The sequence below is a fragment of the Xanthomonas sp. NCPPB 4037 genome (genome assembly GCF_041475695.2).
Taxonomy (GTDB): domain Bacteria; phylum Pseudomonadota; class Gammaproteobacteria; order Xanthomonadales; family Xanthomonadaceae; genus Xanthomonas; species Xanthomonas campestris.
The window spans coordinates 740729-797328 of sequence record NZ_CM191261.1; the positions used below are offsets into that span (position 1 = coordinate 740729).

General features: G+C 65.0%; 51 protein-coding genes and 2 other RNA genes (1 of these 53 cut by a window edge). 31 read left to right on the forward strand and 22 right to left on the reverse strand.

Annotated features, from left to right (window positions below; all coding sequences use genetic code 11):
• The 6 genes from ACCQ01_RS03305 to ACCQ01_RS03330 all read left to right on the forward strand — a co-directional run.
• Window positions 1-104, forward strand: the 3' portion of a protein-coding gene (locus ACCQ01_RS03305) for a DNA-deoxyinosine glycosylase (RefSeq protein ID WP_228431623.1). Its footprint begins 415 nt before the window's first position; 104 of the gene's 519 nt are visible here — the last part of the coding sequence; the start codon falls outside the window, past its left edge; the stop codon is at window positions 102-104.
• A gap of 157 nt (window positions 105-261) precedes the next feature.
• Complete coding sequence (locus tag ACCQ01_RS03310; protein WP_070691697.1) at window positions 262-1020, forward strand: YggN family protein; 759 nt, start codon at window positions 262-264, stop codon at window positions 1018-1020.
• A gap of 126 nt (window positions 1021-1146) precedes the next feature.
• Window positions 1147-2907 (forward strand): dihydrolipoyllysine-residue acetyltransferase, encoded by a 1761-nt coding sequence (gene aceF, locus ACCQ01_RS03315; RefSeq protein ID WP_228431444.1) that lies wholly within the window; start codon window positions 1147-1149, stop codon window positions 2905-2907.
• Window positions 2904-3551, forward strand: coding sequence for a hypothetical protein (locus tag ACCQ01_RS03320; protein WP_228431445.1), 648 nt, complete (start codon window positions 2904-2906; stop codon window positions 3549-3551). Before aceF ends, ACCQ01_RS03320 begins: the two co-directional genes overlap by 4 nt.
• Window positions 3552-3567: 16 nt before the next feature.
• Window positions 3568-5403, forward strand: coding sequence for a dihydrolipoyl dehydrogenase (gene lpdA, locus ACCQ01_RS03325; RefSeq protein ID WP_228431446.1), 1836 nt, complete (start codon window positions 3568-3570; stop codon window positions 5401-5403).
• Between the two features lie 370 nt (window positions 5404-5773).
• The gene (locus ACCQ01_RS03330) at window positions 5774-7051 is read left to right on the forward strand and encodes a Xaa-Pro dipeptidase (RefSeq protein ID WP_228431447.1); all 1278 of its coding nucleotides are present in this window, start codon (window positions 5774-5776) and stop codon (window positions 7049-7051) included.
• A gap of 404 nt (window positions 7052-7455) precedes the next feature.
• On the opposite strand, the gene ACCQ01_RS03335 is transcribed toward ACCQ01_RS03330, so the two are convergent.
• Window positions 7456-8268, reverse strand: coding sequence for a hypothetical protein (locus ACCQ01_RS03335; RefSeq protein ID WP_042594608.1), 813 nt, complete (start codon window positions 8266-8268; stop codon window positions 7456-7458).
• 516 nt (window positions 8269-8784) lie between these two features.
• Between ACCQ01_RS03335 and ACCQ01_RS03340 the strand changes: the two genes are divergently transcribed.
• The 10 genes from ACCQ01_RS03340 to ACCQ01_RS03385 all read left to right on the forward strand — a co-directional run bounded on the left by ACCQ01_RS03340 (window position 8785) and on the right by ACCQ01_RS03385 (window position 16917).
• Window positions 8785-9150 carry a hypothetical protein gene (locus ACCQ01_RS03340; protein WP_011035795.1) on the forward strand — a complete coding sequence of 122 codons (366 nt, stop codon included), beginning with the start codon at window positions 8785-8787 and terminating at the stop codon, window positions 9148-9150.
• Window positions 9151-9175: 25 nt separating this feature from the next.
• Complete coding sequence (gene atpB, locus ACCQ01_RS03345; protein ID WP_011035796.1) at window positions 9176-9976, forward strand: F0F1 ATP synthase subunit A; 801 nt, start codon at window positions 9176-9178, stop codon at window positions 9974-9976.
• A 73-nt stretch (window positions 9977-10049) separates the two neighbouring features.
• Entirely contained in the window at window positions 10050-10352 is a 303-nt protein-coding gene (gene atpE, locus ACCQ01_RS03350; protein ID WP_002814105.1) for a F0F1 ATP synthase subunit C, read from the forward strand.
• Between the two features lie 112 nt (window positions 10353-10464).
• Window positions 10465-10935 carry a F0F1 ATP synthase subunit B gene (locus tag ACCQ01_RS03355; RefSeq protein WP_011035797.1) on the forward strand — a complete coding sequence of 157 codons (471 nt, stop codon included), beginning with the start codon at window positions 10465-10467 and terminating at the stop codon, window positions 10933-10935.
• Between the two features lie 3 nt (window positions 10936-10938).
• Window positions 10939-11466, forward strand: a complete 528-nt coding sequence (locus tag ACCQ01_RS03360; protein WP_011035798.1) for a F0F1 ATP synthase subunit delta — start codon at window positions 10939-10941, stop codon at window positions 11464-11466.
• 47 nt (window positions 11467-11513) lie between these two features.
• Window positions 11514-13061 (forward strand): F0F1 ATP synthase subunit alpha, encoded by a 1548-nt coding sequence (atpA, locus tag ACCQ01_RS03365; RefSeq protein ID WP_011035799.1) that lies wholly within the window; start codon window positions 11514-11516, stop codon window positions 13059-13061.
• 112 nt (window positions 13062-13173) lie between these two features.
• Window positions 13174-14037 (forward strand): F0F1 ATP synthase subunit gamma, encoded by an 864-nt coding sequence (gene atpG / locus ACCQ01_RS03370; protein WP_011035800.1) that lies wholly within the window; start codon window positions 13174-13176, stop codon window positions 14035-14037.
• 122 nt (window positions 14038-14159) lie between these two features.
• Entirely contained in the window at window positions 14160-15566 is a 1407-nt protein-coding gene (gene atpD / locus ACCQ01_RS03375) for a F0F1 ATP synthase subunit beta (RefSeq protein WP_180315548.1), read from the forward strand.
• 174 nt (window positions 15567-15740) lie between these two features.
• On the forward strand, window positions 15741-16163 hold the full coding sequence (locus ACCQ01_RS03380; protein WP_011035802.1) for a F0F1 ATP synthase subunit epsilon: 423 nt from the start codon (window positions 15741-15743) through the stop codon (window positions 16161-16163).
• Between the two features lie 184 nt (window positions 16164-16347).
• Window positions 16348-16917: a chorismate mutase gene (locus tag ACCQ01_RS03385; protein ID WP_228431448.1), complete on the forward strand. Its 570-nt coding sequence runs from the start codon at window positions 16348-16350 to the stop codon at window positions 16915-16917.
• Between the two features lie 460 nt (window positions 16918-17377).
• Here ACCQ01_RS03385 and ACCQ01_RS03390 read toward each other — a convergent pair whose 3' ends face one another.
• The gene (locus tag ACCQ01_RS03390) at window positions 17378-17761 is read right to left on the reverse strand and encodes a GtrA family protein (RefSeq protein WP_228431449.1); all 384 of its coding nucleotides are present in this window, start codon (window positions 17759-17761) and stop codon (window positions 17378-17380) included.
• 148 nt (window positions 17762-17909) lie between these two features.
• Here ACCQ01_RS03390 and glmU point away from each other — a divergent pair, with 148 nt between their 5' ends.
• Both glmU and ACCQ01_RS03400 read left to right on the forward strand, forming a co-directional pair.
• Window positions 17910-19274 (forward strand): bifunctional UDP-N-acetylglucosamine diphosphorylase/glucosamine-1-phosphate N-acetyltransferase GlmU, encoded by a 1365-nt coding sequence (gene glmU / locus ACCQ01_RS03395; RefSeq protein WP_228431450.1) that lies wholly within the window; start codon window positions 17910-17912, stop codon window positions 19272-19274.
• A 96-nt stretch (window positions 19275-19370) separates the two neighbouring features.
• Entirely contained in the window at window positions 19371-20342 is a 972-nt protein-coding gene (locus ACCQ01_RS03400; protein ID WP_228431451.1) for a right-handed parallel beta-helix repeat-containing protein, read from the forward strand.
• Window positions 20343-20469: 127 nt separating this feature from the next.
• On the opposite strand, the gene ACCQ01_RS03405 is transcribed toward ACCQ01_RS03400, so the two are convergent.
• The 7 genes from ACCQ01_RS03405 to ACCQ01_RS03435 all read right to left on the reverse strand — a co-directional run bounded on the left by ACCQ01_RS03405 (window position 20470) and on the right by ACCQ01_RS03435 (window position 28541).
• Window positions 20470-21822: a sensor histidine kinase gene (locus ACCQ01_RS03405; RefSeq protein WP_228431452.1), complete on the reverse strand. Its 1353-nt coding sequence runs from the start codon at window positions 21820-21822 to the stop codon at window positions 20470-20472.
• A 4-nt stretch (window positions 21823-21826) separates the two neighbouring features.
• Window positions 21827-23170: a sigma-54-dependent transcriptional regulator gene (locus ACCQ01_RS03410; RefSeq protein ID WP_228431453.1), complete on the reverse strand. Its 1344-nt coding sequence runs from the start codon at window positions 23168-23170 to the stop codon at window positions 21827-21829.
• 173 nt (window positions 23171-23343) lie between these two features.
• Window positions 23344-23679, reverse strand: coding sequence for a PDZ domain-containing protein (locus ACCQ01_RS03415; protein WP_228431454.1), 336 nt, complete (start codon window positions 23677-23679; stop codon window positions 23344-23346).
• Between the two features lie 254 nt (window positions 23680-23933).
• On the reverse strand, window positions 23934-25142 hold the full coding sequence (locus ACCQ01_RS03420; protein WP_228431455.1) for an ABC transporter permease: 1209 nt from the start codon (window positions 25140-25142) through the stop codon (window positions 23934-23936).
• A 64-nt stretch (window positions 25143-25206) separates the two neighbouring features.
• Entirely contained in the window at window positions 25207-26499 is a 1293-nt protein-coding gene (locus ACCQ01_RS03425; RefSeq protein WP_228431456.1) for an ABC transporter permease, read from the reverse strand.
• Window positions 26500-26509: 10 nt separating this feature from the next.
• Window positions 26510-27229 (reverse strand): ABC transporter ATP-binding protein, encoded by a 720-nt coding sequence (locus ACCQ01_RS03430; protein WP_115576427.1) that lies wholly within the window; start codon window positions 27227-27229, stop codon window positions 26510-26512.
• A 40-nt stretch (window positions 27230-27269) separates the two neighbouring features.
• The gene (locus ACCQ01_RS03435) at window positions 27270-28541 is read right to left on the reverse strand and encodes an efflux RND transporter periplasmic adaptor subunit (RefSeq protein ID WP_228431457.1); all 1272 of its coding nucleotides are present in this window, start codon (window positions 28539-28541) and stop codon (window positions 27270-27272) included.
• Between the two features lie 202 nt (window positions 28542-28743).
• Here ACCQ01_RS03435 and glmS point away from each other — a divergent pair, with 202 nt between their 5' ends.
• The 4 genes from glmS to ACCQ01_RS03455 all read left to right on the forward strand — a co-directional run bounded on the left by glmS (window position 28744) and on the right by ACCQ01_RS03455 (window position 33024).
• On the forward strand, window positions 28744-30573 hold the full coding sequence (gene glmS, locus ACCQ01_RS03440) for a glutamine--fructose-6-phosphate transaminase (isomerizing) (protein ID WP_228431458.1): 1830 nt from the start codon (window positions 28744-28746) through the stop codon (window positions 30571-30573).
• 333 nt (window positions 30574-30906) lie between these two features.
• Window positions 30907-31380 (forward strand): hypothetical protein, encoded by a 474-nt coding sequence (locus ACCQ01_RS03445; RefSeq protein ID WP_228431459.1) that lies wholly within the window; start codon window positions 30907-30909, stop codon window positions 31378-31380.
• A 231-nt stretch (window positions 31381-31611) separates the two neighbouring features.
• Entirely contained in the window at window positions 31612-32766 is a 1155-nt protein-coding gene (locus tag ACCQ01_RS03450) for a hypothetical protein (RefSeq protein WP_228431460.1), read from the forward strand.
• 183 nt (window positions 32767-32949) lie between these two features.
• Window positions 32950-33024: non-coding RNA, sX9 sRNA (locus ACCQ01_RS03455), on the forward strand.
• A gap of 101 nt (window positions 33025-33125) precedes the next feature.
• On the opposite strand, the gene ACCQ01_RS03460 is transcribed toward ACCQ01_RS03455, so the two are convergent.
• From ACCQ01_RS03460 to ACCQ01_RS03485, 6 genes are all read right to left on the reverse strand, one after another.
• Complete coding sequence (locus ACCQ01_RS03460; protein ID WP_228431624.1) at window positions 33126-34997, reverse strand: XVIPCD domain-containing protein; 1872 nt, start codon at window positions 34995-34997, stop codon at window positions 33126-33128.
• A gap of 106 nt (window positions 34998-35103) precedes the next feature.
• Window positions 35104-35862 (reverse strand): hypothetical protein, encoded by a 759-nt coding sequence (locus tag ACCQ01_RS03465; protein ID WP_011035819.1) that lies wholly within the window; start codon window positions 35860-35862, stop codon window positions 35104-35106.
• Between the two features lie 342 nt (window positions 35863-36204).
• Window positions 36205-36729, reverse strand: coding sequence for a lactoylglutathione lyase (gene gloA / locus ACCQ01_RS03470; protein ID WP_228431461.1), 525 nt, complete (start codon window positions 36727-36729; stop codon window positions 36205-36207).
• A 406-nt stretch (window positions 36730-37135) separates the two neighbouring features.
• Window positions 37136-38260 (reverse strand): copper resistance protein B, encoded by a 1125-nt coding sequence (locus ACCQ01_RS03475; protein WP_323370309.1) that lies wholly within the window; start codon window positions 38258-38260, stop codon window positions 37136-37138.
• A gap of 341 nt (window positions 38261-38601) precedes the next feature.
• Window positions 38602-40410: a copper resistance system multicopper oxidase gene (locus ACCQ01_RS03480; protein ID WP_228431463.1), complete on the reverse strand. Its 1809-nt coding sequence runs from the start codon at window positions 40408-40410 to the stop codon at window positions 38602-38604.
• 97 nt (window positions 40411-40507) lie between these two features.
• Window positions 40508-40930 carry a CopL family metal-binding regulatory protein gene (locus ACCQ01_RS03485; protein WP_228431464.1) on the reverse strand — a complete coding sequence of 141 codons (423 nt, stop codon included), beginning with the start codon at window positions 40928-40930 and terminating at the stop codon, window positions 40508-40510.
• Window positions 40931-41058: 128 nt separating this feature from the next.
• Here ACCQ01_RS03485 and ACCQ01_RS03490 point away from each other — a divergent pair, with 128 nt between their 5' ends.
• From ACCQ01_RS03490 to ACCQ01_RS03505, 4 genes are all read left to right on the forward strand, one after another.
• Window positions 41059-42162, forward strand: coding sequence for a PLP-dependent cysteine synthase family protein (locus ACCQ01_RS03490; protein WP_228431465.1), 1104 nt, complete (start codon window positions 41059-41061; stop codon window positions 42160-42162).
• A gap of 185 nt (window positions 42163-42347) precedes the next feature.
• Window positions 42348-44372, forward strand: coding sequence for a M3 family metallopeptidase (locus tag ACCQ01_RS03495; protein WP_228431466.1), 2025 nt, complete (start codon window positions 42348-42350; stop codon window positions 44370-44372).
• Between the two features lie 146 nt (window positions 44373-44518).
• Window positions 44519-44586: non-coding RNA, sX9 sRNA (locus ACCQ01_RS03500), on the forward strand.
• Window positions 44587-44663: 77 nt separating this feature from the next.
• Entirely contained in the window at window positions 44664-45356 is a 693-nt protein-coding gene (locus ACCQ01_RS03505) for an SH3 domain-containing protein (protein WP_228431467.1), read from the forward strand.
• Between the two features lie 269 nt (window positions 45357-45625).
• Here ACCQ01_RS03505 and fabB read toward each other — a convergent pair whose 3' ends face one another.
• The gene (gene fabB / locus ACCQ01_RS03510) at window positions 45626-46834 is read right to left on the reverse strand and encodes a beta-ketoacyl-ACP synthase I (RefSeq protein WP_228431468.1); all 1209 of its coding nucleotides are present in this window, start codon (window positions 46832-46834) and stop codon (window positions 45626-45628) included.
• Entirely contained in the window at window positions 46834-47349 is a 516-nt protein-coding gene (fabA, locus tag ACCQ01_RS03515; protein ID WP_042596506.1) for a 3-hydroxyacyl-[acyl-carrier-protein] dehydratase FabA, read from the reverse strand. Before fabA ends, fabB begins: the two co-directional genes overlap by 1 nt.
• A gap of 206 nt (window positions 47350-47555) precedes the next feature.
• Between fabA and dinB the strand changes: the two genes are divergently transcribed.
• Both dinB and ACCQ01_RS03525 read left to right on the forward strand, forming a co-directional pair.
• The gene (gene dinB / locus ACCQ01_RS03520) at window positions 47556-48635 is read left to right on the forward strand and encodes a DNA polymerase IV (protein WP_011035828.1); all 1080 of its coding nucleotides are present in this window, start codon (window positions 47556-47558) and stop codon (window positions 48633-48635) included.
• A gap of 142 nt (window positions 48636-48777) precedes the next feature.
• Entirely contained in the window at window positions 48778-49428 is a 651-nt protein-coding gene (locus ACCQ01_RS03525; protein ID WP_228431469.1) for a phosphoglycolate phosphatase, read from the forward strand.
• Window positions 49429-49775: 347 nt separating this feature from the next.
• Here the strand turns inward: ACCQ01_RS03525 and ACCQ01_RS03530 are convergent, their stop codons facing one another.
• Both ACCQ01_RS03530 and msrC read right to left on the reverse strand, forming a co-directional pair.
• Window positions 49776-50168, reverse strand: coding sequence for a TfoX/Sxy family protein (locus ACCQ01_RS03530; protein WP_011035830.1), 393 nt, complete (start codon window positions 50166-50168; stop codon window positions 49776-49778).
• Window positions 50165-50647 carry a free L-methionine (R)-S-oxide reductase MsrC gene (gene msrC / locus ACCQ01_RS03535; protein WP_228431470.1) on the reverse strand — a complete coding sequence of 161 codons (483 nt, stop codon included), beginning with the start codon at window positions 50645-50647 and terminating at the stop codon, window positions 50165-50167. The genes ACCQ01_RS03530 and msrC overlap by 4 nt, the downstream gene beginning before the upstream one ends.
• Window positions 50648-50918: 271 nt before the next feature.
• Here msrC and bioD point away from each other — a divergent pair, with 271 nt between their 5' ends.
• Window positions 50919-51593 (forward strand): dethiobiotin synthase, encoded by a 675-nt coding sequence (bioD, locus tag ACCQ01_RS03540; RefSeq protein ID WP_228431471.1) that lies wholly within the window; start codon window positions 50919-50921, stop codon window positions 51591-51593.
• A 153-nt stretch (window positions 51594-51746) separates the two neighbouring features.
• On the opposite strand, the gene ACCQ01_RS03545 is transcribed toward bioD, so the two are convergent.
• The 3 genes from ACCQ01_RS03545 to ACCQ01_RS03555 form a co-directional block, all read right to left on the reverse strand.
• Window positions 51747-52082, reverse strand: a complete 336-nt coding sequence (locus ACCQ01_RS03545; RefSeq protein WP_011035833.1) for a phasin family protein — start codon at window positions 52080-52082, stop codon at window positions 51747-51749.
• 189 nt (window positions 52083-52271) lie between these two features.
• Window positions 52272-52625 (reverse strand): 6-carboxytetrahydropterin synthase QueD, encoded by a 354-nt coding sequence (gene queD / locus ACCQ01_RS03550; RefSeq protein ID WP_228431472.1) that lies wholly within the window; start codon window positions 52623-52625, stop codon window positions 52272-52274.
• 114 nt (window positions 52626-52739) lie between these two features.
• Window positions 52740-54128 carry a DEAD/DEAH box helicase gene (locus tag ACCQ01_RS03555; protein WP_011035834.1) on the reverse strand — a complete coding sequence of 463 codons (1389 nt, stop codon included), beginning with the start codon at window positions 54126-54128 and terminating at the stop codon, window positions 52740-52742.
• Window positions 54129-54507: 379 nt separating this feature from the next.
• Here ACCQ01_RS03555 and ACCQ01_RS03560 point away from each other — a divergent pair, with 379 nt between their 5' ends.
• Entirely contained in the window at window positions 54508-55497 is a 990-nt protein-coding gene (locus tag ACCQ01_RS03560) for a fumarylacetoacetate hydrolase family protein (protein ID WP_228431473.1), read from the forward strand.
• Between the two features lie 43 nt (window positions 55498-55540).
• On the forward strand, window positions 55541-56203 hold the full coding sequence (gene maiA, locus ACCQ01_RS03565) for a maleylacetoacetate isomerase (RefSeq protein WP_115000049.1): 663 nt from the start codon (window positions 55541-55543) through the stop codon (window positions 56201-56203).
• The last annotated feature ends 397 nt before the right edge of the window (window positions 56204-56600 follow it).

Genomic DNA, 56600 nt, shown 5'->3' on the forward strand with positions numbered 1-56600 from the left:
GCCTACCGGTGCAGGCCGTGCCCTCGACCAGCCCGGCCAATGCTGCGTGGTCGCTGCCGCGGTTGTGCGCGGCGTGGCAGCCCGTGCGCGATGCGCTGCGCTAGCTGGAAGGCGTGGCATATCGCTCACGCGGACGTTCTCAGCGCGTTTGCACCGCGCATGCAGCACCATCCCGCCGCCAGAAGTCATGCCTGCCTTAGGCACACGCGCGGCGGTGGCGCGCTGCGCATCATCGGCCACAGCACATAAGGGAGAAGCTGGATGGCAATCACGTACCGGACCACGTTCGCCATTGCACTGGGCGCCTGCCTGGCCGCAGCTGGTGGTGTGGCCAGCGCCGATGAGCTGCATTGCGAGGTCAACACGGACTACGACCTCACGCTCAATCCGCGCAGCCTGATCCTGATCCGCGACAGCGGCACGCCGCAGCGGCTGGTCATGCGCCAGGGCGCGCTGTTCGTCGACGACCGCTGGGTGACGTTGAGCGACGACGATCGCAACCGTCTGGTCCAGTTCGAGCAGCAGACCCGCGCCGTGGTGCCGCTGGCGCAGGAGGTCGGGCGCGAGGCGGCCGATATCGCCATCACCGCGCTCGGCGAAGTGGCGGCCGGTTTCAGCCGCGATCCGTCGGCCACCCGGACGCAGCTGGCCAGCGTGCGCGACAAGGTCGACCTGCGCCTGAAGCAGAGCTTCGGCAAAAGCCAGCTGACGCCGGTAGATATCGACGATGAAATCGGCACGCTGGTGGCGGAGATGCTGCCGCAACTGATCGGCGATGTCGTGGCCAGCACCGTGCAGGCGGCGATGACCGGCAACGGTACGCAGCTGCGCTCGCTCGACGGCCTGGAGCAGCGCATCGAGCGGCTGGTCGAGCCGCAGGCGCGCGCGCTGCGGCCGCGTGCGCAGCAGTTGTGCACGCGGATGGAGGCGCTGGACGCATTGGACAATGCGCTGGCGTATCGTCTGCCGTCAGGCGCGCCGTTGCAGCTGTTGCAGGTGGATCGACGCCCTGCCAAGTAAGCGTGCAGCCCCTGCGCGGACGCTGCATCCCGCCACGCGTGCGATTTTTTCCGCGGCAATGGTTGGCGCTGCGGCTCCCGGCCGGCCACAATAGGGGTTTCCCCATTCTGTTGCCGGAGTTCCCGTATGGCCGAAATCAAGGAAGCACTTGTCCCCGATATCGGTGACTACAGCGATGTCCCGGTGATCGAAGTGCTGGTGTCGGTCGGCGATACGGTCAGCAAGGACCAGAGCCTGGTCACGCTGGAATCGGACAAGGCCACGATGGAAGTCCCCTCGTCGGTGGCCGGCGTGGTCAAGGAGATCAAGGTCAAGGTCGGTGACAGCCTGTCGCAGGGCGCGCTGGTCGCACTGATCGAAGTGGCCGATGCCGGTGCCGAGACGGCTGCTGCGCCAGCGCCTGCCGCTGCGCCCGCCAAGGCCGCACCTGCTGCCGCACCTGCGCCGGCTGCCAAGGCCGAGCCGGCCGCGACTGCTGCAGCGTCCGACGGCGGTCAGGTCGAGGCCCGTGTGCCGGACATCGGCGACTACAGCGGCGTGCCGGTGATCGAAGTGCTGGTTGCGGTGGGCGACACCGTCGCCAAGGACCAGAGCCTGGTCACGCTGGAATCGGACAAGGCCACGATGGAAGTGCCCTCGTCGGTGGCCGGCGTGATCAAGGAACTCAAGGTCAAGGTCGGCGACAGCCTGTCGCAGGGCGATCTGGTGGCGATCATCGCTGCCAGCGATGGCGGCGCCGGTGCGGCGCAGTCCCCGGCCAAGCCCACCACCGACACCGCTGAAACCGCCGGCAAGGTCGAGCCGGTGGCCGTCCCGGCCGAGCCGGACAAGCTGGCCCAGCGCGAGATCGCGCAGGTGCAGTCGGCTCGTTCCACCGCGGCATCGCAGCCGGCCCAGGCAGCGTCCGGCACCCCGAGCAGCCCGCCGGTGACCTTCGACGCCGACAACGTGCTGCCGTCCAAGGTGCCGTATGCCAGCCCGGTGGTGCGCGTGTTCGCGCGCGAGCTGGGCGTGGATCTGAACCAGATCAAGGGCAGCGAGAAGGGTGGCCGGATCACCCGTGAAGACGTGCAGCGCTTCGTCAAGGCCGCACTCAGCGGCGGCGCGGCTGCCGCAGCCGGTGCCGCACCGGCCGGTGGTGGCAACGGCCTGAACCTGCTGGCCTGGCCGAAGGTGGACTTCAGCAAGTTCGGCGAAACCGAAACCCAGCCGCTGTCGCGCATCAAGAAGATTTCCGGCGCGAACCTGGCGCGCAACTGGGCCATGATTCCGCACGTCACCCAGTTCGAATCGGCCGACATCACCGACCTCGAAGCTCTGCGCGTGGCGCTGAACAAGGAAAACGAAAAGGCCGGCATCAAGCTGACCATGCTCGCCTTCCTGGTCAAGGCCAGTGCCGCGGCGCTGAAGAAGTTCCCCGAGTTCAACGCCTCGCTCGACGCGGCCGGCGAAAACCTCACGCTGAAGAAGTACATCAACATCGGCTTTGCCGCTGACACGCCGAACGGCCTGGTCGTGCCGGTGATCCGCGATGTCGACAAGAAGGGCGTGCTGCAGATCGCGCAGGAAAGTGGCGAGCTGGCCAAGAAGGCGCGCGACGGCAAGCTGGGCCCGGCCGACATGAGCGGCGGCTGCTTCTCGATCAGCTCGCTCGGCGGCATTGGCGGCACCGCGTTCACGCCGATCATCAATGCACCGGAAGTGGCGATCCTGGGCGTGTCCAAGTCGGCGATGCAGCCGGTCTGGAACGGCAAGGACTTCGCACCGAAGCTGATGCTGCCGTTGTCGTTGAGCTACGACCACCGCGTCATCGACGGCGCGCTGGCCGCGCGCTTCACCACCTATCTCAGCCAGGTGCTCGCCGACATGCGACGCGTCCTGCTGTGAGAGCAGCGCTGCTGACGCTCGCCCTGCTGGGTGTGCTGCCGTGGTCGTCCGCGGCCGCACGCGAGTGCGCCAGCACGCTGGGCCGCGGTTGGCCGCCGGCGGTGGGCAACTACGGCACCGCGGTGACCACGCTGCTGGATGGCGGCGCCAAGCCGATGCTGTCGTTGCTGACCCTGCCCACGCGTGGTGTCGAAAGCGGCATCGCGCTGGTGCCGGGCAAGTCCGGCGGCGACTGGACGGTGCGCTTCAGCCGTGCCGACGAGCGGGTCTACATCTGGGTCAGCCAGACCGACCGCGGCGCGGTGCAGTTCCGCACCGAACAGACCCCTGAAACCGTCGAGATCCCGATCCCGGCGGCACTGGCGCAACGCCTGGTCGGCAGCTGGACCACGGCACTGACCCAGCTCGCACCGAGCGGCCAGACCGCGCCGGTCACCGAGGGCGAAGTGCTGTCGTTCCTGGTCGATGGCGTGCGCTACAGCGGCACGCGCCCGAGCTGCGGTGTTGGCGAGTTGCTGTTGCAGCAGGCCGCGCTGCTGATCGAAGCCAGCGAAGGCAAGGAAAAGAAGCGCGACAAGCGCTGGACCCAAATCGAATCGTCGCTGGATGAACTCCAGCAGACGCTTGCCGGCACCGCCGGTTAAGCCACAGGAGAAGCAAATGGCGGTCATTGAAATCAAGGTTCCGGACATCGGCGATTACAGCGATGTCCCCGTCATCGAAGTGCTGGTCGCCGTTGGCGATAGCGTGGTCAAGGACCAGGGCCTGGTGACGCTGGAGTCGGACAAGGCCACGCTGGAGGTGCCGTCCTCGGCCGCCGGTGTGGTGAAGGAACTCAAGGTCAAGATTGGCGACAACCTGTCCGAAGGCGCAGTGGTGTTGCTGCTGGAGACCGAAGGCGAGGCCGCTGCCGCACCCGCCGCGCCGAAGGCCGAGACCAAGGTCGCTGCGCCTGCTGCGGCCCCCGCGGCCGCCGCACCCGGCAGCAAGCCGCCGGTGACCCCGTCGCACCGCGCCCCGGCCGAACCGGCCGCGCCCAAGCCGGCGCTGGCCAGCGGCAAGGCCGCCGATATCGAATGCAAGATGGTGGTGCTCGGCGCCGGCCCTGGCGGCTACACCGCCGCGTTCCGCGCCGCCGACCTGGGCTTGGACACGGTGCTGATCGAGCGCTACGCCAGCCTCGGTGGCGTCTGCCTCAACGTTGGCTGCATCCCGTCCAAGGCGCTGCTGCATGCCGCCGCGGTGATCGATGAAGTGGCCCATGCCGGCGACTTCGGCGTGGACTTCGGCCAGCCCAAGATCACCCTGGACAAGCTGCGCGAGTACAAGGAAAAGGTGGTCGGCAAGCTCACCGGCGGCCTGGCCAGCATGGCCAAGCAGCGCAAGGTGCGCACCGTCACCGGCGTGGCCAGCTTCGTCTCGCCCAACGACTTGGAGATCGTCGGCGACGACGGCAAGACCCAACTGCTGCGCTTCGAGCACTGCATCATTGCCGCCGGTTCGCAGGCGGTGAAGCTGCCGAACTTCCCGTGGGACGACAAGCGCGTGATGGACTCCACCGACGCGCTGGAACTGCACGACATCCCCAAGACCCTGCTCGTGGTCGGCGGCGGCATCATCGGCCTGGAAATGGCCACGGTGTACAGCGCGCTGGGCAGCAAGGTCACCGTGGTCGAGTTCATGGATCAGCTGATGCCGGGCGCCGACAAGGACCTGGTCAAGCCACTGGCCGACCGCCTGAAGAAGCAGGGCGTCGAGGTCCATCTCAAGACCAAGGCCACCGACGTCAGCGCCGATGCCAAGGGCATCACGGTGTCGTTCGAAGCGGCTACCGAAGGCGAAAAGCCTGGCCTGCAGGCCACCGCCTTCGATCGCGTGCTGGTCGCGGTGGGTCGCTCGCCCAACGGCAAGAAGATCGGCGCTGACAAGGCCGGCGTCACCGTCACCGAACGCGGCTTTATCCCGGTGGACCGGCAGATGCGCACCAACGTGCCGCACATCTTCGCCATCGGCGACATCGTCGGTAACCCGATGCTGGCCCACAAGGCCACCCACGAGGGCAAGCTGGCCGCCGAAGTGGCTGCTGGCGAGAAGAAGGAATGGGTGGCGCGGGTGATTCCGTCGGTTGCCTATACCAACCCGGAAATCGCCTGGGTGGGCGTCACCGAAACCGAGGCCAAGGCCAAGGGCTTGAAGGTGGGCGTGGCCAAGTTCCCGTGGGCCGCCAGCGGCCGTGCGATCGGCATCGGCCGCACCGAGGGCTTCACCAAGCTGATCTTCGACGAAGACACCCACCGCATCATTGGTGGTGCGATCGTCGGCGTGCATGCCGGTGATCTGCTGGCCGAAATCGGCCTGGCGATCGAGATGGGCGCCGAAGCCGAAGACATTGGCCACACCATCCATGCGCACCCGACCCTGAGCGAGTCGGTTGGCATGGCGGCCGAGGTGTACGACGGCACCATCACCGATCTGTACATTCCCAAGAAGAAGTAAGCCGCACCGCTTCTTGTGTGCTGACAGCGCCCCGCATTGCGGGGCGTTTGTCGTTACGTGGGCATGCCTGCGCGTAACCGATTCGAAGGTCGACTCGACGGCGATGCCAGGGCATGCGTGATGTGCGCCGGTGTCGGCAAGGGCAGCGTTGGGCGCGTCCTGCCCATCCTGCGCGAGCAGTGGCGCGTGCTGCCACGCGCTCGCGCCACTGCGTGCGCGAACGTGGCTCCATCACCGCAGCATCGTGCGACGCCGCTGCAACCGCGACGCTGCAACCACGAACATGACCCCGCAGCGCAGCTTGCACGCCAGGCAGCGCGCTTGCACCATCGAGCCGCGGACACCGGGTTCGCGCCTGGGGAGACAACGGATGGTCAAGGTAAGGATGTCGGCGTTGTTGGTCGCCGCAGGGTGCGCGTGCACGTCGCTGAGCGCGCAGGCCCAGACCACCGTCATCACCGCCGCCCGCCTGCTGGATGTGCAGGCAGGACGCTATGTGGAGCGCCCGCAGATCGACGTCGTCGCCGGCCGTATTACGCGTGTCGGTCGCCAGGGCGACCCGGTGCCACCACAGGCGCAGCGCATCGACCTGGGCGAGCGCACGCTGTTGCCCGGGCTGATCGACATGCATGTGCATCTCACCGTGGATCCCACGTTGGGCGGCTACAAGGGCCTGGAATACACCGACAATTTCTGGACCGTGGTGGGCGTGGCCAATGCCGCCAAGACGCTCCGCGCCGGGTTCACCACGGTGCGCAATGTTGGTTCGCTCAACTATGACGATGTCGCGCTCAATCAGGCGATCGAGCGCGGCACCGTGCCGGGACCGCGCATCGTGCCGGCGACCTACGGCATCGGCGCGACCGGCGGGCACTGCGATGCCACCGAGTTCCCGCCATCGGTGCGCGTCACCGGCCCCGGTGTGGCCGATGGCCCGGATGCGATCCGCGCAGCGGTACGCACGCTGCGCAAATACGGCGCCGAAGTGATCAAGTTCTGCGGCACTGGCGGCGTGCTGTCCAAGACCGACAGCGTTGGCGGGCAGCAGTACAGCCTGGAGGAAATGCGCGCGCTGGTGGACGAGGCGCATCGCCTGGGCTTGAAGGTCGCCGTGCATGCGCATGGCACCGCCGGCATCAACGATGCGATCCGCGCCGGTGCCGACACCATTGAGCACGCCAGCCTGGCCGATGCCGAATCCTTCAAGCTGGCCAAGGCGCGCGGCACCTGGTTTTCGATGGACATCTACAACGACGACTACATCCTGGCCGAGGGCGAAAAGAACGGTTTGTTTGCCGAGTCGCTGGAGAAGGAGCGCCAGATCGGGCGCAAGCAACGCGAGACCTTTCGCGCCGCACATGCGGCGGGCGTGCGGCTGGTGTTCGGTAGCGATGCCGGCGTATATCCCAATGGCGACAACGCGCGACAGTTCGCCAAGATGGTGGAGTGGGGCATGACCCCGCTGGAGGCGATTCGCGCCGCCACCGTAGACGCCGCCGATGCATTGGGGCGCAGTGCCGACGTCGGTGCCATCGCGCCGGGGCGCTACGCCGATCTGATCGCGGTGAGCGGCGATCCGCTGCAGGACGTGAGCGTGCTGATGCAGGTGGAGAGCGTGATCAAGGGCGGCGAACGCGTCGCCGATTGAACCGTCGCAACTGACGCCGCGCTGCGGTGTTACGGGGCAGTGCAGTGCGGCAGTGCGGTGTAGTGCATGAGCGCGTGATGCTCTGCCCGCGAGCATCGATCTATCGCGCAGCACGCGCAGTGTGTGTGACACGTGCAGTGGTGCGGTTTTTTATCAGCCTGGATAGCAGGTAGCCGCTGGCGGTGGCGCTGCGATCACGCATTAAGCGCGCGGCGGGCAAGCACGTATGTATGCGGTGAGGCGCGCAGACGCGCATCCCAGGTTTACGCAGCAGTCGTGCATTGCGCACGCTGCACGCAGCGCGTGGAGTAACGCGCAGATGCAGATGCAGACGCAGACGCAGACACCAAAACGACAACGCCCCGCGCAAGGCGGGGCGTTGCGTCACACGGGGGCAGCGCAGATCAGAACGCGAACGTCACGCCTGCAACCGGGCCCTTGAACTCCTGCTTCAGGCCGATCAGGCCATCGCTGCCGCGCTGGTCGACGTCGAGCTTGAACCAGTCGTAGCCGGCGAAGATGCCGAAGTTCTTGGTGAAGCGGTATTCGGCCATCGCATTGGCACGGCTCAGGTCGCCCGAGTAGTCGCCAAAATCGCCCCAGCTGGTGTTGAGGTACTGGCCCTGCACGTTGAACAGCCAATGCTCGCTCGGACGTGCGGTGAAGCGGATACCCACCACCGGTGCCACGCCGTCTTCGCTCTCGTCGAGCACGTCGCCGGTGAACACATCACCCAGGTCGGCGTAGGCGTTGGCCTCGACCTTGGCGTATTCGGCACCGATCTGCAGGCCCAGGCTGAATTCCGGAGTGTCGACGACCGAGTAGTCGTACACCAGGCTGGCCACCTGGTACTTGAGCTCGCCCTTGATGAAGCTGCCGCTCGGCACGGTGAAGCCACCGGCGCTGACGTCTTCGCCCAGGGTCTCGCGGCGATCCTTGTCGTACTTGAAGTAGTCAAAGATCAAGCGCTGGCGGGTGCTCATGCGGAACACGCCATCGATGCGCGGCTCCCATTCCTTGCCACCGAAATCGAAATCCTGGTCCAGGGCGATCTCGTTGCCAGCCACCACGGTGTTGCCACGCAGGGTGTTGTCGTTATCGATGTTCATCGCGCCAAGACGGATCTGGAAGCGATCATCGGTATCTTCGGCGTGGGCAGGCGCGGCATAGGCAGCGGCCAAAACGCACGGGATGGCCAGTGCGAGCAGGTGTTTCATGGGGAGCTCCGTATTCTTGGAAGGCAGGCGATCGGGCCTGTGGCGCGCACTATCGGTAAAAGCGCGTCCACCAAAAGTGAAAGCGTTGTGGTACCGAAGTGAAGAACTTCCTAGCAATCGGACAAAACGGTCCGCTTTGCCTGTCCCGCGACATCCGGGTCAATACGCACCATTGTGGTGTCTAAGCGCTGTCACACCGCCGCGGAGGTCGGCGGATTGGACCGGAGGTGGGAAGGTGGGGGTGCGACAAAATGCGTCATAAAAGCAGGAGCCCCGGTCTCCCAGGGCTCCTAGACGCAGCCTGCAGTGGAACCTTTCGACGAGGATGTGCAGGCCTCGCAGGTTCTGACAGCCGGTTTGTGGCAAAGTTCCTCCCATCGCGTGGCACCGGCATGGTGCGTCGCAACAAGTTCATGACTTCTCCCGGTTGTCTCGCAATTTGTCCAATTGCTATACTTTCGCGGCTCGACGAGGCGCATCTGCGCTTCCCACCCATCCACACGCAAGGTACCCGTAGTGCTGAACTCCGTTGACGCGGGTCGGCGGTTGATGCTGCGCGCTGCGGTATATCCGCTTGCCGCTGTAGCTATAACCAGTCTGGGGTTGCTGCTGATGGGACCCCGTTACTCTGCCGGTCTGGCATTGACCGGGTTTGCGACGGTGTTGGGCGGCTGGGTGGCGGCGCGGACGGCGCTGGGGGGCGGCATCCAGGCGGCGGGCATTGCCATGGTCCGTCTGATTCTGGCGATGGTGCTGAAGTGGGTGTTGGTTTTCGTGGCGCTGGCGCTGGGCTTTGCCCTGTGGCGGCTGCCTCCTCTGGCCTTGTTGGCGGGTATCGCCATCGGGCTGATTTTTCAAGTTCTGGCTCTGGCCAGGCGTTGATTCGAACTTAAAGGGCTCCGGACACATGGCGGGCGAGGCAGCAACACCTACCTCCTATATCCAGCACCACCTGCAGAACCTGGTTTATCCGGTGCGGGATGGCGGCGGCACGTTCTGGACCATCCACGTCGACACCCTGGTCATGGCCGTGTTGATGGGCCTGGTGATGGTCTTCGCATTCTGGATGGCCACGCGCAATGCTACTGCCGGTGTGCCGGGCAAATGGCAGGCGTTTGTCGAGATCTGCCTGGAATTTGTCGATCGCCAGGCCAAGGACACCTATCACGGCACCAGCAAGCTGGTGACCCCGATCGCGATCACGATCTTCTTCTGGATCCTGTTGATGAATCTCATCAAGATGATCCCGGCCGACTTCATCGCCATCCCGCTGGGCTGGGCTGGCATCCACGCCTGGAAGCCGGTCCCCACCGCCGACGTCAATGCCACCTTGGGCATGTCGATCAGCGTGTTCTTCCTGATGATCGTCTTCTCGCTGCGCTCCAAGGGCGTGGGCGGCATGACCAAGGAATTCCTCACGGCGCCGTTCGGCAAGTGGATGATGCCGTTCAACCTGCTCCTGAACATCGTCGAGTGGCTGAGCAAGCCGATTTCGCTGGCGATGCGACTGTTCGGCAACATGTTCGGCGGCGAGATCGTCTTCCTGCTGATCTGGGTGCTGGGCGGTGCGGGCATCGCCGGCATGGTTGCCGGCGGCGTATTCGGCCTCGGCTGGATGCTGTTCCACCTGTTGGTGATTCCGCTACAGGCCTTCATTTTCATGATGCTGTCGATCGTGTACCTGAGCCTTGCGGAAGACAGTCACTGAGTTTCGTTTCACCCTTCATCCGCTTTATCCCGATTTATCCATCACCCTTAGAAACTTTCGTTCGGAGATCACCATGTACCTCGCCGTCCTGACCAACCTCGCCCAAGTCCAGAGCTCCACCGTCCTCGCCGTCGGCATCATGATCGGCCTGGCCGCGCTGGGTGCCGGCCTCGGTCTGGCCATCATGGCTGGCAAGTTCCTGGAATCTGCCGCTCGCCAGCCGGAACTGATCCCGGTGCTGCAGGTCCGCATGTTCATCACCGCCGGCCTGATCGACGCCGCGTTCATCATCAGCGTCGCTGTCGGCCTGCTGTTCGCCTTCGCCAACCCGCTGGCCCAGGTGTTCATCGAGCGTCTGTCGCAGGCTGCCGGCTGATCCAGCGGTAGCAGGATGTGGACGCAGCCATGGTGGTTGCGTCCGCGGATGAAGGTCGGAAAGCGTCGCCATGCGGTGGCGCTTTCACCCCTAAAGAGCGATTGAGCGACCCATGGACATCACCCTTACCATCTTTGCCCAGGCGCTGGCCTTCGCCGGTCTGATCTGGATCGTCGCGACCAAAATCTGGCCGCCGCTGTTGAAGGCGATCGAAGAGCGTCAGCAAAAGATTGCTGAAGGTCTGGCTGCGGCCGACCGGAGCCAGAAGGATCTGGCGCAGGCGCAGGAGAAGGTCAACGAGGCGCTGAAGGACGCACGCACCAAGGCCAACGAGATCATCGACCAGGCCCACGCGCGCGCCAATCAGATCATCGAAGCGGCCAAGCTCGAAGCGATTGCCGAAGCCAACCGTCAGAAGGATCTGGCCCAGGCCGAAATCGACGCATCGGCCACCCGTGCCCGCGAAGAACTGCGCCGTCAGGTGTCGTCGCTGGCTGTCAGCGGTGCCGAAAAGCTGCTCAAGCGCGAAATCGATGCCACTGCCCACAAGGCACTGCTCGACGAACTGGCAGCGGAGATCTGATCGATGAGCCAGGCCCTCACACTTGCCCGTCCCTACGCCCGTGCCGCATTCGCGATTGCGCGTGAGGGCGGCAAGTTCGCGCCCTGGTCCGATGCACTTGCGTTCTCGGCGCAGGTCGCCGGCGATCCGCGCGTGGCTGCGCTGTTGCTGAATCCGGCGCTGCACCAGGATCAGGCGGTGACGCTGCTGGCGCCGCCGGCTGCCGAAGCGGACTATCAGCGTTTTCTCGGCCTGTTGGCCGATGCACAACGGCTGGCCCTGCTGCCGGAAATTGCAGGGTTGTACGAGCAGTTGCGTGCCGAAGCCGAGCACGTCGTGAAAGCGACGGTGACCTCGGCCACCGACATGAGCCCGGCCGAGCTGGCCACGATCACTGCCGCGCTGAAGAAGCGCTTCGGCCGCGAGGTGGATGTCACCACCGCGGTGGACGCTTCGCTGATCGGCGGCGCGGTGATCGACACCGGCGAGATGGTCATCGACGGCTCGCTGAAGGGCAAGCTTGCGCGCCTGCAGAACTCGCTCGCCCACTGAATTCACATAAACGCATGGCCCTCGCGGCCGGCACCTAGGACTGAACGATGGCAACCACGCTCAACCCCTCCGAAATCAGCGACCTGATCAAGACCCGCATCGAGGCGGTCAAGCTGTCCGCCGAGTCGCGCAACGAAGGCTCCGTGACCAGCGTGTCCGACGGCATCGTGCGCATCTTCGGCCTGGCCGACGTGATGCAGGGCGAAATGATCGAACTGCCGAACAACACCTTCGCGCTTGCGCTGAACCTGGAGCGCGATTCGGTCGGCGCGGTGGTGCTGGGCGATTACGAGAACCTGCGCGAAGGCGACGTGGCCAAGACCACCGGCCGCATCCTGGAAGTGCCGGTCGGTCCTGAGCTGCTTGGCCGCGTGGTCAACGCACTGGGCGAGCCGATCGACGGCAAGGGCCCGCTGGGCGCCACCCAGACCGCACCGGTGGAGCGTGTGGCCCCGGGCGTGATCTGGCGCAAGTCGGTCGACCAGCCGGTGCAGACCGGTTACAAGTCGGTCGATGCGATGATCCCGATCGGCCGTGGCCAGCGCGAGCTGGTGATCGGCGACCGCCAGACCGGCAAGACCGCGCTGGCGATCGATGCGGTGATCAACCAGAAGGGCACCGGCATCAAGTGCGTGTACGTGGCGATCGGCCAGAAGGCCTCGACCGTTGCCAACATCGTGCGCAAGCTCGAAGAAAACGGCGCGCTGGCGCACACCGTGGTGGTGGCTGCGACCGCGTCCGAATCGGCCGCGATGCAGTACATCAGCCCCTACGCTGGCTGCACCATGGGCGAATACTTCATGGACCGCGGCGAAGACGCGCTGATCGTGTACGACGATCTGTCCAAGCAGGCCGTGGCCTACCGCCAGATCTCGCTGCTGCTCAAGCGCCCGCCGGGCCGCGAAGCTTACCCGGGCGACGTGTTCTATCTGCATTCGCGTCTGCTCGAGCGCGCTGCGCGCGTGTCCGAGGAGTACGTGGAGAAGTTCACCAACGGTGCGGTGACCGGCAAGACCGGTTCGTTGACGGCGCTGCCGATCATCGAAACGCAGGCTGGCGACGTCTCCGCGTTCGTGCCGACCAACGTGATCTCGATCACCGACGGCCAGATCTTCCTGGAAACCGACCTGTTCAACGCCGGCATCCGTCCGGCCGTGAACGCCGGTATCTCGGTATCGCGCGTCGGTGGCGCGGCCCAGACCAAGATCATCAAGAAGCTGTCCGGCGGCATCCGTATCTCGCTGGCGCAGTACCGTGAGCTGGCGGCGTTCGCGCAGTTCGCCTCGGATCTGGACGAAGCCACCCGCAAGCAGCTCGAGCGCGGTCAGCGCGTCACCGAGCTGATGAAGCAGAAGCAGTACGCGCCGATGTCCATCGCCAACCAGGCGCTGTCGATCTATGCCGTCAACGAGGGTTACCTCGATGAAGTGCCGGTCAACAAGCTGCTGGCGTTCGAAGAAGGCCTGCACGCGCACTTCGCCAACACCCAGGGTGAGCTGGTCTCCAAGATCAACACCACCGGCGGTTGGGACAACGACATCGAAGCCGCGTTCAAGAAGGGCATCGAAGAGTTCAAGACCACGGGCAGCTGGTAAGTCCAGCTGCGGGAATCGGGAATAGAGAATCGGGAATCGTCAAAGCGGGTTGGCTGTGCCAATTCCCCACTCACGATTCCCCATTCCCACTAAGTGAGCGAAGCGAGCGAGTATGGCAGGCGGACGCGAAATCAAAACCAAGATCAAGAGCGTGCAGAACACCCGCAAGGTGACGCGCGCGCTCGAAATGGTCTCGGCCTCCAAGATCCGCAAGGCGCAGGAACGCATGAAGACCTCGCGTCCCTACGCGCAGGCCATGAAGCAGGTGATCGGGCATCTGGCGCAGGCCAGCACCGACTACCAGCATCCGTTCCTTGTGGAGCGTGAGCAGGTCAAGCGGGTCGGCTACATCGTGATCTCTTCTGACCGCGGCCTGGCCGGCGGTCTGAACAACAACCTGTTCCGCAAGATGCTGGGCGAAGTGCGCCCGTGGCAGGACAAGGGTGCCGAGATCGACGTGGTCACCATCGGTCAGAAGGCCTCGGCGTTCTTCCGCCGGATCAAGGTCAACATGGTCGGCAGCGTCACGCATCTTGGCGACAGCCCGCACATCGAGCAGTTGGTGGGCGTGATCAAGGTGATGCTGGATGCCTTCACCGAGGGCAAGGTGGACCGCGTGTATCTGGTCTACAACCGCTTCGTGAACACCATGACGCAGAAGGCCAGCTTCGAGCAGTTGCTGCCGCTTCCGGCCGCCGAGCACAAGGTGGCGCACCACGACTGGGACTACCTGTACGAGCCCGATGCCGCCACCGTGCTGGAGCACGTGATGACGCGTTACATCGAGTCGCTGGTGTACCAGGCCGTGCTGGAAAACGTGGCCTCCGAGCACGCCGCGCGCATGGTGGCCATGAAGGCCGCCAGCGACAACGCCAACAAGATGATCGGCACCTTGCAACTGGTCTACAACAAGGCGCGCCAGGCGGCGATCACCCAGGAAATTTCGGAAATCGTCAGCGGCGCGGCCGCCGTATAGCCGGGAATAGGGAATGGAGAATCGGGAATGGTCGAGGCAGCAGCGCTTGATCTTCCCATTCCCGAATCCCGTTTCCCTATTCCCGACACCAGAATCGAACAGACATTAGTGGAGTTATCCAAATGAGTCAGGGCAAGATCGTTCAGATCATCGGCGCGGTCGTCGACGTCGAATTCCAGCGCCATGAAGTGCCGAAGGTCTATCACGCGCTGAAGGTCGAAGGCACCGCCATCACCCTGGAAGTGCAGCAGCAGCTCGGCGACGGCGTCGTGCGCACGATTGCGCTCGGCTCCACCGACGGATTGAAGCGCAACCTGCTGGCCACCAATACCGAGCGTGCGATTTCGGTGCCGGTTGGCGCCGGGACGCTGGGCCGCATCATGGATGTGCTGGGTCGTCCGATCGACGAGGCTGGCGAGGTGCAGGCCTCGGACCATTGGGAAATCCACCGCGCTGCGCCGTCGTACGAAGACCAGTCGTCCAGCACCGAATTGCTGGAAACCGGCATCAAGGTCATCGACCTGATGTGCCCGTTCGCCAAGGGCGGCAAGGTCGGTCTGTTCGGCGGCGCCGGCGTCGGCAAGACCGTCAACATGATGGAACTGATCAACAACATCGCCAAGGCGCACTCGGGTCTGTCCGTGTTCGCCGGCGTGGGTGAGCGTACCCGTGAGGGCAACGACTTCTACCACGAGATGAAGGACTCCAACGTCCTGGACAAGGTCGCGATGGTGTACGGCCAGATGAACGAGCCGCCGGGCAACCGTCTGCGCGTTGCGCTGACCGGCCTGACCATGGCCGAGTACTTCCGCGACGAGAAGGACGAGAACGGCAAGGGCAAGGACGTGCTGCTGTTCGTGGACAACATCTACCGCTACACGCTGGCCGGTACCGAAGTGTCCGCGCTGCTCGGCCGCATGCCGTCGGCCGTGGGTTACCAGCCGACCCTGGCCGAGGAAATGGGCGTGTTGCAGGAGCGCATCACCTCGACCAAGAGTGGTTCGATCACCTCGATCCAGGCCGTGTACGTGCCCGCGGACGACCTGACCGACCCGTCGCCGGCGACCACCTTCGCCCACTTGGACTCGACCGTCACGCTGAGCCGTAACATCGCCTCGCTGGGTATCTACCCGGCCGTGGATCCGCTGGACTCCACCAGCCGCCAGATGGACCCGCTGGTGATCGGCCACGAGCATTACGACACCGCCCAGCGCGTCCAGCAGACCTTGCAGAAGTACAAGGAACTGAAGGACATCATCGCGATCCTGGGCATGGACGAGTTGAGCGAAGAAGACAAGCAGTCGGTGTCGCGCGCACGCAAGATCGAACGCTTCTTCAGCCAGCCGTTCCACGTGGCCGAAGTGTTCACCGGCTCGCCGGGCAAGTACGTCTCGCTGAAGGACACGATCCGCGGCTTCAAGGCGATCTGCGACGGCGAATACGACCACCTGCCGGAGCAGGCGTTCTACATGGTCGGCAGCATCGAAGAAGCGGTCGAGAAGGCCAACAAGATGAGCGCCAAGGCCTGATGCGATCCCAGCCGCTGCGCGGCTGGAATCGGGAATCGGGAATCGGGAATCGGGAATCGTAAAGGCGGGTCATCGGTGAATCGGAATTGAGAGGAATGGAAAAGCGCGCAGCATGCCGCTCTTCCGATTCCCCACTCCCGATTCCCGATTCCCCGCCTCACACAGTGAGGCACCATGAGCACTATCCGTTGCGACATCGTCAGCGCCGAGCAGGAGATCTTCCGCGGTGAGGCGACCCTGGTCGTGGCGACCGGGGAACTGGGCGAGCTGGGCATCGCGCCCAAGCACGCGCCGCTGATCACCCGTCTCAAGCCAGGCAAGGTGGTGGTGACTACCGCCAGCGGCGAGCAGCTGGACTTTGCGATCTCCGGCGGCATCCTCGAGGTGCAGCCGCAGGTGGTGACCGTGCTGGTCGACACTGCCATTCGTGCGCAGGACATCGACGAAGCGGCTGTGCGCAAGGCCAAGGAAGAAGCCGAGCGTCTGCTCGCCAACCGTGGTGACACGGTGGACGTGGAACAGGCGCAGCGCCAGCTGGCCGAAGCCACGGTGCAGTTGCAGGCACTGGAGCGGCTGCGTCGCACGCTCAAGCATTGAGTTGCGAGACACAGCGTCAGACGACAAACGCCGGCCTTGTGCCGGCGTTTTCGTTTTTGGCGATGTGCCTGCGGTGGTCGGCATCGTTGGACACAACCAGGCGGCACACTGCCCGCCCGGGTCGCACTGCTGCCGGCGATGCTGCGATAGCGCGATGCCCTTCACCTTCAACGAGGAAACCCCCATGACCCGTCTGACTGATGGCCTACGTGGTTGCGCGCTGACCGGCGTGCTTGCCGTGGTGTTGCTGGGCTGTGCGTTGCCGGCGCGCAGCCAGCCACCCCTCGCGCCGTTGCTGGACAAGATCGTCGAGCGCAACGCGATTGGCGACGCGGTGGCGTTGAGTAAATGGGATAGCGGCAAGCCGGTACTGGATCAGGCACGCGAAGCGGCAGTGCTGCAGAACGTGCGCGACCAGGCGCCGGCGCATGGGCTGGACCCCGACGATGCAGCGCGGTTCTTCGGCGCGCAGATCGAGGCCAACAAATCGGTGCAGTACGCGCTGCTGAACCGTTGGCATGAGCGCGGCCGTGCACCGGACACCGCGCGGCCAGACCTGCCGACCTTGCGTGTGCGGCTGGATGCGTTGCAAGGCGAACTGCTCGATGCCCTGGCCGAAGCCGCCGCTGCACGCGCAGCGCCCAACTGCCCGGCCAGCACGGCGCGGGCGGCGGCGCAGTATTCCGCGCAATGGCAACTGGATGCGGTGCACCGCGCTGCGCTGGTTCGCGGTCTGGGCGATTTTTGCCGCTGATCTGGCTGAGGCGTGTGGTGTGGGATTGTTTGTGCGATCTCACGCCCATGACTGATGCGGTGAGCGAGCCGTTGCTGCGTGCCGCTTGACGTGCATCAGATCGGCTACACGCAACGATTAATCGTCAGGTGGTTGCGCACGGCGCGGAGCAACCGGCGTGTGCGGGGTACATGAGGATTTCGAGCACCGGCCGCGCCCGCATGGCAGCTGCAGAGTCGTGTTGTTGGCTGCTCTTAATCGGCCGGGTCATCAAACCGCAGTGCAAGTGGGACGTCACTACGGCGCGGTTCCCTAAAGCAGGACGTCATTACGGCGCCGTCCCCTTAGGAAGGGGACGCTCCAATCAAGCGACGTACGCTGCCAGTCACGCCGGTCGATCTGTTCGCATGCCAGCCGTGCCGGCGCTTCTGCATGGCGTCGCGGAGTAGCACCATGATCGCGTAGTCCGCGCCTGCAGCAATCAGCGATACACCACGTGCCGGCCAATGAAGAACGACACGATCGCAAGCCCGCCTTCCACCAGCGGCTTGGCCAGCCAGGCCTGGCGCAGGCCGACCAGATCCACGGTGACCGAGAGTAGCCAGGTGCTGATCACCGTCAACGCCAGCCACATCACCGCAAAGCGCGCGAAGCGCTGCCAGCCCAACCGTGCATCGCCCTGCTGGGCGAAGGTGAAGCGTCCGTTGAGCCAGAACCCCAGCGTGGCGCCACTGATGCGCCCGAGCAGGTTGGCGGGCACTGCCGGCATGCCGGCGGCCGTGCACGCAATGAAAATGCCGCAGTCCACGGCCAATTGCAGGGCGCCGATCATCGCGAACTGGCCGCCTTGGCGGAACAGGCTCATGTGCTGGGGGAGGTCGAGAGGGGCGCTCATCCTAACGGCAGCGGCGCTTAAAAATCTGTCATCGGTGCCTGTTGCAGTCGCAATGGTCACGACGCACGCGGCAGCCAGCGACTAGAATTCAAGCCATCTTTTGCGATGGAACCCTGCAATGACCCTGCCTCTGCACGTCGTGATCCTGGCCGCTGGCGAGGGCAAGCGCATGCGCTCGGCGCTGCCCAAGGTGCTGCAGCCGCTGGCCGGCCAGCCGATGCTCGCGCATGTGATCGCCACCGCGCGGGAACTGCAGCCGGCGGCCATCCACGTGGTGCATGGACATGGTGGCGCGCAGGTGCAGGCCGCATTCGCCGACCAGCCCGATCTGCAGTGGGCCGAACAGCGCCAGCAGCTGGGCACCGGGCACGCGGTGCAGCAGGCGCTGCATGCCGTGCCGGACGCAGCGACCGTGCTGGTGCTGTACGGGGATGTGCCGCTGATCCGCAGCGAGAGCCTGCGTGAGCTGCTGCACGCGCCGGGCCGCATCGCGGTGCTGGTGGCGGACCTGGCCAACCCCACCGGCTACGGGCGCATCGTGCGTAACCCCGAAGGCAAGGTTGCGGCAATCGTCGAGCAGAAGGACGCCGATGACGAGCAGCGCCGCATCCGCACCATCAACACCGGCATTCTCACCGCCGAATCCACCGCCTTGCGGCGTTGGCTGGGTGGGCTGTCCAACGACAACGCGCAGGGCGAGTTCTATCTCACCGACGTGTTCGCCAGCGCCGCGGCCGATTACACGCCTGCCGACATGGTGCAGGTGTCCGACCCGCAGGACGTGGAAGGCGCAAACGACCCGTGGCAGCTTGCCCAGCTGGAGCGGGCCTGGCAGCTACGCGCCGCCCGTGCGCTGTGCCTGCAGGGCGTGCGCATGGCCGATCCGGCGCGCGTGGAGCAGCGCGGCCGCGTGCAGGTGGGACACGATGTGCAGCTTGATATCGACGTGATCCTCGAAGGCGAGGTGACCCTGGGCGATGGCGTGGTGATCGGCCCGTTCGTGCGTCTGCGCGATGTGCAGCTGGCCGCCGGCACCCAGGTGCGTGCGCACTGCGACCTGGAGGGCGTGGTGACCGAAGGCGCGGTGCAGATCGGGCCGTTTGCGCGGTTGCGCCCGGGCACCGTGCTCGCCGATGGCGTGCATATCGGCAACTTCGTCGAAACCAAGAAGGTGGTAATGGGCGCCGGCAGCAAGGCCAATCATCTGACCTACCTGGGGGATGCGGTGATCGGCAGCAAGGTCAACATCGGCGCCGGCACCATCACCTGCAACTACGACGGGGTGAACAAGTCGCAGACGACCATTGGCGACGGCGCGTTTGTCGGCTCCAACAGTGCGTTGGTGGCGCCGATCGAGATCGGCATCGGGGCCACGATTGGCGCCGGCTCGGTGATCACGCGCGATGCACCACCCCACCAGCTCAGTGTGGCGCGGCCACGCCAGACCGTGATTGAAGGCTGGGAGCGGCCGAAGAAGAAGTAAGTACCTGTGTTCCAGCGAAAGCGGGCTGTGCGTTTCCGGCACGACACATGCGCTGCGGACGCGATACATCACGCCGACAAACTGAGGAGCTGCTGCATGCGCATGCGACCCTCCATTGCGTGGTTGATGGTGTGGCTGGCACTTGCGGGTGTCGCGCCACATGCGGCGGCCACATCGGTCTACCGGCTGTATCTCGCCCCTGATGGCGATGACACCGCAGCCGGCACCAGCGCTGCCACCGCGCTGCGCAGTCTCGCTGCCGTACAACAGCGGTTGATCGCGCAGCGGCCGGCTACGCCGGTAGATGTGATCATCGCCGCGGGAACCTATGAGCGGCAGTCGGTGCAATGGCACGTCATCACCGGCGCGCCGCTGCGCTTCATCGCCGCGCCCGACAGCGCGACGTCACCGGTGTTCGACGGGCGCGGTGCGGCGACCTGGTTCACCTTGCGAGGCGGCAAGGACGCGCCGACCCGTGTGACGTTCGCCGGCCTGACGATCCGCAATTACTGGATGGCGCTGGATCTGGGCAGCAGCAAGCGCAGCGCCGATGGCAACAGCGACAACGTGATCCGCGACATGCGCTTCGAGCGGATTGGCGGCGTGTACGGCAGCAGTCCTGAAGCGGCCTACGCGTTTGCGGCGATCCGGCTGCAGAACTCGCGCAACAACCGGATCGAGCACAATCACTTCAGTGCGGTGGAGAACGCTGCCCCGACGGCGAGCTATGTGCACGCGCTGTATCTGGCGCGCAGTTCTTCGGGCAATCGCATCGAGGACAACAGCTTTATCGACATCAGTGGAGATGCGATTCGCACCCGCGATCGCTCGGATGCCACGTTGGTGCAGGGCAACCGCTTCATCAGGGCCGGCAAGTACGCGGCGTTCTCCGACTGGTTCAAAACCGATGGCGAATGCCCGTCGCAGGGCGGGCAGTTCATTGGCAATACCGTTGGGCAGGGATATCAGGGGCCGGTTGCCGCGACGCGCACTACTGGCGCCGATGATGCCTGCGGGCCGTTGCAGCGGCCACGGATCGAAGCGCGGGCAACGCTGCGTGGCGATTGAACGCGCTGCGACGTTGATTGCAGGGGATGATCCAGCGGTGCGCGAGTTCACCGCTTATACGCTGCTCACATGCAACTGATGGCTTCTCGCGCAACACCTCAACACGCCATGCAGTGGCCTTGGGCGCTTAGCTGCCCGGATCCAGCGGCAACAACAACGTCACGCACAGGCCGCCGTGCTCGCGGTTGTGCAGTGAAATACGGCCACCATGCGCTTCGGCAATTTCGCGCGTCAGCGCCAGGCCCAGGCCGGTGCCGTTGCGCTTGGTCGAATAGAACGGCATCAGTGCGTTGTGCAACACCGCCTCGTTCATGCCATTGCCGCGGTCCAGCACTTCGATGCGCAGCCACTGCGGCAAGCGGGTGACGCGCACCGCCACCTCGCTGTTGGGCGGCTGCGCCTCACTGCAGGCCTCGTGTGCATTCTTCAGCAGGTTGAGCAGCGCCTGTTCGATCTGTGCAGCATCGATGCGGCTGGAGACATCGACAGGCGTGCCCTCCAGTTGGAACGGAATCTGCTGCCGCAGGCGCTCCAGAAATGGCGCCCATTCGATGGTCTGCAACTGCGGCTGCGGCAGTTTGGCAAAGCGCGCATAGCCGCGAATGAAGCCCTCCAGGTGGCGCGCGCGTTCTTCGATGGTCTCGAACACCGTGCCCAGCCGATCGGTGCGCTCACGGCGCAGCAGCTCGGCACCGGAGTGCGCCAGCGAGGCGATCGGCGCGAGCGAGTTGTTCAATTCGTGGCTGATCACCCGGATCACCTTCTTCCAGGTCTGCACTTCCTGGCGCCGCAGTTCGGTGGTGAGGGTGCGGATCAGCAGCAGTTCGTGGCCACGGCCGTTCAAATGGAAGGCGCGGCGCGACAGGTGATAGATCTGCTCGTCGTCTTCATCGTCGCCGTCTTCGCGCACGGCGAACAGACAGTCGCCACCACGTGCCAGCGCGTCGCGTAGTTCGTTGGGCATGCGTTCCAGCACGTCGTCCAGATGCTGCCCCTCGAGCTTGCGGCCGCCATGCAGCAACTTGCGCGCCGCGTTGTTGGAAAACCCGATGCGGCGCAGGCCATCGCCGCCAGGCACCACCAGCAACATGGCCACCGGCGTGTTCTGCAACATGGTGTCCAGCATCAATTCGCGCTGCACTAGATCGCGCCGCTGCGCACGCAAGACGTCGCCCAGTTCGGCATGCGCCTGTACCAACTGCGCCAGCTCGTCGTTGCCGCGCCAGTACACACCGAAGTTGTATTCGCCATCGCGGTAGCTGCTGGTGGTGCCGGCCAGGGCGCGGAACAGCGAGCGCATCGGCGCAGTGGCGCGCTGCAGGCTCCACCACATCGTCAGCAGCACCACCACGGCCGACACGGCAGCCACTTGCCAGCCACGGTCCAGCCAGTAGGCAATGGCCCACGGCAAGGCGGCAGCCAGCACCAGCACCGGAAGCAGGCGCAGAAACAGCGAGAAGGTGAAGGAGCGCGACAGCATCGGCCTAGTCCTGGCTGATGCCGTAACGGTCCATGCGCCGGTACAGCGCCTGCCGGCTCAAGCCCAGATCGGCCGCAGCCTGCGCGATCACCCCTTGTGCGCGGGCCAAGGCCTGTTCGATGCGTGCGCGATCCGGCTCGCCGCCGGGCAGCGGGGCTGGACGTGTTGCGGCACTGCGCGGCAGGTTGAGATCGGTGGCCTCGATGCGCACGCCCTGCGCCAGCAACGTCGCGCGTTGCAGCACATTACGCAACTCGCGCACGTTGCCCGGCCAGCTGTGGCGCTGCAGTGCATCGCGCGCTTGCGGCGAAAGCAGGGTCTCGCCCGCCAGGAAGTGCTCGGCCAGCGGTGCGATATCGCCCGGCCGTTCGGCCAGTGCGGGCAAAGCGATTTCGACGGTGTTGAGGCGGTAATACAGGTCTTCGCGAAAGCTGCCATCGCGGATCATCGCCGGCAGGTCGGCATTGGTTGCGCTGATGACACGCACCTTGGCGTGCCGCTCGCGATTGGAGCCCAGACGCTCGTAGCGGCCGGTTTCCAGCACGCGCAGCAACTTCATCTGCCCGGCCAGCGGCAGGTTGCCGATTTCGTCCAGGAACAGCGTGCCGCCGTCGGCAGCTTCGAACTTGCCCTCGCGTGCCTTGTTGGCACCGGTGTAGGCACCGGCTTCGGCGCCGAACAGTTCGGCTTCGATCAACTCGCCCGGCAGCGCGCCGCAGTTCAGCGCGACGAATGGCCCGCGCTTCACCGCGGAATTGGCCTGGATGATCTCGGCGATCTTTTCCTTGCCGCTGCCGTTGGGCCCGGTAATCAGCACCGGCAGATCCGAGCGCGCGACCTGGCAGGCCAGGGCGATCGCGCGTTCGCTGGCGGGGTCGGCAAACACCGCGCCGCGCAGATCGTAGCGCTCGGCCAGCTGTTCGCGGCCACGGCGTTCGCGGTTGCGACGGCGCTCCAGCTCGCGGCGGGTTTCGGACAGTTCTAGCAGGTTGTTGACCGTGGTCAGCAGCTTGGTGTCGTCCCAGGGCTTGGCGATGTAGTCGGCCGCACCGGCCTTGACCAGGCCGACCGCACTGCCCAGGTGCGTCCAGGCAGTGAGCAGGATCACCGGCAGGTCGGGGTGGCGCTGGCGGATCTGTACAAACAGCGCCTCGCCCTCCTCACCGGAGGTGGTATCGGCGGTGAAGTTCATGTCCTGGATGACCAGGTCGAATTGCTGCTCTTCCAGCAAGTCCAGCCCTGCCTGCGGCGCATGCGCATGCCGCGACTCGATGTCATGCAGCGAGAACAGGACCTCCAGCGCCATGGCGACCGCGCTGTTGTCATCGATGATCAGGATCTGCGGCATCGCGGTCTCTTGGAGGGAAGTGGTGCGCGTCAATGATCGCAGCATACGGCGCCAGCCGGCGTTGCCGCATGCCGCGCGCGGGATGTCGACTGCGGGCCGCAGGGCAGAGCATCCTGCGTGATGCGTGCACACCCAGGGAACCGGTGGGATGTCTCGCGTGCGACCAAGGCGGGCTACCGTGCGGGTCGTGGTGGCGATGGGGGCGGCGGTGGCGCGGGCGGCAGCAACGGGGCATACAGTGACGCGGCCCAGTGCAGCGTCAGCGGTGCCTGCGCACGTACCACCTCCACGGTCACCGGTGTGCCTGCTGCGGCGCGCAAGGCGCGCAGTAGATCCGCCACGCTAGCGATGCCCTGGCCATTGGCCGAACGCAGACGGTCGCCCTTGCGCAGTTGCAGCGGCAGCGTGTTGCTGGCATCGGCGACCAGCAGGCCAGCGGCGGCGTTGGTCAGGACCAGCGTCTGTGCGTTGTGTTGCCAGCGCAGTTGGTGATTATCGACGCGCAACACCTGACGATCGTGTCGGTCGCCAGCAGTCTGCGTGACGGCCTGCATCGGTGTGCCGCTGCCGGCATGCAGCGCACCCGCCGTGGTCCCTACTGCGAGCGCGCTGACTGCGATGAGGGAACAGGCGAGAGGGCGCATAGGGATCCTATCCATCGAATTGAGTAATGCCGTCGCAGGGATCTGTGGCTGAAACGCCTGCAGCGATGGGTTTCGGCCACTCGTGCGGATCTGCTTGAGGCAACGGCCCATGGAATGCCTCAGGCGCTGCGCGTGGCGACGGCCGGGGGTACCGCAGCCGCACGGCGTGCCGGCCAGAACACCGCGATCTGGCCAAGTGCCCACAGGGTCACTGCCCCGATCGGCAAATAGACTAACGGCAGGCGTGGCAGCTCGTAGCGGGCCATCAGCCACAGATTGATCGAGTACGCCATGAGCATGCCAAGCACGATGCCGATCGAGGCGAGCAGGAAATTCTCGACCTGGAAATAGCGCAGGATCTGCCCGCGTGTGGCACCCAGTGCACGGCGGATGCCGATCTGCTTGGTCCGTTGCTGCACCCAGAAGCTGGCTAGGCCGACGATGCCGAGTGCGGTGACGATCAGTAGCGCGATGCTCATGGTGACCAGCAGCCAGGCCATGGAGCGATCCTGGCGATAATAATCCTGACGCATCTGCTCCACAGTCTTCGGAGACTTGATGATACGGTTGGCGCTGTTCTTCTCCAGCGCCGCGACCGCCTGGCGCATGACATCCTGCCGTCGATCCGGGTCGGTACGCAGCAAGTACATTGCGCCTTCCTTATAGGTCACCTTGACCGGAGACAGCATGGAGTCGTCGTATGCGGATTCACCACCGTAATCCAGGACGCGTGCCAGGTGTTCGACGACGCCAACGACCTTGCTCGGTGTGGGGCCGTCGTAAACGGATTTGCCCAGTGCCGACTGGCCGGGAAACATTTTTTCTGCAGCACTCCTGGTGAGAATGACGCTTGGGCTTGTGGCGGAGGTGTTACTGGCCCAGCTAAATTCGCTTTCTGTGAAGCGCCGCCCCTCTACTAGCGTCAGCCCCATCGCGTCCAGCGTCTGGGCGTCGCCGTTATAGCTGTTGACGTCAAGTGTCGGAATTTCCTGGTCGGCTGTAAGCTTTAAGCCGGTGATCCAGATGCTCTCGCCAAAGGGTACCTGGCTGAGTGCGGATGCAAACTTCACGCCAGGAATACTGCGCAAGGCAGCCAGATCGGTTTCGGTAAGCGCGTTGGCGTTATCGTCTTCCCCGATGCCGCTGATGCTGATGGTCACCAGTTCGTTCTCGGCCAGGCCGCTGGGGCGTTGCGTGCGATCCAGGCGATTGCCGATTAGGAACAGCGCATTGGAAATGATGGCGCAACTCAGCGCCACTTCGAGAATGATCAATGCCGCAGCCGTCTTGTGCCGGCGCAGGGTGGACAGGATGGGGCGGATTTCCATGGATGAGTCCTTGATGGTTGGCCGTCCAACGGCGACGCATGAGCGGCACCGTCAGGGCGGCATGTCACTGCGCTTTGAGTTGGATGGCAGGTGCCACCGAACAGGCGCGCCATGCCGGGAGCAGCCCGGCGACGACGCTGGCCAGCAGGGCAAGCGCGAACGTTGCCAGCAGCATCAGCGGATCAAGATGCGCGAGCTCTGCATAATCAGAGGGCTGTTGGCGCACGCCCCACAGTCCTAGCGTGGCGAGGCCAAGCCCAAGGATGCCGCCTGCCAGGCCGATCGTTCCCGCCTCCACCAGCGACTGCGCAAAAATGCTGCGTTTGGTCGCGCCTTGCGCACGGCGCACGCCGATTTCGCCACTGCGACGCATGAATTTCGCAAGCAACAGGCCCACGGTATTGACCAGGCACACCAGGAGGAATCCAAATGCCAACCAGGTCTGCAGGCGAACGTCGCTAGGCACCACTTTTTTGTAGTCCAGCCATTGCATGACGCTGCGCAGCTGGACATTGGTCGGCCGCTCGAAGTGGCCTGCGCGCCTTTGCTGGTCGGAGTAATTCTCCAGATATTGTCGGTAAGCGGCTACTTTCTGCGGGCTATCCAACTGGACCCAGTACTGAATCCATGAGCATTTCTGGTCACGGGTATTTGCATCGTTATCGTTACCCCAACAGGAGCGTGAGCCGCTGGACTGAAATTTCAGTTCAGTCGCGGTACTGAATGGAATGAAAAGTTGTTCCGACTTGGAATAACTGCTGTTACTGAGGTCATAGAACTTGGGGGTCATCCGCCACTCGCGTAGCACGCCCACAATCCGAAACGCGTTGCGATTCACTTGCAAGGTGCGCCCGATACTGTTTTGACCATTGAAGAGTTTATCGTTGAGATCTTTTGAGATCACCGCTACGCGCGCGCGTGCTCCATCATCACTCTCCGTCCATGCACTACCAAAAAGGAATGGAGGATTGAACATTGGGAAAAAGTCGGCTGAGGTATAGCGCGCATCGAGCTTCATCGGGTGCAGCGACGGATTTTCCGGCTCCAGTGGGACGGTTCCGCCGGTCATCATTGCTTGAAGGTCACCATGCTTCTCACGCAGTAAATTTTCTGCATCGAAGCGTGTCAATTGCTCCAGTGCTTCCGTGCTTTGATGGCCCGCCGAGCGCGCATCGATTTGCGGGATGAAGAGTCGTTCGCTTTTTTGAGGAATCGGATCGCCAGACAGAATGTAGAACACCGTCAACGTGGTCATGCTGGCGCCGATGCCCAGCGCGATGGCGAGCACCATCAGTGCGGTGAGCACCTTGTTGCGACGGAAGCTGCGCACCGCGAGATTGAAGTAATAGCCGAACATGCTGTGCTCCTCAGTCGGCCAGGGTGGATGTGGCGGCGGGCGCACGCATCAGGCTGGGATTGCGTTCCAGATCCGTGGCCTGGCCGTCGACGATGTGTACGTTGCGCTGCGCGCGTGCGGCCAGTTCCGGGTCGTGGGTGACCATTACGATGGTGGTGCCCTGGCTGTTGATTTCCTCCAGCAGTTCCATCACTCCGCGTGCCATCTGCGAGTCGAGGTTGCCGGTGGGTTCGTCGGCGAGCAGCAGGCGCGGGCTGCCGGCCAGTGCGCGCGCGATCGCCGCGCGCTGCTGCTGGCCACCCGACAGTTCGGTGGGGTAATGCTTCAGGCGCGAGCCCAGGCCGACCTTGGTCAGCGCTTCTTCGATGCGCTGCTTGCGCTCGGCGGCGGCCATGCCGCGATAGCGCAGCGGCACATCGACGTTATCGAACAGGTTGAGGTCGGGAATCAGATTGAAGCCCTGGAAGATGAAGCCGATCTTCTGGTTGCGAAGACGCGAGCGCGCATCGTCGGAGAGATGGCTCACATCCTCGCCGTCGAGCAGGTACTGCCCGCTGGTGAAGGTTTCCAGCAGCCCGGCCAGGTTGAGGAAGGTGGTCTTGCCCGAACCCGACGGCCCGGTGACAGCGACGAATTCGCCTTCGCGCACATGCAGGTCGAGCGAGCGCAGCGCGTGTGTTTCCACCTGTTCGGTGCGGAAGACCTTGGAGACCGATTGCATCTTGAGCATTGCCGAAATCCTTGTGCGAAGAGAAAGAGGAGAGTGCGAGTCAGTGCACGGTGACGCGCGGGGCGTCGCCGAAGTTGTCGGCGCCGGAAACCACCACGCGGTCGCCTGCCTGCAGGCCGGAGAGCACCTGCACTTCGCCCAGGCTGCTGACGCCCAGCTTCACCGGGCGGCGCGCGGCAGTGCTGCCTTCCATCACATAGGCGTAGCTGCCACCGGATTGTTCGACGAAGGGGCCGCGCTCGACCTTGAGCACATTGCGCCGCGTGTCGATCACCACCCGCGCGCTCATGCGCTGGCTCTGACGCAGGCCAGGCGGTTGCTTGTCGGTAAAACGGATGCGCGCGGTGACTTCGCCATTGACCACTTCCGGCGAGACCGCCGAAATGGCGCCGGCGAAGGGTTCGCCACTGCCGCTGGTGAGCTGGGCCGGCATGCCGATCGCCAACTCACGCGCAAAGCTTTCCGGCACCTTGATCTCGACTTCGAACTTGGACAGATCCACCACGCCGAGGATGGGCGCATTGGCGGCCACCTGGGTGTGCTGCACCGCCTGCACCTGGCCAACCTGGCCATCGAACGGCGACAGCAGCGTGAGCGCATCGACCTGGCGTTGTACTTCGGCCACCACCGCGCGCTGGCGGTCGGCCAGCAGCCGCTTGTTGCGCGAATCCAGGTCCGCGCCCTGGCCCTTCAAGGCGGCATCGCGCTGCGCGTGTTGCAGGTCGATGTCGGTCTTCTTCAAGGTGTCCTGTGCCTTGGCCAGTTCCACCTGCGGCACCGCGCCGCCATCGTAGCCACGCTGGTAACGCTCCAGGTCGCGCACGGCGGCCTGCTTGTCGATCTTGGCCTGGTCGGTGAGCTTGCTTGCGCTGGCCCGGGCGAGCGTGGCATCCAGGCCGGCGCGGCTGGACTCGGCCTCCAGGCCGGCCAGGGTGGCCTGTTCCTGCGCCAGCTTGCTGCGCAGCTCGGGGCTGTCGATGCGTGCGAGTTCCTGGCCCTGCTTGACCACATCGCCGGCCACCACGCTCAGCGTCACCGTGCCGGCGGAGATGGCGTAGAGCACCGGGCTGTTGGCGGCGATCACGCGGCCGTCGGCGGCAATGTCGCGCACCAGATCGCCCTGGCTCACGGTGGCGATGCGCACGCGGGCGGCGTCGAACGAGCGGCTGCCGGCGCTCCAGGCGTTCACCGCCCAGCCGATGCCGGCGAGGACCGCCAGCGCAGCAATGCCCGGCCATAGCCAACGGCGCCATGGCGCGGTCTGGGAGGAGGTGCGAAGTACCTGGTCCTGTGCGGAGGTGTCGCGGATCATGATCGCTTGCTCGGTGGCGTGAGTGTCTTGAAGCAGGACGCGTGCCAACCCGTAAGCTATTGATGTGTATTGATTTGTTCGGAGGGGACGCAGTGTCCGCAGTGTCCGCGGACACTGGCGCGGACAGCCTGTCCGGTCGAGGTCATGCAGCGGACATCGGCGGACACGCTAAAATGCGCGGCTTCACTCCAGAGGTTGTCCTATGTGCGGCATTGTCGGCGCCATCGCCGGGCGCGACGTGGTTCCGGTCCTCATCGAAGGGCTCAAGCGTCTGGAGTACCGGGGCTATGATTCCTCCGGCATCGCGGTGCTGGACGGCGCGCAGGTACGCCGCGTGCGCCGCACCGGCCGGGTGGCGGAAATGGCCCAGGCGGCGCAGGCCGAGCAGTTTGGCGCGACCCTGGGCATCGGCCACACCCGCTGGGCCACCCATGGTGGCGTCACCGAAGCCAATGCGCATCCGCACATCAGTGCCGGCGTGGCGCTGGTGCACAACGGCATCATCGAAAACCACGAGGAGCAGCGCGAAAAGCTGCGCGCGCTCGGCTACACCTTCGAGTCGCAAACCGACACCGAAGTCATTGCCCACCTCATCCATCATCACCTTGGTGACGCCGGCGATCTGCTCACCGCGCTGCAGCGCACGGTAAAGGAACTCACGGGCGCCTACGCGCTGGCGGTGATGAGCCAGGCCGAGCCGGAGCGCTTCGTCTGCGCGCGCATGGGCTGCCCGTTGCTGATCGGCGTGGGCGAGGGCGAAAACTTCGTTGCCTCCGATGTCTCGGCGATCGTGCAGGCCACCCGGCAAGTGCTCTTTCTGGAAGAGGGCGACACCGCCGAATTGCGCCGCGATGGCGTGCGCGTGTTCGATGCGAGCGACGCGGCGGTGGAGCGCCCGCTGCACCTGTCCGATGTCTCGTTGGCCTCGCTGGAGCTGGGCCCGTTCCGCCACTTCATGCAGAAGGAAATCCACGAGCAGCCGCGTGCGCTGGCCGACACCATCGAAGCGGCGATCGATGCCAAGGGCTTCCCCGCATCGTTGTTCGGGCCCAATGCCGATGCGGTACTGCGCGACATCGAAGGCGTGCAGATCCTGGCCTGCGGCACCAGCTACTACGCCGGCCTGACGGCGCGCTACTGGATCGAAGCGATCGCCGGCTTGCCGTGCAGCGTAGAGATTGCCAGCGAATACCGCTACCGCACTGCCTATGCCAACCCGAAGCATCTGATCGTCACCATCTCGCAGTCCGGCGAAACGTTGGACACGATGGAAGCGCTCAAATACGCCAAGTCGCTCGGGCATCTGCACACCTTGTCGATCTGTAACGTGCCGGAGAGCGCCATCCCGCGCGCCAGCGAGCTGGTCTGCTACACGCGCGCCGGTGCCGAGATCGGCGTCGCGTCGACCAAGGCATTCACCACCCAGCTGGCGGTGCTGTTCCAGCTGACCATGGTGCTGGGCAAGCTGCAGGGCCGTATCAGCGATAGCGAAGAAGCGGACTACCTGGAGCAGCTGCGCTTCTTGCCCGGTAGCGTGCAGCACGCCTTGAACCTGGAGCCGCAGATCATGGTCTGGGCCGAGCGTTTTTCGCCAAAGGAAAATGCGCTGTTCCTCGGCCGCGGCCTGCATTACCCGATCGCGCTGGAAGGCGCGCTCAAGCTCAAGGAAATCTCCTATATCCACGCCGAGGCGTATCCGGCTGGCGAGTTGAAGCACGGCCCGCTGGCGTTGGTGGATGCCACCATGCCGGTGGTGGTGATCGCGCCGAATGACCGCCTGCTGGAAAAGGTCAAATCCAACATGCAGGAAGTGCGCGCGCGGGGGGGCGAACTGTTCGTGTTCGCCGATCAGGACAGCCATTTCAGCGAGTCCGACGGCGTGCATGTGATCCGCACACCGCGCCATGCCGGCGTGTTGTCGCCGGTGATCCACACCATCCCGGTGCAGTTGCTGGCCTATCACACCGCCCTGGCACGCGGCACAGATGTGGACAAGCCACGGAATCTGGCTAAATCGGTGACGGTGGAGTAACGCCGAAATCGCGCACTGCACAATTGCTAGCAGCGTCGTAAGCACGCAGCCCGCTCCTACGCGGCGCCACATTGATGCATGGCTGATGGCTTTCAAGGAGCGCGCCACACCGCCGCTAGCAAAGCCATAAGCCGCAGCCATCCCGTAGGAGCGGCCTAGGCCGCGAACGTGTTTCCGATAACGCTGATGCTTTCTCGGTCGAGCGTTCGCGGCCAAGGCCGCTCCTACGCGAGGCAGTAGATGACTGATTAGCGCTCGCACAGCCGCTCTGCCAACAGTTTGGCCCGGAATATGCTTTCGTCTCTGCGAGGGTCACACCACGCAGGAGGACACATGCACGAGTCTTTCAAGCAGGGCGCGCCGGCCGAACTGTGGCAGGCGCTGATACGTGAGGCGGGGCAGCGCATCGCACAGCCGCTGGACGAATGGCGCGAGCACTATCTGGTGTTTGTCTTGCTGCGCTTCCAGCGTGATGCGCACCTGGTGTCGCGCACTCAGGCGCTGGCTTGGCTGCATGCGCAGTCGCAATCGGGCAGCGTGCGTGCGGACGCATTACGCGATGTCGGCGACGGCTGTCTGCTGATTGCCGGCCTGTTTCCCGGCGTGGCGCAGCGGCGGCGCTTGAACGTGGACTACTTCATCGAGCTGGGGCGTGGCGCCTATGCGGAGGTGGCCGACACGCGCTGCAGCGATGCCAGTCTGTTCGCGCAACTGGCCGACAGCTATCGCGAGCTGGTACGCACACTGGCCGCGTTGCGGTCGCCACGTGCCTGGCAGGAAGGTGCACACGGCATTCTGCACGCCTGATCCATCACGCCCGCCAGGGGACGTCCCGACAGCGGCGTGGGGACGGCCCTGACTGCCAAACGCCCCGCGCCGGCCCACACTATCCCTGCAGACTTGATCCGCCGGGCGACGTCACGTTGTCTTCAACGGATCAATCCTGTGCCATCGACCGCCGCACAGATGTGCGGTGCTGTCTTGCCGCACTGCGTGGGGGCGCGCAGTGCGGCCCTCATTCCCGTGGAAAGGACTCTCATGAAGGTGTTGATTGCCGCACTGCTGTGTGCGCTTGCTGGTACCGCCGTGGCGCAGGACATTCCGCCAGGCTATGCCGGTCAGGGTGGGATGACGCTGCAGGAGATCGACCCGGCCATCTACGCGTATCACTACGACCATGGGTTCACCGGCGAAGATGCCATGGGTTGGGATCCGGCGTTGCAGTTCGCCTGGTCGCGTCTGGCCGCCGCCAAGGTGTGTGCGCAGCAACCGGTCACCGATGCGGTGATCGCCAAGCTGGTCGAGCAGTATGGGCAGTCGGCCGACGTGCATCAGATCAACGGCATCACCTTCCATGAAGCGCAGATGCGCGCCGCTGACACGTTCTGTACGCCTGCGCGCAATGCAGATGCCACCGCAGTGGTGCCCGCCTTTGCGGCGGGTGATTTTTCGCATGCAACCGCCTACGCCGCGGCAGCCACTGCCGGTACGTTGGTTGTCGCTGCGGCAGAAGGCCAGACGGCTGGCGCCGCGCTGCCCGATACCGAGATGGCCTTGGCGCCCTCGGCAGACTGGGCCCTGCAACTGCCGTTGCATGCGCAGCTGAGCGTAGGTTCCAACGGCCAACCCAACGGCGACGAGATGTTGCGCGTGGTGCGGCGTGGGCATACCGGCGCACTGGTGGGCGTGCAAATTGCCACCAATCTGTTGACCCTGAAATATGGCGGAGCCGGTGCGTCCATATTCAATAAAAGCCAGCTCAAGGGCGAAAAGATCAAGGACATCGGCAACCCGGGCTATGTTCTGCAGCGCGATGCCGTCAACACGCATCTGAAGAGTTATTTCACCGGGCATCCGGCGGCCATTCCGGTCGAACCGTTCCCGCTGCAGGTCGTGATGTCCGACTGGCTGCTGGTCTATCAGAGCCTGGGCGACGAAAAGTCGCCTTATGAACTGCGTTATGCCGTGAGCATCGGTGGCGAACGCAGCGGCTTGCTCAAGCGCAAGGCCAGCCCGGTGAACCTGAACTGCCAACCGACCCCACGCACCGCCTCATTGGAGGAGTGGGAGGCCGACAACTACGCCTTGGTCAAACAGACCGCGCAAGCCTACGCCGACGAGTGCGCGGCCAAGTTTGCCGAACGCCTGCCGCAATGGTTTCCGGACACAGCGACGGTTGCGGCGTCGAACTAGCCAACGTAGTAATCGGAATCGTGCGTATCCACCGCAGAACGCGCCATAGGCAGGCTACAGGGCGTGGCTGGCTCGGCGAGCGGTCGCGCGGTTCATCTAGGCGCTTCCACACCACCGACTAAGAGCAGCTATCAAAACTACTGCGCAGCCGCCAAGCGGGCACGGCCGGTGCTCGGAATCCTCATGTACCCCCGTACACTCCGGTTCCTCCGCGCCGTCCGCACCCACCTGACGGCTGCTCGCTACGTTTTGTTAGCCGCTCTAAAGCGCAGGGCTTTGTACTGGTGCCACTTAGCAAAATGGGCGCAAGCCTATTCGGCCCACGCCCATTCTGTTTTGCGCAATCAAGAACAGAGCTATTAAACGCCCGCGCGTGACTGAGTACGCTGTTGTTCTTGCTGGTCTTGTACCTGCAGAGTTTGCAGGGATTGTGCTTCCTGGCGAACCGCGTTGCTGCTTTGTTCTAATGGGCGCTCTGCAGCGGCTGCCTTATCCGTGTAGATCCGCTGGTGCGCGGGGTCGCTTGGCTGACCCTGTACCGCGAACAGTCCACTGCCGTCCTTGCTCTGCATCACCGCGTCGATGCGCTGCAGGCCGCTGACCTTGGCTTCGAACGCCAATGAGCCAGCCGCATTTTCCAATGCGCGACGGTCGGTGAATGCAGTCGGACCCAACTGTTCCAGCTTGCTCACGGCCTGGTTGTACAACGGATTATCGGGGTTGGTTTTTTCCGACAGCAATGGCGTTTTCTCGGCCTGCTTCAGCGCCTTGAGCGTATCGCCGCCAACGACGCCATCTTCCTGCAGTCCGTGTGCACGCTGAAACGCCTTGACCGCCTCACCTGTTCGCTGGCCGTAGGCGCCGTCGGCGTTGAGCTCATTGCCCTTTGCGTCCTTGTAGCCCAACTGCTGCAAGGTCTGTTGCAACTTCAGAACCTCAGCGCCATGCGCCTTCTCGCGCAGCAAGCCGGATGTTTCTGCAGCCGTTTGCGCATGCGCCGGTTTATGCGTGTTGCCGTCGTGAGACTGCTGCTTGCTCTGACTGCGGTCCTGCAGCAACTCGCGCGCCTCGAATAGCGGGTCGCTGGCATAGAGCTTGACGCCCTTGGCGTGCTTGCGTTCAAGATAGGTATCCAGCGAGCTGAGCTCGACGCCTTCACTACCACGCGACTGGCTGATCTTGAGTTCGCCATCCTTGGGGTCGCGCACCACCATGGTGATGTGGTCAATGCCCTTGTAGCGCCCCTTGTCCCAACTCTGGGGGCCATTGTCCTCGCCAATGATCATGCCCTCTTTGAGGTTATGGGCAGTGACGTCTTTGCCTTGGATCAGGACCCCAGAGCGTTGTTCGGCCTTGCGCAGCAGTTCTGATGCACTATCGAAACCAGGGCTGAACTTTTCGTCTTTGGTGAAGATGACCTTGCCGGCACCCTCGTTAATTTCGCCCATGGTCGCGTTCTGCATCTCGACCACCCAGCCAGAACAATCGACCTTGCCTTTGTCCGGATCCTTTGCTCCCAGGCCGTACTTGACGTGGTCGTATTTGTTGGTGAGGTCATAGGCGGCATGGAGCGCGATGCCTTGCGCTGCAGCTTTCTCCGGCTGTGCAGGTGCGGGCTGCGATGGCGCAGCTTGCGACAGCGCCTGCTGCGTGGCCGAAACGGGCTCAATACCTTTTTCAGGGATACGGATACTGTCCATCTTCGTATCCCAGTACTGCACGAACGTCTGTGCCATGTCCTTGTCCGACATGCGCTGGAACGTCGCCGCATCCACGCCCGTCAAAGACTTCAGTTCTTTTTCGCCGACATTGTTGAGGATGTTGGCGCGAGTGCTTTCAAGCCCGAAAGATCCTGTGGCGATCGCAGTCTGAAGAGAGCGGTAACCTGCAGCGCCTTGCTGATGGGCCATGTACATGTCCAGGCCATCAGGCGCCGGTTTGCCTGATAGGTAAGGCCGGCCATCGCGTTCATGCCGGTCAACCAGGCTCGTCCGGTTATCCAGATATAGCCGCGCTGCTGCATCGGTATTGACCACTGCGTCCAACTCACGTCCAGCGATGCCGTATTGCTCGGCGGTCCGAGGAGTGAACTGAAAGAGCCCCTTCGCACCAGCGGCTCCGCGACTGGCCAACTCGTCGAAGTTGCCGCCAGTCTCTACGTGGGCAAAGCGCATGAAGTCGTCAAGCGGAATATTCCGCTCGGTTGCTTCGCGTTCGATGATGTCGAGCACTTGGGCTCGTGAGTAGTTCGTCGGCATCGCTCAAGGTCCTTGATTGAGTGCTGCAGCCACGTGGCTGCAGCGGTACGCCGCCCGAACCAATTCCTTTGGTTCTGTATTAAGGGGCCGGCAAATACGATTTCTGGGCCGCATCGTAGCGGTATTCAACCGTCTCGTCACCCCCGCTCGTCGGCGGGTCAGCCGAAACAGTTACCCGTAGTGCTGGCAGGCCTTGTTGCTGGACAAACGCAAGCGTGCTGCTGTTCTTGACGCAAGGAATCTTCCCAGGCGCATCCTCGCCGCAATTTGCACTGTTGTCCTCCCCGGCCGGGATATTGCCGATATACGTCCAATGCTTGTCGTTGACGTCATCGGTTTCCTTAGGGTTGAACACGAGTGCCTCGTAGGAAAGGATCCGTACGCCCGACTGCAGGCTCCACGTCGGCACGGTCAGGACTAGTCGGCCGTCGTCGGTGACAAGTGTCTGTGGCTTACGTGTCGTGTCGACGGTGTTGCCTTGTTCCATTCCACCGAATTCGCCGATATAGGGCTCTGCGCCAAGAAGCTTCCATGGCGACTTGCTACCCGGTTCGCTGGTGACGAAGGTGGCGTGTGCCAAGGTCACCTTGGTGCCCGGCGCGGGATAGTGGTTCTCGCGCTCTGCACCGAAGAGCTCGGGCGTTTCCCATGCGAAGCCGGTGTAATAACGTGTGCCGCCAAGTTCGAACTGAAAGCCGTACCAGTAATTAATCCAGCTGCCGTTGGCCACCTCGTAGGAAAGGGCGCCGTCGCCATCCACATTGCTGATGAAGTACAGCACGCTGTCCGGACGGGGCGGCTGTAGTTGCTGGGTGGATCCCTGGGTTGCGTCCTGCATGGGAGAAGCATCCTTATCTGAAGGTTTTGTGGCGGTACTGGCTGCGGGGGGAGTCGCCTTTGAAGCCGCGGCATCCGGTGGCGCCGGCTTGCATGCGGCGATCGTTGCTAGCGCGAGGATCAGCGGGATCTTCCTGACGAGCATTGGGGTGCATCCATTGCGGAGGGCGCGGAAAGTCTACTCCAGCCCGGCTGCCTGTCCAGCCACCGAACCATGCCCGGCGCGGCGGCTGGACAGGGCCTTTCCTGCCCCTTGTTTCAACGTCTGCAACCGTGCGGTGTGGCATGTCTGCAACCGATCACTGCCAGCGACAGGACAACCGCCGGCAAAACGCCTGCGCGCTTATGCCAGCGGCGTGTTCGAGATGATCTCCACCCAGTAGCCATCCGGGTCCTTGATGAAGGCCAGGTGCTTCATGCGGCCGTCTTCCAGGCGCTTTTGATAAGGCACGCCGAGGCTGTCGAAGCGTGCGCAGGCGGCGTGGATATCCGGCACCGAGATGCAGATATGGCCGAAGCCGCGTGGGTCGCTGTTGCCGTCGTGGTAGACCGCACCGTCCTGGCTTTCGGTGCCGTGGTTGTGGGTGAGCTCGAGCACGCCGGGGATGCCGGCCATCCACAGACGGCGTGCGGCGTCATCGTCGGGCACTGCAGTGCCTTCGGCCAGCAGCGCGAGGAAATACAGGCTGAATTTTGCTTCGGGGAAGTCGCGGGCATCGAGCAGGCGGAAGCCGAGTACGCGGGTGTAGAAGTCCAGCGAACGCGGGGCGTCCTTGACGCGCAGCATGGTGTGGTTGAACACGAATCCCTGGGTGTCTGCCGGTGCGGCCGTGGCGCCGGGGACGTGTTGCAGGTCGGTCAAGGGCATGGGGCTCTCCTGAGAAGGATGGGGGGGAGGCAGCGGTGCTGCAGTGACTGTCATGGTACCGGGCAGGCAGTGGCGGGGATGTCTGTTTTCATTGCCAGCAGCGCGCTGGATTTTCGGCAGAAGCTAAGGGCATCGGCAGGTAGCGGCCTATGCCACAGTCACGTGCGGCCCAAAGCCGGATCCGAAGTCGAAGCTACACACCCACACTCATACCTACGGGCACCGCCACCGCCAAAACCACAGCGAGCGCAGGGCAAAGGCCAGAGCCAAAGCCCAAGCCCAAGCCAAAGCCAAAGCCAAAGCCAAAGCAGAGGCTGGCCACAAGGGCGACCGACTGAAGCGGCCGCCCATGACTGCCCTGCCAATGTTTTGGGGGCCAGACATGCCGGCCCCTCCGCAGCGCCGGCTAGAACCACACCCGCACGCCGGCGACGAAGTGCGATTCCCGGGCGGGAGTGTCATCACCGTCGGCACGTTGTGCGCTATCGCCGAAACGGCGGCTGTGCACCCAGCCGATATACGGCGCGAATTTGCGGGTGATCTCGTAGCGCAGCCGCAGGCCCGCTTCGACCTCTTCCAGCCCGCTGCCGATGCCGCGCCGGTCATCGTCGGTAAGTGCGACGTCGGCTTCCACGCGCGGCTGCAGGATCAAGCGATTGGTGAGCAGCACATCGTACTCGGCTTCCAGCCGAAACGCCGCGCGGCCGCCGCTGTCCAGATAGAGCGTGGCTTCGGTTTCGAACTTGTACGGGGCCAGCCCCTGCACACCGATGGCGGCCCAGCTCTGCCGCTGGCCTGGCGCGAGATCCTGGCGGGCGCCGAGCAGGACATCCCACCACGGCGAGATGGCATGGCCGTAGAAGGCTTCCAACGAGGCGTCGTGGGTCTGGCCGCGCCGGCGCTCGCCTTCGCTGCGCAGCCAAAGCCGGTCGATGTCGCCGCCGAGCCAGGCGCGCGCTTCCCAGTCCTGGCCGCTGCCGGTGTGGTTGTGGGAGGCTTCCAGCCGGTCGAGCAACACGTAGTGATTGATGCCTGCTCCATGCATGGCATGACTGCGCAGCGGTGCAAACGCCGCGGCAATGTCGTCTGCGGTGGGAGCAGGAATCGGCTCGCGTGCCGAGGTAGTTACAGCCGGCGCGGTGTGTTGATGTGCTGCTTGCTGTGCGGTGGATGCTGGATCAGCGTGCAACATGTCGTGCATGTCGTGCATGTCGTGATGCTGCATGCCGGCGTGGTCCATTGTCTGCGTCGCTGGCGTGGCGTGTGGCGGCGTGCCGTCGGCACTGTGGGCGTGCTCTTGCGTTGGGAATGCCGAGTCCGCTGGATCGGCGTGCGGCATGTCGTGCATGGCGTGGTGCTGCCTACCGGCGTTGTCCATTGTCTGCGTCGCTGGCGTGGCGTGTGGCTGTACGCCGCCGGCACCGTGTACGTGCGGTTGCGTTTGATGTGCCGAGTCCACTGTCGAAGCGGCATCGGTTGCAGGCGCTGCGGCGTGTGCAAGCACTGCCGCCGCGTCATCGGAATGCTGCATGTCGTGCACATGCGCGGCCTGCTCTGTGTGCTGCATGTGCGCGTGATCCATTTCCACTGGCGGCGCGGCCTGCGTGGCCCGCTGCAGAGAAGACGCTGATGTCGACGTCGAAGCGGATACCGAAGCAGCACCAGAGACTGAAGTGGGCGCGGATGCAGCAGCTCCCACGGCAGCTTCATCCACATCATCCACACGCTTGAGCGCAGGCCTCTCCATCGCCTGCGCACTGTCCACCTGCACCACTGTCGCAGCATGCATCTGGTGATGCGCATGTTCTTGCGCAGTTGCGGTCGCGCTGGCGATGACGGTGACCAATAGAACATGAGCGGTCTGCATGGCGTTCATGCCTCCACCCGCACTTCGCGCATCATGCCCGCTTCCATGTGGTAGAGCAGATGGCAGTGATAGGCCCAGCGGCCCAGCGCATCGGCGCGTACGCGGTAGCTGCGGCGTGTACCGGGCGGCATGTCGATGGTGTGCTTGCGCACCTGGAAGTTGCCATCGGCATCTTCCAGATCGCTCCACATGCCGTGCAGGTGGATGGGGTGCTGCATCATGGTGTCGTTGACCAGCACGATGCGTAGCCGCTCGCCGTACTGCAGCCGCAAAGGCTCGGCCGAGGCGAAGGCGACGCCGTCGAAGGACCAGGCGAACTTTTCCATGTGGCCGGTCAGGTGTAACTCGATTTCGCGGCCCGGTGCGCGGCCGTCCGGGTCGTCGAACAGGCTGTGCAGATCGCCGTAGCAGAGCACGCGGCGGCCGTTGTTGCGCAGGCCAATGCCGGGGTCGTCCAGCCGCGGTGCGCTGGCATTGCTGCGCATGTCGATCAGCGGGTTGTGGTCTTCGCTGGCGGGGTGGTGTGGCGCGCGCGAGGGCGCGCTGGCGTGGCCGTGCTGTTGCATGGCGTGCGCAGATGGATCGTGCTGCACGGTGTGGCCCGCATGCGGATCCGCCGGCGATGCGCCGTGCTGTGCCGACATGTCATGCATTGCGCCATGCGCCATCCCATCGCCGTGCCCCATGTCCTGCATGGTGAGGATGGCGCGTGGATCCTGTGCCGGAATCGGCGCCTGCAAGCCGTGGCGCACTGCCAGCGTGCCGCATGCGAAGCCAGTGCGGCCCATGTCCTGCGCGAACAGCGTAAAGGCATCCTGGCCGATGGGTTCGACGAGGACATCGAAGGTTTCGGCGGCGGCAATGCGCAATTCATCCACGCTGACCGGATGCACATACTGGCCGTCGGCGGCGACCACGGTCATGCGCAGCCCGGGGATGCGGAGATCGAAATACGTCATCGACGAACCATTGATGAAACGCAGTAGCACCTTTTCGCCAGGCTTGAATAGTCCGGTCCAGTTGCCGGCCGGCGCCACGCCGTTGAGCAGGTAGGTGTAGGTGTTGGCATTGACGTCGGACAGGTCGGTCGGGGTCATGCGCATGCGCCCCCACATGCCGCGGTCGGCCAGGGTGGCGCGCAGCCCGTCTTCGTGCGCATCACGCACGAAGTCGCCCACGGTGCGCTGGGCGTAGTTGTCGTGGCTGGGCATCTGCTTGAGCCGGCGGAACAGCGCGGCCGGGTCCAGATCGGTCCAGTCCGACAGCAGCACCACGTGCTCGCGATCGAACCGGTAGGGCGGCGGTGCCAGCGGGTCGATCACGATCGCGCCGTACAGCCCGGCCTGCTCCTGGAACATCGAATGGCTGTGGTACCAGTAGGTGCCGGATTGGCGCAGCGCGAAGCGGTACAGGTACTCCTGGCCCGGTGCGATGCCGTCGAAACTCATGCCGGGCACGCCGTCCATGTTGGCCGGTAGCAGCAGGCCGTGCCAATGCACGGAGGTGAACTGGTCGGCCAGGGCGTTACGCACCCGCACGCTGACGGTGTCGCCCTCGCGCCAGCGCAGCGTGGGCGCCGGCAGCGACTGGTTGACGGTGATGGCGCTGCGCGCGCGGCCGGTGAGGTTGACCGGCATGCGGCCGATCTGCAGCGACGCGGCGCTGCTACGCAGGACGGCGGGCGTCGCGTAAGTAGGGGTGGCGCGTGCCTCGCTGCGCCACAGGCCGGTGGCCGCGGCAACGCCGCCCAGCGCCAGGCCGTGCACGAAGCGGCGGCGGGCCAGCCCGCCATGGGACAAGGGATCGAATGACATGAAGCCTCCAGGCGCGGCCCGCAGGGTGCAGGCAACGCGCATCGCAATGGGCCCTGCGCATGCGCGCAGGGGCGACGACGGCTGCTGCCGTCGAGGCTCAGGCGATGGGAGGTCGGACCGGCTGTTCGGGCACCGGGTTGGCGCGCCCCTCGGCCATGGCGTCCGGCATTGCGGGGCGGCCGGCCAGCGCCGCAGGCACCGCCGGCAGCGTCAGCAGGGCCAGGCTGCAGTGCTGCAGGCAGTCGCAGCTGCCCAATTTGCAGCAGTCGCCTTTGCCCGCATGCGCCGCATGATCCGTGTCCGGCAGCGGCATCGCAGCGGGCGAGGCCATGTCTTCATGACACGGCAGTGCGTCCGGCGCGGCCGCGTGCATGCCACGCGCGGTCGCGGCCATCGCCGCCGACCCCATCGCGGCCGAGCCCATGGCCGGCATCGCCATGCCCACCGACGCCCACGCGCCGGTGGCCGTATTGGCAACCAGGCACAGGCACAGCAGCAGGCGAAGCAGGCAATGCGGCACGGGTAATCGAGCGAGCGGGCAGGTGCGCCGAGCATACCATCGGCGCCGTGGCCGCCTGATGACCCGCCGCCCATGGCATATGCGCGGCGGCGGTAGAATCAACGCTTCTCTCGCAGCACAGCCTTGCCATGTCGCAGCGCCAGTGGGTGGCCGCCGCCATCCAGAAGATCGAAGCCGATTTCAACCGCTCGGCCGATACCCACCTGATTCCGATGGACCTGCCGGGGTATCCGGGCATCGACCTGTACTTCAAGGACGAGTCCAGCCACCCCACCGGCAGCCTCAAGCACCGGTTGGCGCGCTCGCTGTTCCTGTACGCGCTGGCCAACGGCTGGCTGCGCGAAGGCCGGCCGGTGATCGAGGCCTCCAGCGGCTCCACCGCGGTGTCCGAGGCTTATTTCGCGCGCTTGCTCGGGGTGCCCTTCATCGCGGTGATGCCGGCCTCGACCTCGCCGGAGAAGATCGCCGCCATCGCGTTCCAGGGCGGGCGCTGCCATCTGGTCGAGCGTGCCTGCGACCTGGACAGCGCCTCGCACCAGCTGGCGCGCGAGACCGGCGGGCACTTCATGGACCAGTTCACCTACGCCGAGCCCGCCACCGACTGGCGTGCCAACAACAACATCGCCGAGTCGATCTTCAAGCAGCTTTCCGAAGAACCGCATCCCATTCCGGAGTGGATTGTCTGCAGCCCCGGCACCGGCGGCACCAGCGCCACGCTGGGCCGCTATGTGCGCTACCGGCGCCACGACACCCGCATTCTGTGCGCGGACCCGGAAGTGTCGGTGTTCTTCGACGGCTATTGCCGCGCCGTGGCCGGGCAGTGCCCCAAGGAACTGGCCATCACCGGCGGCTCGCGCATCGAAGGCATCGGCCGCCCGCGGGTGGAGTCCAGCTTCATCGCCAGCTGCGTGGATGTGATGATCAAGGTGCCAGACGCACTGAGCCTGGCGGCCATGCGGCATGTGAGCGCCACGCTGGGCAAGCGCGTCGGCGGCTCCACCGGCACCAACTTCGTCGGCGTGCTGCAGGCGGCCCAGCGCATGCGTGACGAGGGCCGGCAGGGCTCCATCGTCACCATCCTGTGCGATGCCGGCGAGCGTTATGCGCACAGCTACTACGACCCGGCCTGGTATGTGGCGCGCGAGATCGACGTGGACGCCAGCGACGCGGCCATTGCCGCGGCCGTGGCCGGCGCCGCGTTACCCGCGCTGCCTTGTGCTGCGCTGGAATGATCGCCATCTGCTAGGCGTGGCTGTCGCAACGCGCTGCGCGCCATCAGGCGTGCGCGCTCGGTGTCGGGACCGGCGGTGCTTCACGCACACGTAGTGACCGACGCAACAGCCGCACTCTGACGAGGCCACGTGCGCTCCTGCGCGCCCTCCGATGCCCCCTGATCCACCCTATTGCCGGAGCTCCCATGACCAACCCGCTGCTCGATTTTTCCGGACTGCCGTCCTTCGATACGATCCGCCCCGACCATGTGGGCCCGGCGATCGATCAGCTGCTGGCCGATGCCGAGGCAGCGGTGAAGGCGGCCGAACAGGTCAGCCCGGTCAGCTGGGACAGCTTCGTGGTGCCGCTGGATGACGCCACCGAGCGCCTGTGGCGCGCCTGGGGCCAGGTCGGCCACCTGCAGGCAGTGATGAATACCCCCGAGCTGCGCGAGGCCTACAACAGCAATCTGCCCAAGGTCAGCCGCTTCGGCAGTGCACTGGCGCAGAACCTGGCCCTGTACGCGCAATACAAGGCGTTGGCCGCCTCGCCGGAAGCTGCGCACTACGACGAAGCCCGGCGCAAGGTGCTCGACAACGCGCTGCGCGATTTCCGCCTGGGCGGCGCCGAACTGGACGACGCCTCCAAGGCGCGCTTTGCACAGATCCAGGAAGAGTTGTCCGGCCTGGCCGCCAAGTTTTCGCAGAACGTGCTCGACGCCACCGACGCGTGGGCGCATGTGACGCAGGACGAGACCCAGTTGTCGGGCCTGCCGTCCGAAGTGGTTGCCGCCGCACGCGCGGCGGCGGAAAAGGACGGAGTTGCCGGCTGGAAGTTCACCTTGCAGATGCCGTGTTATCTGCCGGTGCAGAGCGATGCCGACAGCCGCGAACTGCGCGCGCGGTTGTACCGCGCCAATGCCGAGCGCGCCTCCGAATTCGGCGATGCCGCGCTGGACAACAGCGCCACCATCCAGCGCATCCTGGCCCTGCGCGCGGAGCTGGCACAGCTGCTGGGCTTTGCCAGCTACGCGGACTATTCCATCGCCACCAAGATGGCGCAAAGCCCGGACGAGGTGATGGGATTTCTGCGCGATCTCGCCGTGCGCGCCAAGCCGTATGCACAACAGGATCGTGCCGAGCTGGAAGCATTCGCGCGCGACGAACTCGGCCTGGAGCAGTTGGAAGCCTGGGACCTGGCGTATGCCGGCGAAAAGCTCAAGCAGGCGCGTTACAGCTTCTCCGAGCAGGAAGTGAAGCAGTACTTCACCGAGCCCAAGGTGCTGGCTGGCCTGTTCGATGTGATCCATAGCCTGTACGGCCTGACTGTCAAACCCGATAGCGCGCCGGTCTGGCACCCGGACGTGCGCTTCTATCGGCTGGAAGATGCGCAAGGCGCACTGGTGGGGCAGTTTTATCTGGATCTGTACGCGCGCGAGGGTAAGCGCGGTGGTGCATGGATGGATGACTGCCGCAATCGCCGCGAGACCAGTCAGGGTGTGCAGACGCCGCTGGTGTATCTGGTGTGCAATTTCGGCCGTGGCAGTGGCGATGCGCCGGCCACGTTCCGGCATGGTGAAGTCACCACGCTGTTCCATGAAATGGGCCACGGCCTGCATCAATTGCTCACCCGTATCGGCGAGCTCGGCGTGGCCGGCATCAATGGCGTGGAATGGGACGCAGTGGAGCTGCCCAGCCAGTTCATGGAGAACTTCTGCTGGGAATGGGAGCGTGTGCAGGCGATGACCGCGCACGTGCAAACCGGCGAGCCGCTGCCGCGCAATCTGTTCGACCGGCTGCTGGCCGCGCGCAATTTCCAGAGCGGCATGTTCACCGTGCGTCAGCTGGAATTCGCGTTGTTCGACATGCAATTGCACAGCAGTTTCGATCCGGCCCAGGACAGTGTGCTGGAGTTGATCGAGCGCGTGCGCGACGAAGTGGCGGTGAATCGCCCGCCGACGTGGAATCGCTTCCCGCATCAGTTCAGCCACATTTTCGCGGGCGGCTACGCGGCCGGGTATTACAGCTACAAGTGGGCCGAGGTGCTCAGCGCCGATGCCTACGCGGCGTTCGAAGAAGCGCCCGAGCAGGTGGCCGACACCGGCGCGCGGTTCCGGCATGAAGTGCTGGCGCGTGGTGGCAGCCGCAGCGCAGCGGATAACTTCCGCGCGTTCCGTGGACGCGCACCCAAGATCGACGCGCTGCTGCGGCACAACGGCATGGCGGGCTGAGCCTGCTGCCGTTGTCGGTCGGCGCTGCGTTCGCACCGCAATGTGGCGGTCTGGGCGATAAGCGCAGTCGTGTGGTCACTAACAGCAGGCGACAAAGCGGCTGCGTCCGTCGGCGGGCGCAGCCGATGCTCGGTGCGACATCAACCACGCACGCTTCGGTTCTGAGCGCGCCGTTCCCACCCACCTGACGACTGCGCGCTACGTTGTGTTGGACGTTCCAAAGTGATCGATTGCTTCGTGGATGGGCACATCAAGGAGAGTGCAATGCGGCGACCTTTGTCATGGAGCTTGATGGTGCTGATCACGGTCGCCACACCGGTGGTGGCGCAGCACGCGGGACATGTCGAGAAGCTGGTCCGTTTGCGCGCCGGCCCGGGCGATGAATACCGACTGGTGGGTGAGGCCCATGCCGGCAACCCGGTCGCTGTGTATGGCTGCCTGCAGAATGGCAGGTGGTGCGACGTGCGCGGACCCGATGCGCGCGGCTGGATGCCGGCGCAGGCAATCGTGTCCGGTCGGGGCCCCGTGGCAAAGGCGGTACCGAAGGTCACGTTCGCGCTTGATGCGTATTGGGACGCGCATTATCAGGGCCGAGAATGGACCGTCGAAAGCGAACGGGCGCTCTGGCGCGACCATGCGCCCGGCGATTTCCCGAGCCTGGACATGATGGCACCCAGTAACAATCCGCAGGTTGGCCCGCCCACCATCGCCAAGCGCCTCAAGGAATACACGCGTTCAGAGAACGAACGCGTCCAGCGGGACAGGGCCGAAATCGATCGCGCCGCGCTGAATCGGATAGATGCCGACAGACGGGACGATCAGATAAGAAGGTGCGAGCGCTCGGGAAGCCAGGACAGTGCCGTGCAGAGTTGTGTTTCCCAAGCACGCAGCGACTACGACCAATCGGTCAGGGGCCGATGTGAAAGCTCGCCCAGCCAGGATGGTGGCCTGCAGCGTTGTATCTCGCAGTCGAGCATCGACTAGGATCAAGCGATTCGGGAACGCAATCGTCGCAACCAGAACGAGCGCTAGCCGCTCGCTCGTCGAAGGAGGTCTGGCGTGCCCCTCCCGATGTGTGCGGTCGGCGCGTGGGAGCGCCCAATCACGCACGCCTGCGTTTGCGGCGCCTGGCCTACGGCATCGGCCAATTGCAGGCACGGCCATGCCCGTGACTGCGTCATTGGCGCGCCACCGTCTTCCTCATCACCGCATTCAGGCCACCGCAGCATGATCGCGGCGGTGGCCGCGAGCCATTACACCCGGCCGAACACCAGCGCGCCGTTGGTGCCGCCGAAGCCGAAGCTGTTGGACATCACCGTGTTCAACGTCGCCTTGCGTGTGGCGCGCAGGATCGGGAAGCCTTCGGCACGCGGATCGAGTTCGTCGATATGCGCCGAGCCGGCCATGAAGCCATCGCGCAGCATCAGCAGGCTGTAGATCGCCTCGTGCACGCTTGCCGCACCCAGTGAGTGACCGGACAACGCCTTGGTCGACGACAGTGGCGGCACGTTGTCGCCGAACACCTCGCGCACCGCGCCCAGCTCGGTGACATCGCCCAGCGGGGTGGAGGTGCCGTGCGTGTTGAGGTAATCGATCGGGCGATCCAGCCCCTGCATCGCCATGTGCATGCAGCGCACCGCGCCCTCACCACTGGGGGCGACCATGTCCGCGCCATCGGAGGTCACGCCGTAGCCCAGCAGTTCGGCATGGATGCGGGCGCCGCGCGCGATGGCGTGGTCGTGGTCTTCCAGCACCAGCATGCCGCCGCCGCTGCCGATGACGAACCCATCGCGTTGCGCGTCGTAGGGGCGCGAGGCCACTGTCGGGCGATCGTTGAAGCCGGTGGACAGCGCGCCCATCGCATCGAACATCACGCTCATGGTCCAGTGCAGTTCTTCACCGCCGCCGGCAAACATCACATCCTGCGCGCCATGCCGGATCAGATCCGCGGCCGCGCCAATGCAATGCGCCGAGGTCGCGCAGGCGGCCGACAGCGAATAGCTCAGGCCGCGGATCTTGAAGGCAGTGGCCAGCGAGGCCGAGACTGCCGAACACATCGTGCGCGGCACCATGTACGGGCCTACCTTGCGCACGCCGCGTGCGCGCAGCAGATCGGCTGTTTCCACCTGCCACTGGCTGGAGCCGCCGCCGGAGCCGGCAATCACGCCGGTGCGCAGGTCGCTGACCTGCTCGGGCGACAGGCCGGCATCGGCAATGGCATCGCGCATCGCCAGGTAGGCGTACGCCGAGGCATCGCCCATGAAGCGCTTGAGCTTGCGGTCGATCAATCCGTCCAGGTCGATGTCCACCGCGCCGCCCACCTGGCTGCGCAGACCGGCTTCGGCATGGTCAGGTAATGCGGTGATGCCCGAGCGGCTTTCGCGCAGCGCGCTGGAGACCGTGTCCAGGTCATTGCCCAGGCACGAATTGATGCCCATTCCGGTGACGACAACACGGCGCATCAGAAATTCTCCGTCGAAGTGAACATGCCCACGCGCAGATCCTTGGCGGCGTAGATCTCGCGCCCATCCACCAACATGCGCGCATCGCTCTGTGCCATCACCAGCTTGCGGTTGATGACCCGGCTGATCTCGATTTCGTAGGTCACCAGCGTTGCGGTGGGCAGCACCTGGCCGGTGAATTTCACCTCGCCACAGCCCAGCGCGCGGCCGCGGCCCGGCGCACCGATCCAGGTGAGAAAGAAGCCGGTCAGTTGCCACATCGCATCCAGGCCGAGGCAGCCAGGCATCACCGGGTCGCCGATGAAGTGGCAATTGAAGAACCACAGGTCCGGACGGATATCGAGCTCGGCGCGGATCATGCCCTTGCCGTGGCTGCCGCCGTTGTCGTTGATCTCGGTGATGCGGTCGAACATCAGCATCGGGTCGTTCGGCAGACGGCCGCTGTTGGGGCCGAACAATTCCCCGCGCGCGCTGGCCAGCAATTGGTCACGCGAGTACGCATTTTGACGAGTCATCACGAACGGTTTCCTGCAAGAGCAAAAGGCGAGGGCGGCAAGCGTGCATGAGCCCGTACGGTTCAATCAAACGTTTTATCCGTACGCATGCGTAGTGTTTTCAAGCAGTTGCGCACTGCAGCAACTGCGGGCCAACGACTGGCGCAAGGCATGAGACGCGGCTGATTTATCATGCGCAGCAAGACTGTGCTGGGGAATCTGGCTTGATGCGCAAGATCGTTCACGTGGACATGGATGCGTTCTACGCGTCCGTGGAACAACGTGATGATCCGTCGCTGCGCGGCAAGCCGGTGGTGGTGGCCTGGCGCGGCGCGCGCTCGGTGGTGTGCGCTGCCTCGTATGAAGCACGCACCTTCGGCATCCGCTCGGCGATGCCGGCCGTGCGCGCCGAGCGCTTGTGCCCGGATGCGGTGTTCGTGCCGCCGGATTTCGCACGCTACAAGGCGGTGTCGCGGCAGGTGCGCGAGATCTTTCATCGGCACACCGACCTGGTCGAGCCGCTATCGCTGGACGAAGCGTATCTGGACGTCACCGAAGCCAAGACCGGCATGCAGTTGGCCACGGAAATCGCGCAGCTCATCCGGACCCAGATCCGCGAAGAAACCCAGCTCACCGCGTCGGCAGGCATTGCGCCCAACAAGTTCCTCGCCAAGATCGCCTCCGACTGGCGCAAGCCAGATGGCCAGTTCGTGATCGCGCCCAGTCGCGTGGATGCCTTCCTGCTGCCGCTGCCGGTCAACCGTATTCCCGGCGTGGGCAAGGTCATGGATGGCAAGCTGGCGGCGTTGGGCATCGTCACCGTGAGTGATCTGCGCTTGCGGCCACTGGAAGAACTGCAGGCGCATTTCGGCAGTTTCGGGCAGAGCCTGTACCGGCGTGCGCGCGGCATCGATGAGCGGCCGGTGGAGCCGGACCAGGAAGTGCAATCGGTGTCTTCCGAGGACACCTTCAGTGAAGATCTGGCACTGGATGCGCTGGACCCGCACATCCAGCGCCTGGCCGAAAAGACCTGGCATGCGACGCGGCGCACCGAGCGGATTGGCCGCACGGTGGTGCTCAAGCTGAAGACCTCCAACTTTCGCATCCTCACCCGCTCGTATACGCCCGAGCAGCCGCCAGCGTCGTTGCAGGGGCTGGTCGATATCGCGCTGGGGCTGACCCGGCGCGTGGAGTTGCCGCCGGAAACGCGCTACCGCCTGGTCGGCGTGGGGCTGAGCGGTTTTTCCGACCCCGAGCTGCAGGCGGCAGTGCAGGGCGAATTGTTCGGCGAGGTGCCGCAGCAGTAACGCGCTGACGCGGCCTGCGGCAACGGCCGATGCCGCGGACGCACCCGCACCCGCACGCATTGCGTTGATTGCAGTCGTGCACTGACACGTCCTGAATCAGCCGCTTCGTACACTGCGCCTACCCCCACGCAAAGGCGACGCGATGTTTCCGTATCCGCTGGTGATCTTCGACCTGGATGGCACGCTGGTGGACAGCGCATCGGATATTGCCGAGGCCCTCAACGGCACCTTGCAGGAACTTGGCCTGCAGCAGTTTCCCGAAGCCACCGTGCGCAGCTGGATCGGCGAGGGCGTGCACACACTGTTGGCCACCGCGTTGCGCGAAGCAGGCAGCGACCGCGATGTGGATGCGGAAATGCCGGTGATGATGCGCCACTACGAAGCCAGCCTGCTGCATCACCCGCGCTTGTATCCAGGCGTTGCCGAGGCTTTGCCTGCGTTGCGCAGCGCAGGCGCCACGCTGGCGTTATGCACCAACAAGCCGGCGCGTTTCATCCAGCCCTTGCTCGAACACCTGGGCATTGCGGCGCAGTTTGCGACGGTGCTCGGCGGCGATTCGTTGCCGCAACGCAAGCCCAGTGCAGCGCCCTTGCTGCATCTGGCGCAGCAGTTCCAGCACGCGCCCGCGCAGTGCCTGATGGTGGGCGACTCGGCCACCGATGCCGCCGCTGCGCAGGCCGCCGGCATGCCGTTGGCGATGGTGCGGTATGGCTATCTGCGTGGCTTCGATGTGGAGCACGCCGGCGCGATTGCAGTGATCGACGACATGCGCGCGCTGCTCATGCTGCACTGAGCACGCGCGTTGGTGAGTGACGGGTAACGCGGCAAATCAGCGGTAATGGATGCATCCTCTACCGAGGTGCATGACGCATGCAGCGCACTGCCGCAGTTTGCAATGAATCGCAGATGTGTAGATGCGCGGATCGCGAGAGTGTCCGCGAGCGAGGGTTGAGGCCCACGCCCGGCGTGCGGCTGGACCAGTGCCGACGGTTCGGCAACACCCTCAGTCCCAGCCTCATAGCGGCGCTTCGAGGACTGGGCCACGGGCAGACGTTAAGCGCTTCGCTTGCGCCGACCTTGTAGGTCGCAGCGCGGCGCTAGTGGCCGGTCACACAGGCTTATGCGCTACGTGCGGCCGCGTTACTCGTCGTGCGTGGCGGGTTGCGCGTCGTCGCCGGCCACGTCGGTGGCATCGTCTGCCAACGCATCGCTGTCGGCGCGCGCGTAATGCACGGTTTCCACCGGGCCACCGACCGGGCGGCCACGTGCGGCCGGCAGCAGTGCGCTGGCGGCTTCGTATTCGGCCAGCAAGGCATGCCGGCGCGCTTCCGGCACTTCCTGCCAATGGCAATCGGCAAGCGCACCTTCCAGCGAATACAGCAGATTGAGGCTGGGCTTGAATCCGGCACGACGCACTTTTACAAACGCGCCAACCGCGCCCACGGCCTGCAGGTCCTGCTGGGTGCGCAGGCCAACTTGGCGTAGCCAGGCCGCGCTCTTGGGGCCGATGTTGCGCAGCCGTTCGGTGGTCACGTCAACGCGCCGACGAAGACCTGCGCGATGGCTTCGAGTCCGCGCTGGTCGTCCGCGTCGAAGCGGTCCAGTTCCGGGCTGTCCAGGTCGAGCACGCCGATCAGCGTGTCGCCTTGTACCAGCGGAATCACCAGCTCCGACCGCGACGCCGAATCACAGGCGATATGCCCGGGAAACGCGTCCACATCGGCGATGCGCTGTGTTTGCCGGGTACTGGCGGCGGCACCGCACACACCCTTGTCCAACGGGATGCGCACGCAGGCGGGCAGCCCCTGGAAGGGCCCCACCACCAGCTCGCGGCCGTCATAGAAATAGAACCCCGCCCAGTTGAGCGACGGCAATGAATTGAACATCAGCGCGGCCAGGTTGGCAGCGTTGGCGATCCGGTCCGGCTCGCCGTGCACCAGAGCCTGGGCCTGGGCGGTGAGCTGGGCATATTGTTCCGGCTTGCTGCCGGTCAGCGAAGAGGTGGCGAACATGCGCAAAGTCTAGCAGCGGCCATCCGCAGCGTCGTTGCGACGCCACGGAGCAGGCGCGCGGGCTGCAGGGCCGGCAGGACCCCAAGGGGCGCGCCGCGCACACGACCATCCCGGGCCGCGCGCCGCATGTGCCGGCCAGCCAAGCGGCCCACGATGCATTGGTTCGTTTCAGAAGGCATGGCAGATGCCACGCAGGCGCGTGCAGCCAACGCCCGCACGGTATGCTGCGCGGCCTCTCCGGCAATGGCGGCGCGGCCGCAGGAACAGGTGCATGCAGTTTCCCGCCTTCTACGTCACTGGCACCGATACCGGCATCGGCAAGACCGTTGCCAGCACGGCCTTGTTGCATGCGGTGCGTGCACGCGGCCACACCGCAGTGGGCATGAAGCCGGTGGCCAGTGGCTGCGTCGCCACCCCGCAGGGTTGGCACAACGAAGACGCGCTGGCGCTGCAAGCCGCCAGCCAGCCGCAGCCGGACTACGCCACCCTCAATCCATATGCGTTGCCTGCGGCGTTGGCCCCGGAACTGGCTGCCGCCGATGTCGGCGTGAGCCTGTCGCTGCTGCCGCTTCAGCAGGCCTTTGCGCAGCTGCGCGCGCAGGCCGAGGTGGTGGTGGTGGAAGGGGTCGGCGGCTGGGCGGCGCCGCTGAGTGCGCAGCTGGATCAGGCCGATCTGGTGCGCGCATTGCAGCTGCCGGTGGTGCTGGTGGTGGGCGTGCGCCTGGGCTGCATCAACCATGCGCGCCTTGCCGCCGCGGCCATCGCCGCCGATGGCCTGCGCTGCATCGGCTGGATCGCCAACGAGATCGACCCGCAGATGGAGCGCATTGAGGACAACATCCGCATGCTCGGCCAGCGCCTGGCGATGCCGTGCTGGGGGCGCATTCCGTGGCGCCCCAACGCCCAGGCCGAGGGCCTGGCGCAGCACATCCGCCTGCCGGAGTGAGCGCAGCGGCCTTGTGCGCGGCCGCATCGAAAGGGCCGGCCGACGCCTGCGCCGGTCACCAGACAATAAAAAAGCCCGACAGAGGGAGGGATCTGTCGGGCCGGGTTGCATGGGGGGAGGGACCCATGCAAAGACGCTGAATTTTGGTGGCCGTTACTTGCGCCGGGTCTTGCCTGTTGCGCCGGTCTGATCGCTGCCGGTCTCGAACTGCTGCTTGGCAAACTGCCCAAGTTCGCTGGACATTTTCAGCCCCATGCCAACCACTTCCTGATTGACCGACGCCAGACGTTCCAGGTTGTCGCGGGCCAGTTGCAGCCCTTTCGGCCAGAGCGTCTGGTAGGCGCCCAGGTCGCGCGCCTGCGCAAACTCACCGAAGAAGCTGGTGGTCGCGTTGACGTTCTGTTCCAGCGTGTCCAATGCCAACTGGTTGGCACGGGCTGCGGCAGAAGCGAACTGACTGGTGAAGCTGTTTTCGAACTGCGCCGACATCGCGAACCCCTTGGGGAATGCTGTGACCGTTTGTTGCGTTGCAGCATACGCGGATGTTGTTGCGATGCAACATGTTTTCTGAAAATTTTCCAACCGACCTGAAAAGTGTTTTCCAATCAATCGCTTGCGTTGCGCTTAAAACGAGAAAGGCCGCCTCGGAGGGCGGCCTTCGGTCACCATTTGCGCCAATCAACCGCGATAGCGGCAGCCGGAAGTGCAGGTCTCGTGCACCACGATTTCGCTCAACTGCGGCAAGGCCGGCTTGAGCTGCTGCCAGATCCAGATGGCCAGGCGTTCGCTGGTGGGGTTTTCAAGCCCCTCGATGTCGTTGAGGTAGTGGTGATCGAGCCGGTCGTAGATCGGCTGGAAGGCAGCCTTGATGTCGCCGAAGTCCATGATCCAGCCGGTCTCGGCACCCGGTTCGCCGCTGACATGCAGCTCGACCTGGAACGAATGCCCATGCAGCCGTGCGCACTTATGCCCCGGCGGAACGTTGGGCAGCCGGTGGGCGGCCTCGAGCGTAAATACTTTAAAGATATCCATGGCGTTGATCGGCAAGCGCGTGCAGAGGAAGTGGGCCGGACATCGCCGGTGTCGGTGTGGCTGACAGGACAAGGGCCGCATGGCGGCCCTTGTCGTTACCGTCAGTCGCGGGCGTTAGGCGCCGCGGCTGGCCGGCCGGCCACTGCCACCACGACCACCGTCGCGACGGCCGGCACCGGCGCCGGCAGTGGCCTGACGCGGCCCGCTGCTGCGCTGGCCACCCGGCTTCTTCGGGCCGGCATGGGCGTGCGCCTGACGCGGTGCATCGCCATGCGGGCGACGGGCGTGGCTCTTGCGCGGGGCGCGATCGCCACCCGGCTGCTCGGCACGGCCCGGGGCGCTGTTGCCCCAGCGGATCGGGGTCTGCGGCTCGTAGCCCGGCACGTCGCGGATTTCCACGTCGCGGCCCAGCATGCGCACGATCTGACGCAGCAGCTTGGCTTCGTCCTGTGCCACCAACGAGATCGCCTCGCCGGTCGAACCGTTACGGCCGGTGCGGCCGATGCGGTGCACGTAGTCCTCGGCCACCATCGGCAGGTCATAGTTGATGACCTTCGGCAGCTGGTCGATATCGATACCGCGCGCGGCGATGTCGGTGGCCACCAGCACGGTCACGCGGCCGGCCTTGAAGTCGCTCAGGGCACGCATGCGCTGGCCCTGGCTCTTGTTGCCGTGGATCGCCGCGGTCTTGATGCCGGACTTCTCCAGGAACAGCGCCAGCTTGTCGCTGCCGTGCTTGGTGCGTGCGAAGACCAGGGTCTGCTCGCGGCTGTCCTGCGCCAGCAGGTGCAGCAGCAGGTCGCGCTTGCGCGCGCCATCGACCGGGTGCACGCGGTGGGTGATGCTCTCGGCCACGGTGTTGCTCGGGGTGACCTGGATCTGCATCGGGTTGCGCATGAACTCCAGCGCCAGCTGCTTGATGTTCTCTTCGAACGTGGCCGAGAACAGCAGGGTCTGACGGTCCTGGCGCGGAAGCTTGGTCAGGATGCGCTTGATCGACGGCAAGAAGCCCATGTCGAGCATGCGGTCGGCTTCGTCCAGGATCAGTACTTCGATGCCGGACAGGTCCACGCTGCGGCGCTCAATATGGTCGATCAGACGGCCCGGGCAGGCGATCAGCAGGTCCACGCCACGACGCAGCGCATCGAGCTGGTTGCCCATGCCCACGCCGCCGTAGATCACCGCGCTCGGAATGCGCAGGTACTTGCTGTAGCCGCGCAGGCTGTCATGCACCTGGGTGGCCAGTTCGCGGGTGGGGGTCAGGATCAGCGCGCGCGGCTTGCGCGGGCCGTTGACCGGCTGCGGGGTGGTGCCCAGGTGCTGCAGCAGCGGCAGGCCGAACGCGGCGGTCTTGCCGGTACCGGTCTGTGCGCCAGCCAGCAGGTCATGGCCGGCCAGCACGAGCGGGATCGCCTGCTGCTGGATGGCGGTGGGGGTTTCATAGCCCTGCTCGGCCAATGCGCGCAGCAGGAAGGGCGCCAGGCCCAAGGATTCAAAAGACATCAGGAAGCTCCAAGTAAAGCGCCGCCACCAGGCAGAGCCCGGAGCGCAGACGCATTGCAGATGCAAAAAAGTGAGGCTCGGAGCGTTCCCGTGAACCGCGCTGCGAGATGGTGGAACAACCCAATTAAAGAGCGATGGGTTTGTCGGCACCACGAAAGGCGTCGGGTGGGGCGGGCGAGCGGATCGATCGATCCTGGCCTCGCCGGCGGTCCCTAAGGGAAACGGACGGCCGCATGCAGACCCGGCAAGTGTACGCCCGATTGGCGCGCTGCACAAAACTGTGTGATCGCGGTTGGGGAACGGGTCAGTTGTTTCAGTTGCAACCACCTGGCGCGGCAGGTCGTACAATCGGTGCTTCAGCCACAGCCGCAGGACGGTCATGAAGCTAGGTTCCCTGAAGGAAGGCGGCCGCGACGGCTGCTTGATCGTGGTCTCGCGTGACCTGACCAGCGCGGTGCGCGCTACCGGCATCGCGCCGACGCTGCAGCGCGCGCTGGAAGACTGGAGCAACGTGGCGCCGCGGCTGAACGCCCTGGCGGACTCCCTCGACGATGGCAGCGCCGATGGCGTGTTTGCGCTGGACATGCAGGCGCTGGCCGCGCCGCTGCCGCGCGCCTACGAGTTCGTCGATGGCAGCGCCTACCTGCCACACGTGGAGCGGGTGCGCCGCGCGCGCAACGCTGAAGTGCCCGAGAGCTTCTACACCGATCCGCTGATGTACCAGGCCACCAGCGCCGGCTTCTACGGCCCGCGCGATGTCATCAAGGTGATCAGCGAAGACCATGGCATCGATCTGGAAGCCGAATTGGTGGTCATCACCGACGATGTGCCGATGGGCGCCTCGCCTGAGCAGGCGGCTGCGCATATCCAGCTGATCGGCCTGGTCAACGATGTTTCACTGCGCAACCTGATCCCGGCCGAGCTCGCCAAGGGCTTTGGCTTTGTGCAGTCCAAGCCGCGCTCGGCGTTGTCGCCGGTGTTCGTCACCCCCGACGAGCTGGGCGAGGCGTGGCGCGACAACAAGGTGCATCTGCCGCTGGTGACGCATGTCAACGGCGCCTGGTTTGGCGCGCCCGAGGCCGGCCACGACATGCAGTTCGACTTTGCCCAGCTGATTGCGCATGCCGCCAAGACCCGTCCATTGTCGGCCGGCACCATTGTCGGATCCGGCACCATCGCCAACCAGGACACATCTTTGGGCGCCTCCTGCTTTGCCGAGCAGCGCGTGGTGGAGACCTTGCGCGATGGCAAGCCGAGCACGCCGTTCATGGTGTTCGGCGATGTGGTGCGGATCGAGATGATGGACGCGCAGGGCCACAGCATCTTTGGGGCGATCGAGCAGCGCGTCGAACGCCAGCCGCTGCCATGAACCAGGTGCCGATGTTCACGCACGCAGCAGGGCAGGGACAGGCATGAGCGCGCCCCTGGAGCTGTTTTCGTACTGGCGCTCCAGCGCCGCTTACCGCGTACGCATCGGGCTGCAGCTGAAGGCGCTGGCCTATGTCGCGCATCCGGTGCATCTGGTGCGCGATGGCGGCGAGCAACACGCCGCCGCCTACGCGCAACTCAACCCGCAGGAGCTGGTGCCGACGCTGCGGCACGGGCAGGTGGTGATCCCGCAGTCCCTGGCCATCCTCGAATATCTGGACGAGGCATTTGCGGACAGCGCGCCGCTGTTGCCGACCGGCCCCGCCGCGCGTGCGCGGGTGCGGGCGCTGGCACAGGTGATCGCTTGCGATGTGCATCCGCTCAACAACCTGCGTGTCACCCAGTTCCTGGAGCACACCTGGGACGTCTCGCCAGCGCAGCGCCATCACTGGACTGCGCACTGGATGCAGCAAGGGTTGGCAGCGCTGGAAACCCACCTGGCAGGCGACGCACATACCGGGCAGTTCTGCCACGGCGACACGCCGGGCCTGGCCGATTGCGTGCTGGTGCCGCAGCTCTACAACGCGCGCCGGTTCGCCGTGGAGTTGGCGCCGTATCCGACGCTGCAGCGGATCGAACAGGCCTGCCTGGCACTGCCGGCGTTCGATGCGGCGCGGCCGGAAACGCAGCCTGACGCGGCAGTCTAGACGCGGAGAATGCCGGTCGCATCTGCCGTTCGGGCAGCCTTCCGCAATGCGGGGGCGCAGAGCGATCGATGCGCGTGCGGCCGCTGATGCTCACGCCGGTCTACTGCAGGTTGCTGATCTGCGGCAGCGCTGCAGGGCCCTTGCCCGCCCACCATCGCGGGACACGCCGCAAGTACGTCCGTGTAGGACCTTACGCGGCATCCATGCTGCGTAAGGTCCCGCGACGGTGGGCGGGCAAGGACCAGTCAAGATGGTCGGTGCGCGTAGCTATTCTCAAAGCAACCAGCAGACTTTCTGGTGCGGTGTCCTCGCCGCTCGCGGGACCATGTGGCGGCATGGATGCCGCCACTGAGCCTCCACGGAAGGATTCACGGCGTGTCCCGCGAGCGGTGAGGGC

Excerpts from the sequence above, each read along its gene's own strand:
- ACCQ01_RS03310 (WP_070691697.1), top strand. The coding sequence starts at position 262 with ATGGCAATCACGTACCGGACCACGTTCGCCATTGCACTGGGCGCCTGC.
- aceF (WP_228431444.1), top strand. The coding sequence starts at position 1,147 with ATGGCCGAAATCAAGGAAGCACTTGTCCCCGATATCGGTGACTACAGC.
- lpdA (WP_228431446.1), top strand. The coding sequence starts at position 3,568 with ATGGCGGTCATTGAAATCAAGGTTCCGGACATCGGCGATTACAGCGAT.
- ACCQ01_RS03330 (WP_228431447.1), top strand. The coding sequence starts at position 5,774 with ATGGTCAAGGTAAGGATGTCGGCGTTGTTGGTCGCCGCAGGGTGCGCG.
- ACCQ01_RS03335 (WP_042594608.1), bottom strand. The coding sequence starts at position 8,268 with ATGAAACACCTGCTCGCACTGGCCATCCCGTGCGTTTTGGCCGCTGCC.
- atpB (WP_011035796.1), top strand. The coding sequence starts at position 9,176 with ATGGCGGGCGAGGCAGCAACACCTACCTCCTATATCCAGCACCACCTG.
- atpE (WP_002814105.1), top strand. The coding sequence starts at position 10,050 with ATGTACCTCGCCGTCCTGACCAACCTCGCCCAAGTCCAGAGCTCCACC.
- ACCQ01_RS03355 (WP_011035797.1), top strand. The coding sequence starts at position 10,465 with ATGGACATCACCCTTACCATCTTTGCCCAGGCGCTGGCCTTCGCCGGT.
- ACCQ01_RS03360 (WP_011035798.1), top strand. The coding sequence starts at position 10,939 with ATGAGCCAGGCCCTCACACTTGCCCGTCCCTACGCCCGTGCCGCATTC.
- atpA (WP_011035799.1), top strand. The coding sequence starts at position 11,514 with ATGGCAACCACGCTCAACCCCTCCGAAATCAGCGACCTGATCAAGACC.
- atpG (WP_011035800.1), top strand. The coding sequence starts at position 13,174 with ATGGCAGGCGGACGCGAAATCAAAACCAAGATCAAGAGCGTGCAGAAC.
- atpD (WP_180315548.1), top strand. The coding sequence starts at position 14,160 with ATGAGTCAGGGCAAGATCGTTCAGATCATCGGCGCGGTCGTCGACGTC.
- ACCQ01_RS03380 (WP_011035802.1), top strand. The coding sequence starts at position 15,741 with ATGAGCACTATCCGTTGCGACATCGTCAGCGCCGAGCAGGAGATCTTC.
- ACCQ01_RS03385 (WP_228431448.1), top strand. The coding sequence starts at position 16,348 with ATGACCCGTCTGACTGATGGCCTACGTGGTTGCGCGCTGACCGGCGTG.
- ACCQ01_RS03390 (WP_228431449.1), bottom strand. The coding sequence starts at position 17,761 with ATGAGCCTGTTCCGCCAAGGCGGCCAGTTCGCGATGATCGGCGCCCTG.
- glmU (WP_228431450.1), top strand. The coding sequence starts at position 17,910 with ATGACCCTGCCTCTGCACGTCGTGATCCTGGCCGCTGGCGAGGGCAAG.
- ACCQ01_RS03400 (WP_228431451.1), top strand. The coding sequence starts at position 19,371 with ATGCGCATGCGACCCTCCATTGCGTGGTTGATGGTGTGGCTGGCACTT.
- ACCQ01_RS03405 (WP_228431452.1), bottom strand. The coding sequence starts at position 21,822 with ATGCTGTCGCGCTCCTTCACCTTCTCGCTGTTTCTGCGCCTGCTTCCG.
- ACCQ01_RS03410 (WP_228431453.1), bottom strand. The coding sequence starts at position 23,170 with ATGCCGCAGATCCTGATCATCGATGACAACAGCGCGGTCGCCATGGCG.
- ACCQ01_RS03420 (WP_228431455.1), bottom strand. The coding sequence starts at position 25,142 with ATGGAAATCCGCCCCATCCTGTCCACCCTGCGCCGGCACAAGACGGCT.
- ACCQ01_RS03425 (WP_228431456.1), bottom strand. The coding sequence starts at position 26,499 with ATGTTCGGCTATTACTTCAATCTCGCGGTGCGCAGCTTCCGTCGCAAC.
- ACCQ01_RS03430 (WP_115576427.1), bottom strand. The coding sequence starts at position 27,229 with ATGCTCAAGATGCAATCGGTCTCCAAGGTCTTCCGCACCGAACAGGTG.
- ACCQ01_RS03435 (WP_228431457.1), bottom strand. The coding sequence starts at position 28,541 with ATGATCCGCGACACCTCCGCACAGGACCAGGTACTTCGCACCTCCTCC.
- glmS (WP_228431458.1), top strand. The coding sequence starts at position 28,744 with ATGTGCGGCATTGTCGGCGCCATCGCCGGGCGCGACGTGGTTCCGGTC.
- ACCQ01_RS03445 (WP_228431459.1), top strand. The coding sequence starts at position 30,907 with ATGCACGAGTCTTTCAAGCAGGGCGCGCCGGCCGAACTGTGGCAGGCG.
- ACCQ01_RS03450 (WP_228431460.1), top strand. The coding sequence starts at position 31,612 with ATGAAGGTGTTGATTGCCGCACTGCTGTGTGCGCTTGCTGGTACCGCC.
- ACCQ01_RS03465 (WP_011035819.1), bottom strand. The coding sequence starts at position 35,862 with ATGCAGGACGCAACCCAGGGATCCACCCAGCAACTACAGCCGCCCCGT.
- gloA (WP_228431461.1), bottom strand. The coding sequence starts at position 36,729 with ATGCCCTTGACCGACCTGCAACACGTCCCCGGCGCCACGGCCGCACCG.
- ACCQ01_RS03475 (WP_323370309.1), bottom strand. The coding sequence starts at position 38,260 with ATGCAGCATTCCGATGACGCGGCGGCAGTGCTTGCACACGCCGCAGCG.
- ACCQ01_RS03480 (WP_228431463.1), bottom strand. The coding sequence starts at position 40,410 with ATGTCATTCGATCCCTTGTCCCATGGCGGGCTGGCCCGCCGCCGCTTC.
- ACCQ01_RS03490 (WP_228431465.1), top strand. The coding sequence starts at position 41,059 with ATGTCGCAGCGCCAGTGGGTGGCCGCCGCCATCCAGAAGATCGAAGCC.
- ACCQ01_RS03495 (WP_228431466.1), top strand. The coding sequence starts at position 42,348 with ATGACCAACCCGCTGCTCGATTTTTCCGGACTGCCGTCCTTCGATACG.
- ACCQ01_RS03505 (WP_228431467.1), top strand. The coding sequence starts at position 44,664 with ATGGTGCTGATCACGGTCGCCACACCGGTGGTGGCGCAGCACGCGGGA.
- fabB (WP_228431468.1), bottom strand. The coding sequence starts at position 46,834 with ATGCGCCGTGTTGTCGTCACCGGAATGGGCATCAATTCGTGCCTGGGC.
- fabA (WP_042596506.1), bottom strand. The coding sequence starts at position 47,349 with ATGACTCGTCAAAATGCGTACTCGCGTGACCAATTGCTGGCCAGCGCG.
- dinB (WP_011035828.1), top strand. The coding sequence starts at position 47,556 with ATGCGCAAGATCGTTCACGTGGACATGGATGCGTTCTACGCGTCCGTG.
- ACCQ01_RS03525 (WP_228431469.1), top strand. The coding sequence starts at position 48,778 with ATGTTTCCGTATCCGCTGGTGATCTTCGACCTGGATGGCACGCTGGTG.
- msrC (WP_228431470.1), bottom strand. The coding sequence starts at position 50,647 with ATGTTCGCCACCTCTTCGCTGACCGGCAGCAAGCCGGAACAATATGCC.
- bioD (WP_228431471.1), top strand. The coding sequence starts at position 50,919 with ATGCAGTTTCCCGCCTTCTACGTCACTGGCACCGATACCGGCATCGGC.
- ACCQ01_RS03545 (WP_011035833.1), bottom strand. The coding sequence starts at position 52,082 with ATGTCGGCGCAGTTCGAAAACAGCTTCACCAGTCAGTTCGCTTCTGCC.
- queD (WP_228431472.1), bottom strand. The coding sequence starts at position 52,625 with ATGGATATCTTTAAAGTATTTACGCTCGAGGCCGCCCACCGGCTGCCC.
- ACCQ01_RS03555 (WP_011035834.1), bottom strand. The coding sequence starts at position 54,128 with ATGTCTTTTGAATCCTTGGGCCTGGCGCCCTTCCTGCTGCGCGCATTG.
- ACCQ01_RS03560 (WP_228431473.1), top strand. The coding sequence starts at position 54,508 with ATGAAGCTAGGTTCCCTGAAGGAAGGCGGCCGCGACGGCTGCTTGATC.
- maiA (WP_115000049.1), top strand. The coding sequence starts at position 55,541 with ATGAGCGCGCCCCTGGAGCTGTTTTCGTACTGGCGCTCCAGCGCCGCT.